This window comes from Streptococcus sp. 2022WUSS135 (assembly GCF_044427045.1).
Taxonomy (GTDB): Bacteria; Bacillota; Bacilli; order Lactobacillales; family Streptococcaceae; genus Streptococcus; species Streptococcus hashimotonensis.
On sequence record NZ_JAOTGL010000001.1, the window covers coordinates 115085 to 172755 of the forward strand.

At 42.5% G+C, this 57671-nt stretch carries 45 protein-coding genes, 1 tRNA gene and 1 other RNA gene (2 of these 47 running past the window's edge); 38 read left to right on the forward strand and 9 right to left on the reverse strand.

What is annotated here, in order from left to right:
* Positions 1-331, forward strand: partial view of an IS200/IS605-like element ISSsu4 family transposase gene (gene tnpA, locus ODU45_RS00595; RefSeq protein WP_029172398.1) — the 3' portion only. Its footprint begins 134 nt before the window's first position; only the last 331 of its 465 coding nucleotides appear in the window; the start codon falls outside the window, past its left edge; its stop codon occupies positions 329-331.
* A gap of 141 nt (positions 332-472) precedes the next feature.
* On the opposite strand, the gene argS is transcribed toward tnpA, so the two are convergent.
* A complete protein-coding gene (argS, locus tag ODU45_RS00600) occupies positions 473-2161 on the reverse strand; it encodes an arginine--tRNA ligase (RefSeq protein WP_398580554.1) in 1689 nt (562 codons plus the stop codon).
* A 106-nt stretch (positions 2162-2267) separates the two neighbouring features.
* Between argS and argR the strand changes: the two genes are divergently transcribed.
* The 10 genes from argR (at position 2268) to nrdG (ending at position 10620) form a co-directional block, all read left to right on the forward strand.
* A complete protein-coding gene (gene argR, locus ODU45_RS00605) occupies positions 2268-2708 on the forward strand; it encodes an arginine repressor (RefSeq protein ID WP_105147652.1) in 441 nt (146 codons plus the stop codon).
* A gap of 14 nt (positions 2709-2722) precedes the next feature.
* Complete coding sequence (gene mutS, locus ODU45_RS00610; RefSeq protein WP_398580555.1) at positions 2723-5263, forward strand: DNA mismatch repair protein MutS; 2541 nt, start codon at positions 2723-2725, stop codon at positions 5261-5263.
* 133 nt (positions 5264-5396) lie between these two features.
* Positions 5397-5840, forward strand: a complete 444-nt coding sequence (locus tag ODU45_RS00615; protein ID WP_172026862.1) for a LytTR family DNA-binding domain-containing protein — start codon at positions 5397-5399, stop codon at positions 5838-5840.
* The gene (locus ODU45_RS00620) at positions 5837-6277 is read left to right on the forward strand and encodes a DUF3021 domain-containing protein (RefSeq protein ID WP_172030094.1); all 441 of its coding nucleotides are present in this window, start codon (positions 5837-5839) and stop codon (positions 6275-6277) included. Before ODU45_RS00615 ends, ODU45_RS00620 begins: the two co-directional genes overlap by 4 nt.
* A gap of 33 nt (positions 6278-6310) precedes the next feature.
* Positions 6311-6484 (forward strand): hypothetical protein, encoded by a 174-nt coding sequence (locus ODU45_RS00625; RefSeq protein ID WP_169051013.1) that lies wholly within the window; start codon positions 6311-6313, stop codon positions 6482-6484.
* A gap of 140 nt (positions 6485-6624) precedes the next feature.
* Positions 6625-8796, forward strand: a complete 2172-nt coding sequence (gene nrdD / locus ODU45_RS00630; protein ID WP_172030093.1) for an anaerobic ribonucleoside-triphosphate reductase — start codon at positions 6625-6627, stop codon at positions 8794-8796.
* Positions 8797-8888: 92 nt separating this feature from the next.
* Positions 8889-9023, forward strand: a complete 135-nt coding sequence (locus tag ODU45_RS00635) for a hypothetical protein (RefSeq protein WP_014638808.1) — start codon at positions 8889-8891, stop codon at positions 9021-9023.
* A 150-nt stretch (positions 9024-9173) separates the two neighbouring features.
* Positions 9174-9380 (forward strand): metallophosphoesterase, encoded by a 207-nt coding sequence (locus tag ODU45_RS00640; protein ID WP_105138864.1) that lies wholly within the window; start codon positions 9174-9176, stop codon positions 9378-9380.
* 1 nt (position 9381) lies between these two features.
* Entirely contained in the window at positions 9382-9876 is a 495-nt protein-coding gene (locus ODU45_RS00645; protein ID WP_105256941.1) for a GNAT family N-acetyltransferase, read from the forward strand.
* Positions 9877-10062: 186 nt separating this feature from the next.
* Positions 10063-10620, forward strand: a complete 558-nt coding sequence (gene nrdG, locus ODU45_RS00650) for an anaerobic ribonucleoside-triphosphate reductase activating protein (RefSeq protein ID WP_002939123.1) — start codon at positions 10063-10065, stop codon at positions 10618-10620.
* Positions 10621-10817: 197 nt separating this feature from the next.
* Here nrdG and ODU45_RS00655 read toward each other — a convergent pair whose 3' ends face one another.
* From ODU45_RS00655 to ODU45_RS00670, 4 genes are all read right to left on the reverse strand, one after another.
* On the reverse strand, positions 10818-11663 hold the full coding sequence (locus tag ODU45_RS00655) for a hypothetical protein (RefSeq protein ID WP_105138862.1): 846 nt from the start codon (positions 11661-11663) through the stop codon (positions 10818-10820).
* 479 nt (positions 11664-12142) lie between these two features.
* Positions 12143-12215 (reverse strand) — tRNA-Lys (locus ODU45_RS00660).
* Positions 12216-12223: 8 nt separating this feature from the next.
* Positions 12224-12417, reverse strand: a non-coding RNA gene (gene ssrS, locus ODU45_RS00665) — 6S RNA.
* Positions 12418-12518: 101 nt separating this feature from the next.
* Entirely contained in the window at positions 12519-13805 is a 1287-nt protein-coding gene (locus ODU45_RS00670; protein ID WP_398580556.1) for a replication-associated recombination protein A, read from the reverse strand.
* 69 nt (positions 13806-13874) lie between these two features.
* On the opposite strand from ODU45_RS00670, the gene ODU45_RS00675 reads away from it, so the two are divergent.
* Genes ODU45_RS00675 through ODU45_RS00685 form a run of 3 tightly spaced genes read left to right on the forward strand, consistent with a single transcriptional unit; the run spans position 13875 to position 15037 of the window.
* Positions 13875-14210 carry a MazG nucleotide pyrophosphohydrolase domain-containing protein gene (locus tag ODU45_RS00675; protein WP_398580557.1) on the forward strand — a complete coding sequence of 112 codons (336 nt, stop codon included), beginning with the start codon at positions 13875-13877 and terminating at the stop codon, positions 14208-14210.
* 1 nt (position 14211) lies between these two features.
* The gene (locus ODU45_RS00680; protein ID WP_105153105.1) at positions 14212-14682 is read left to right on the forward strand and encodes a DUF3013 family protein; all 471 of its coding nucleotides are present in this window, start codon (positions 14212-14214) and stop codon (positions 14680-14682) included.
* Position 14683: 1 nt separating this feature from the next.
* Positions 14684-15037, forward strand: a complete 354-nt coding sequence (locus ODU45_RS00685; protein ID WP_398580558.1) for an ASCH domain-containing protein — start codon at positions 14684-14686, stop codon at positions 15035-15037.
* Positions 15038-15197: 160 nt separating this feature from the next.
* Here ODU45_RS00685 and ODU45_RS00690 read toward each other — a convergent pair whose 3' ends face one another.
* Positions 15198-15305 carry a putative holin-like toxin gene (locus ODU45_RS00690; RefSeq protein ID WP_220125338.1) on the reverse strand — a complete coding sequence of 36 codons (108 nt, stop codon included), beginning with the start codon at positions 15303-15305 and terminating at the stop codon, positions 15198-15200.
* A 235-nt stretch (positions 15306-15540) separates the two neighbouring features.
* Here ODU45_RS00690 and prmA point away from each other — a divergent pair, with 235 nt between their 5' ends.
* The 9 genes from prmA to ODU45_RS00735 all read left to right on the forward strand — a co-directional run bounded on the left by prmA (position 15541) and on the right by ODU45_RS00735 (position 31671).
* A complete protein-coding gene (gene prmA, locus ODU45_RS00695; protein ID WP_105121929.1) occupies positions 15541-16494 on the forward strand; it encodes a 50S ribosomal protein L11 methyltransferase in 954 nt (317 codons plus the stop codon).
* A gap of 1 nt (position 16495) precedes the next feature.
* Entirely contained in the window at positions 16496-17242 is a 747-nt protein-coding gene (locus ODU45_RS00700; protein WP_398580559.1) for a 16S rRNA (uracil(1498)-N(3))-methyltransferase, read from the forward strand.
* A gap of 3 nt (positions 17243-17245) precedes the next feature.
* Positions 17246-17368 (forward strand): hypothetical protein, encoded by a 123-nt coding sequence (locus ODU45_RS00705; RefSeq protein ID WP_044763406.1) that lies wholly within the window; start codon positions 17246-17248, stop codon positions 17366-17368.
* A 1226-nt stretch (positions 17369-18594) separates the two neighbouring features.
* On the forward strand, positions 18595-25929 hold the full coding sequence (locus tag ODU45_RS00710; protein WP_398580560.1) for a SpaA isopeptide-forming pilin-related protein: 7335 nt from the start codon (positions 18595-18597) through the stop codon (positions 25927-25929).
* A 44-nt stretch (positions 25930-25973) separates the two neighbouring features.
* On the forward strand, positions 25974-27977 hold the full coding sequence (locus ODU45_RS00715) for a pilin N-terminal domain-containing protein (protein ID WP_398580561.1): 2004 nt from the start codon (positions 25974-25976) through the stop codon (positions 27975-27977).
* A 24-nt stretch (positions 27978-28001) separates the two neighbouring features.
* Positions 28002-28856 (forward strand): prealbumin-like fold domain-containing protein, encoded by an 855-nt coding sequence (locus ODU45_RS00720; RefSeq protein WP_398580562.1) that lies wholly within the window; start codon positions 28002-28004, stop codon positions 28854-28856.
* Positions 28857-29127: 271 nt separating this feature from the next.
* Positions 29128-30015, forward strand: coding sequence for a class C sortase (locus ODU45_RS00725; RefSeq protein ID WP_253212912.1), 888 nt, complete (start codon positions 29128-29130; stop codon positions 30013-30015).
* Positions 29993-30850: a class C sortase gene (locus ODU45_RS00730; protein ID WP_398580563.1), complete on the forward strand. Its 858-nt coding sequence runs from the start codon at positions 29993-29995 to the stop codon at positions 30848-30850. Before ODU45_RS00725 ends, ODU45_RS00730 begins: the two co-directional genes overlap by 23 nt.
* Positions 30847-31671, forward strand: a complete 825-nt coding sequence (locus ODU45_RS00735) for a class C sortase (protein WP_172699575.1) — start codon at positions 30847-30849, stop codon at positions 31669-31671. Before ODU45_RS00730 ends, ODU45_RS00735 begins: the two co-directional genes overlap by 4 nt.
* Positions 31672-32230: 559 nt before the next feature.
* Here the strand turns inward: ODU45_RS00735 and sntA are convergent.
* A complete protein-coding gene (gene sntA / locus ODU45_RS00740) occupies positions 32231-34672 on the reverse strand; it encodes a heme-binding protein SntA (RefSeq protein WP_398580564.1) in 2442 nt (813 codons plus the stop codon).
* Positions 34673-34928: 256 nt separating this feature from the next.
* Between sntA and ODU45_RS00745 the strand changes: the two genes are divergently transcribed.
* From ODU45_RS00745 to ODU45_RS00755, 3 genes are all read left to right on the forward strand, one after another.
* Positions 34929-37130: a RelA/SpoT family protein gene (locus ODU45_RS00745; protein WP_398580565.1), complete on the forward strand. Its 2202-nt coding sequence runs from the start codon at positions 34929-34931 to the stop codon at positions 37128-37130.
* Position 37131: 1 nt separating this feature from the next.
* Entirely contained in the window at positions 37132-37575 is a 444-nt protein-coding gene (gene dtd / locus ODU45_RS00750) for a D-aminoacyl-tRNA deacylase (protein WP_172078010.1), read from the forward strand.
* 76 nt (positions 37576-37651) lie between these two features.
* A complete protein-coding gene (locus ODU45_RS00755; RefSeq protein WP_024384320.1) occupies positions 37652-37837 on the forward strand; it encodes a hypothetical protein in 186 nt (61 codons plus the stop codon).
* Between the two features lie 416 nt (positions 37838-38253).
* Here ODU45_RS00755 and ODU45_RS00760 read toward each other — a convergent pair whose 3' ends face one another.
* On the reverse strand, positions 38254-38913 hold the full coding sequence (locus ODU45_RS00760) for a metal-dependent transcriptional regulator (protein WP_002942034.1): 660 nt from the start codon (positions 38911-38913) through the stop codon (positions 38254-38256).
* A 125-nt stretch (positions 38914-39038) separates the two neighbouring features.
* On the opposite strand from ODU45_RS00760, the gene ODU45_RS00765 reads away from it, so the two are divergent.
* The gene (locus ODU45_RS00765) at positions 39039-39962 is read left to right on the forward strand and encodes a metal ABC transporter solute-binding protein, Zn/Mn family (protein ID WP_208498291.1); all 924 of its coding nucleotides are present in this window, start codon (positions 39039-39041) and stop codon (positions 39960-39962) included.
* A gap of 230 nt (positions 39963-40192) precedes the next feature.
* Here the strand turns inward: ODU45_RS00765 and ODU45_RS00770 are convergent, their stop codons facing one another.
* Positions 40193-40462, reverse strand: a complete 270-nt coding sequence (locus ODU45_RS00770; protein WP_398580566.1) for a hypothetical protein — start codon at positions 40460-40462, stop codon at positions 40193-40195.
* Between the two features lie 43 nt (positions 40463-40505).
* Between ODU45_RS00770 and ODU45_RS00775 the strand changes: the two genes are divergently transcribed.
* From ODU45_RS00775 to ODU45_RS00825, 11 genes are all read left to right on the forward strand, one after another.
* On the forward strand, positions 40506-41276 hold the full coding sequence (locus tag ODU45_RS00775) for a metal ABC transporter ATP-binding protein (protein ID WP_205014115.1): 771 nt from the start codon (positions 40506-40508) through the stop codon (positions 41274-41276).
* A complete protein-coding gene (locus ODU45_RS00780) occupies positions 41269-42129 on the forward strand; it encodes a metal ABC transporter permease (protein ID WP_398580567.1) in 861 nt (286 codons plus the stop codon). The genes ODU45_RS00775 and ODU45_RS00780 overlap by 8 nt, the downstream gene beginning before the upstream one ends.
* Entirely contained in the window at positions 42122-42961 is an 840-nt protein-coding gene (locus ODU45_RS00785; protein ID WP_275601048.1) for a metal ABC transporter permease, read from the forward strand. The genes ODU45_RS00780 and ODU45_RS00785 overlap by 8 nt, the downstream gene beginning before the upstream one ends.
* Positions 42962-43016: 55 nt before the next feature.
* A complete protein-coding gene (locus ODU45_RS00790; RefSeq protein ID WP_398580568.1) occupies positions 43017-44909 on the forward strand; it encodes a M13 family metallopeptidase in 1893 nt (630 codons plus the stop codon).
* A gap of 103 nt (positions 44910-45012) precedes the next feature.
* Positions 45013-47514, forward strand: coding sequence for a leucine--tRNA ligase (gene leuS, locus ODU45_RS00795; protein ID WP_398580569.1), 2502 nt, complete (start codon positions 45013-45015; stop codon positions 47512-47514).
* Between the two features lie 181 nt (positions 47515-47695).
* Positions 47696-48304: a CHAP domain-containing protein gene (locus ODU45_RS00800; protein ID WP_398580570.1), complete on the forward strand. Its 609-nt coding sequence runs from the start codon at positions 47696-47698 to the stop codon at positions 48302-48304.
* Between the two features lie 356 nt (positions 48305-48660).
* Entirely contained in the window at positions 48661-49449 is a 789-nt protein-coding gene (locus tag ODU45_RS00805; RefSeq protein ID WP_023371758.1) for an amino acid ABC transporter substrate-binding protein, read from the forward strand.
* 12 nt (positions 49450-49461) lie between these two features.
* Positions 49462-50121: an amino acid ABC transporter permease gene (locus ODU45_RS00810; protein WP_395379339.1), complete on the forward strand. Its 660-nt coding sequence runs from the start codon at positions 49462-49464 to the stop codon at positions 50119-50121.
* A gap of 9 nt (positions 50122-50130) precedes the next feature.
* Positions 50131-50877, forward strand: a complete 747-nt coding sequence (locus tag ODU45_RS00815; protein WP_024414065.1) for an amino acid ABC transporter ATP-binding protein — start codon at positions 50131-50133, stop codon at positions 50875-50877.
* A gap of 365 nt (positions 50878-51242) precedes the next feature.
* On the forward strand, positions 51243-52184 hold the full coding sequence (locus tag ODU45_RS00820) for a LacI family DNA-binding transcriptional regulator (RefSeq protein WP_002939863.1): 942 nt from the start codon (positions 51243-51245) through the stop codon (positions 52182-52184).
* Between the two features lie 182 nt (positions 52185-52366).
* Positions 52367-57671, forward strand: the 5' portion of a protein-coding gene (locus ODU45_RS00825; RefSeq protein ID WP_398580571.1) for a pullulanase. The gene runs 1001 nt beyond the window's last position; only the first 5305 of its 6306 coding nucleotides appear in the window; its start codon is at positions 52367-52369; the stop codon falls past the right edge of the window.

Consider the following 57671-nt stretch of genomic DNA (forward strand, 5'->3'; position numbering starts at 1 on the left):
GTGTAGTTATAAAGGCGTAGAAATTATCGAAGGACATCTGATGCCGGATCATGTTCATATGTTAGTCAGTATTCCTCCGAGATTAAGTGTATCAAGCTTTATGGGTTATTTAAAAGGTAAGAGTGCTCTTATGATGTTTGATAAACACGCCAATCTCAAATATAAATTTGGCAATCGTCATTTCTGGGCAGAGGGATATTATGTAAGTACGGTTGGACTTAATGAAGCCACAATTAAGAAATATATACAAGAACAGGAAAAACATGATATAGCACTTGATAAATTAAGTGTAAAAGAGTATGAAGATCCCTTTAGGGATAATGGCAAGTAGTACGAATGCCTCTTTAAGAGGCTAGTGACGAGTCAAAAGCAGTGAGGCTTGAACAAAGTGAAAGCCAGCGTCTTTAGGCGCTGGCTGGTGATGTGGGCTTATAGCCCTTGTTCAAACCACCCGTTTGACGGGTGGTCATGATTACATTTTTTCTGGTGCTTTTACGCCGAGAAGACGTAGGGCTTCTTTGAGGACAAGACCTGTTGCGTAGGCAAGTGCTAGACGGCTGTCACGCTCTGGGCTTTCGTCCAAAATACGTGTGTGGGCGTAGTACTTGTTAAAGGCTTGAGCTAGGTTGATCGCGTATTTAGCGATGAGGGATGGGTCAAATTTGTCACCAGCACGTTCTACAACGTTTGAGAAGTTTTGGATGTGCTTGATGATGTCCCAGCTTTCTGCGTCAGCTAGTTTGTAGTCATTTTCTGCGCTTGGTACAAAGTTGGCTTTGCGCAGGATAGACTGGATGCGGGCGTATGCGTATTGGACATAAGGCCCTGTTTCGCCCTCGAAGGAAACCATGGCTTCTAGGTCGAAGTCGTAGCCGTTGTCACGGTCGGTTTTGAGGTCGTAGAATTTAACAGCGCCGACACCAACTGCGTGTGCCACTTCTTCCTTGTTTTCAAGGTCAGGGTTTTTGGCTTCGATTTGAGTAAGGGCGCGTGAAATAGCTTCATCTAGAGTTGGCTCGAGTAGGATAATATTTCCTTTACGAGTAGAGAGTTTTTTCTTATCCTTGGTAACCAGACCGAAGGTGATGTGGGTCATATCGTCGCTCCAGTCGAAATCCATTTCTTTCAAGACAGCCTTGAGCTGTTTGAAGTGGTTGATTTGCTCCTGACCAACGACATAGATGCTTTTCACAAAGTCGTAAGTGCGTTTGCGGTACATAGCTGTTGCCATGTCACGTGTGATGTAAAGTGTTGCACCGTCTGTTTTCATGATGAGGGCTGGTGGAAGATTATAGCTTTCAAGGTCAACGATTCTCGCACCTTTAGATTCTTGAAGAAGTCCTTTTTCTTCTAAGATTTGGATGCCTTCGTCCATCTTATCGTTGTAGAAAGCTTCGCCATTATAGCTGTCGAAAGTTACATCGAGTTTGTCGTAAATGCGGTTGAATTCGACCAAGCTTTCATCACGGAACCATTGCCATAATTCCAAGGCTTCTTGGTCGCCGTCTTCCAATTTTTTGAACCATTGACGTGCTTCGTCGTCTAACTCAGGTTTTTCTTCCGCTTCAGCATTGATGCGCACATAGAGTTTGAGGAGTTCTGAAATTGGGTCTGCTTCGACCGCAGCCTTATCACCCCAGAGTTTGTAGGCAACAATCAACATACCGAACTGTTTGCCCCAGTCACCCAAGTGGTTGATACGGATTGGGTTGTAGCCAAGCTTTTCGTGGATGTTAGCAAGGGCATCACCGATAACGGTTGAGCGCAAATGGCCAACTGAGAAAGGTTTAGCAATGTTTGGACTAGACATATCAATCGTCACATTGCGTCCTTGACCGATGTTGAGTTGACCGTATTGGTCTTTTTCAGTAATAACATCTGTCAAGACTTGGTGGGAGATAGCAGCCTTGTCCAAGAAGAAGTTGACGTAAGGACCAGTTGCAACAACGTTCTCAAAGCCAGTTGTATCGAGTTTTTCAACGATGTCCGCTGCGATAGCCTGTGGAGCCTTGCGTTCCACTTTAGCAAGTGAGAAGGCTGGGAAGGCAATATCGCCCATTTCTGATGATTTTGGTTTTTCTAGCAGATTGTAGATAGCTTCCACTTCCAAACTCGGAAGGATGGCAGCCAATCTTTCTGCAATCACTTGTTTTTGATTCATATAGGATTTCCTCCAAAGTTATTGATTCTATTTTAACACATTTCTAGGCTAATAGCGGGGAAAAGTGTTATAATATTTCTATAAATATACATTTTGAGGTAAAATGATGAATAAAGCAGGACGACATGATTTAATAAAGGACATGATTCGTCAAGAAAAAATAGGGCGACAAACGGATATTCAGCAAGGTTTAGAGGCTCGAGGGGTAGTGGTAACCCAGACAACCTTGTCTCGTGATTTACGTGAGTTGGGAGTGATAAAAATTCATGAAAATGGGCGTTCATTTTATTCCTTAGCTATCGAAGAAGAGCGCGTGAATTTTATCCAATTATTGGCACAATATGCGTATAAAGTAGATAGGGCTAGTTTTATTCTGGTCCTTCATTCAGAACTGGGAGAAGCGGCCTTGATGGCCAATATCATTGATGCAGAAAAGCCAGAGACTATTTTGGGAACGCTGGCTGGAGCTAATACACTTTTAGTTATTTGTCGAGATGATGTAGCGGCTCAGCAAGTTGAAGCGGAGATTAACTACTATTTGAATTAGAACAGGGAGAGATGATGGCAACAGAAAAAATTTCTCCGGGAATGCAGCAGTATCTGGATATAAAAGCACAGTATCCAGATGCTTTTTTGCTTTTCCGTATGGGAGACTTTTATGAGTTATTTTATGAAGATGCGGTAGAAGCGGCGCAGATTTTGGAATTGTCCTTGACCAGTCGGAATAAGAATGCGGAGAATCCGATTCCTATGGCGGGGGTACCGTATCACGCGGCACAACAGTATATCGACACACTTGTTGAATTGGGGCATAAGGTCGCTATTGCTGAGCAGATGGAAGATCCTAAGCAGGCAGTCGGCGTGGTCAAGCGGGAAGTAGTGCAGGTCATTACTCCTGGTACGGTAACAGACTCGTCCAAAATGGGAGCAGATAGTAACTATTTGGTTGCGATTGACCGTCAGGGAGTGCAGTTCGCACTTTCTTATATGGATGTATCAACAGGTCAGTTTTTTGTGACTAGTTTGGATGATTTTACCAGTCTTTGCGGTGAAATCCGCAACTTACGGGCACGTGAATTGGTCATCGGCTATGCTCTGTCGGAGGAAGAGGAGCAGGTTTTCTCGAATCAGATGAACTTGTTGCTGTCTTTTGAAGATGAGGTGAAGGAGGATGTTCAGCTGATTGATAACTCCTTGACAGACTTGGAAAAGGCTGCGGCGGGTAAACTCCTCAGCTACCTTCATCGGACTCAGATGCGAGATCTAAGCCACTTGCAAAAGGTGGTCCATTATGAAATCAAGGACTATCTGCAAATGGACTATGCAACCAAGTCCAGTCTGGACCTGCTTGAAAACGGTCGGACAGGCAAGAAGCACGGTAGTTTGTACTGGTTGCTAGACGAAACCAAGACAGCAATGGGCATGCGACTATTGCGGACATGGATTGATCGTCCCTTGATTGACCTTAAGCGGATTGAGAATCGTCAGGCTGTCGTCCAGGTTTTTCTGGATTACTTCTTTGAACGGAGTGACTTGGTCGAGGCTTTAAAAGGTGTCTATGACATCGAACGCTTGGCCAGTCGGGTGTCTTTTGGAAAAACCATGCCCAAGGATCTCTTGCAGCTCTCCCAGACTTTGGGAAATATCCCAGCAATCAAGAATATCTTGCTACAAATCAATGAGCCTGCTCTAGGCAATCTGGTAGCTGGATTGGACCCAATTCCAGAACTGCATGCTCTCATCAGCTCTGCTATTGACCCAGATGCCCAAGGGACCATCACAGATGGAAACATCATCCGTACGGGCTTTGACGAAACGCTGGATCAGTACCGTCTGGTCATGCGTGAGGGAGCGGGTTGGATTGCGGAGATTGAGGCCAAGGAGCGTGAAGCATCTGGTATCAATAATCTCAAGATTGATTACAATAAAAAAGACGGCTACTATTTCCATGTGACCAATTCCAATCTGGGCAATGTGCCTAGTCATTTCTTCCGTAAGGCGACCTTGAAAAACTCGGAGCGCTATGGAACGGAAGAGTTGGCTAAGATCGAAGGGCAGATGTTGGAGGCGCGTGATAAGTCTGCTAATTTGGAGTACGAGATTTTCATGCGGATTCGCCAAGAGGTTGAGAAATATATCGGTCGCTTGCAGAAGTTAGCTCGGACCATTGCAACCATCGATGTTTTGCAGGCCTTTGCAGTTGTGGCGGAGCAGCAACATTTGGTTTGTCCACGCTTTACAGATCAAAGAGAACTGACCATTGACCGTGGTCGTCATGCGGTGGTGGAGAAGGTCATGGGCAAGCAGACCTATATTCCCAACTCTATTCACTTGAATACCGATACGCATATGCAACTGATTACTGGTCCAAACATGAGTGGTAAGTCTACCTATATGCGGCAGTTGGCGGTTATCGTTATCATGGCGCAGATGGGTTCCTATGTGCCTGCGGATCAGGCTGCATTGCCGATTTTCGATGCTATTTTCACTCGGATTGGGGCAGCAGATGACCTGGTCAGCGGTCAATCGACCTTCATGGTCGAAATGATGGAGGCTAATAAGGCGGTCCGTCTGGCGACAGATCGGTCGCTCATCCTCTTTGATGAACTTGGACGGGGAACGGCTACCTATGACGGTATGGCCCTGGCCCAGTCTATCATCGAGTACATCCACGACAAGATTGGTGCCAAGACTCTCTTTGCCACCCACTACCATGAGTTGACAGACCTTAGCCAGACCTTGGAACACTTAGAGAATGTCCATGTATCGACCTTGGAGAAGGACGGCCAAGTCACCTTCCTCCACAAGATTGCACAAGGCCCAGCTGACAAGTCCTACGGGATTCATGTGGCTAAGATTGCGGGAATGCCAGAGGAGCTATTGCAGCGGGCGGATAGGATTTTGCAGACACTTGAAAACCAAGCCCCTACTGCACCAGCTACCCCAGCTCCGTCAGTAGTGGAAGAGCCGTCTGGTCAAATCGACCTCTTCGCAGACACGCCTTCTCACCCAGTCCTCGATGAACTGGAAAAACTAGACATCTACAATATGACCCCAATGGAAGTCATGATGGCAGTTGCGGAGTTGAAGAAGAAATTATAAGACAATGAAAGTCAGGACAGCTGTTCTGGCTTTTTTTGCCGTTTAGTGCGGGAAAATGACCACATAGTCAAAAGCCCTTGAAACCAGTAAAGAAATGGTGTTTAATAGGGTCAGAAAGAAAAAAGGAGAAAAGATGAAAGTAAAACTAGCGATTTCACCAGATATTTTGGAAGACTTAGTGACCATTGAGGCTCAAGCTATGTCTGAGCAGATTACACAGTTGGTGGCCTATGTTCAAAATCTAGACAAGCAGACATCTAGGCTGACAGTCAAAAAAGGAGAGCAGGTCTATCTTTTGGAACATGATGAGATTGTCAGGCTCTACTTGGAAGACAAGGTTTTACAGGTGGAAACGGTGGGAGATTCCTTTACTTCCAACCTACGCTTGTATCAGGTTAAGGAGGAACTGCCTGCTAACTTTTTGCAGATTTCCCAGTCGGAAATCATTCACATCAAGCAATTGGAACACCTCAAGTTGACAGCCAATGGTCTGGTCAAACTAGTCATGAAAAATGGCTCTGTCACCTACTCGTCCCGTCGTTATCTCAAAGTTATCAAAGAAAGGTTAGGATTATGAAAAAATACATCTTATCAGCCAGTTTAGGCGTTACAATCGGCAGTTTGATTTCAATCGTCATGGCGGGTTTCTTTAGCGAAGGCTATTATTTGCCAGTTAATCCACATTCAACCATGGGGGCTTATTACCTAAGCAATTTTAATCAGGTAACCGTCATGCTTATCTGTGTACTGATTTGGGCAGCAATCGGTTTCTTGTTTCAGCTGGCAGACAAGATTTTTGAACAGGATTGGAGCCTTTTGAGAATGACGGCAACGCATTTTTGCATCACAGCTTTAGGCTTCACACCGCTGAGCATTTTGGCTGGCTGGTTTCCCGTGAAACTAGGTACCCTCCTCTTCTTCTGGTTTATCTTTGTCTTGGTCTATGCTTCTCTCTTTTTCCTAAACTATCGGAAAATGGAGCGGCAGATTCAGGACATCAACGGTCGTTTGTAGTATAATAGCACTATCATTTAATTGGAGTGTCTTATGAAAATTATTTTGACGATTGTCTATAGTTTAGGGGTAGTGTGGAATACTCTCTATATTGCCTATAATGTCGGTAAACTTCCTTTGTTAAGTTTGCTTTGGCCTGCTGTGATTTTAGTGGCCTGTGCTATTAACCTGTACTTTTTATGGACTAGAAAACAAGAGTCAGAATAGGCTCTTGTTTTTAGTTATTTTAGAATATGAACTATATATTGTGTAAAAAAAAGAAAATTAACTTTTTGTATACTAGATATTGATTTTTATTTTGTGAAGTGCTACACTAATAGAAGTGAAGAATTTTGGAGGTTTGTCAGATGAATGTGCAAGAAAATGTCTTACCGAGTATAGAATTATTGGTTTTGAAACGTGATGGACGGACAGTATCCTTTGACCAGGATAAGATTTTTTCTGCTCTTCGGCGGGCAAACCAAGAATTAGAACATCCTGTTTCAGAAGCAGGATTAAAAATAGTATTAGAAGCTGTTTTGGCTGAAATTGGTCGCCGATTTGAGAAAGATGTTCAAATTTACGAAATTCAAACGGTCGTTGAACAGGAATTGTTAAAGGCTCATTTATATGATTTGGCGGAGCTTTATATTCAATACCGAACACGCCGTGATTTTCGCCGTCATCAGGCTACCGATATTAATTTTGAGATTCATAAGCTGTTGAGCAAGGACCAGTCTGTGGTCAATGAAAATGCCAATAAGGATGCGGATGTGTTCAATACTCAACGGGACCTGACAGCAGGTATTGTCGGAAAGTCTATCGGTCTCAAATTATTGCCAGCTCATGTGGCCAATGCCCATCAAAAGGGGGACATCCATTATCACGACTTGGATTACAGCCCTTATACACCAATGACCAACTGTTGTTTGATTGATTTTAAAGGGATGTTGGCACAGGGCTTCAAGATAGGAAATGCAGATGTAGAAAGTCCGAAGTCTATCCAAACAGCTACGGCTCAGATTTCACAAATCATTGCCAATGTGGCTTCTAGTCAATATGGTGGTTGCTCAGCTGACCGTATCGATGAAGTTTTGGCGCCCTATGCGGAACTCAATTACCAAAAGCATTTGAAAGATGCCAAGGATTGGGTGTTAGCAGACAAGCAAGAAGAATATGCGCGTGCTAAAACGCAAAAAGACATCTATGACGCTATGCAGTCTTTGGAGTATGAAATCAATACCCTTTTTACTTCCAATGGACAAACACCCTTTACCTCACTCGGTTTCGGGTTAGGGACATCGTGGTTTGAGAGAGAAATTCAAAAAGCGATTTTGAACATTCGTATCAAGGGTTTGGGGCGCGAAGGTCGGACAGCTATCTTTCCTAAGTTGATTTTCACAGTTAAGCGTGGATTGAACTTGGAGCCAGATTCTCCAAACTATGACATCAAGCAATTAGCGATTGAATGTGCGACCAAGCGTATGTATCCAGATATGCTTTCTTATGACAAGATTGTTGAGTTGACAGGTTCCTTCAAGGTGCCAATGGGCTGCCGCTCTTTCCTTCAAGGTTGGAAGGATGAAAATGGGGAGGATGTGACATCTGGTCGTATGAACCTAGGTGTCGTAACCGTCAATTTGCCACGGATTGCCATGGAGTCTGCAGGAGATATGGATAAGTTCTGGGAAATCTTTGCAGAACGCATGGCCATTGCCAAGGATGCTCTGGTCTATCGTGTGGAACGAGTGAAGGAAGCAACTCCAGCTAATGCTCCAATTCTCTATCAATATGGGGCATTCGGCAAACGCTTAGCTAAGACAGACGCTGTAGATGAAGTCTTTAAAAATCGTCGAGCAACCGTATCTTTGGGCTACATTGGTTTGTATGAAGTTGCAACAGTATTTTACGGTGGTGAATGGGAGACCAACCCAGAGGCAAAAGATTTCACGGTGGATATTATCAAGAAAATGAAAAACTTGGTTGAAGATTGGTCGGATGAATATGGTTATCATTTCTCAGTATATTCGACACCATCTGAAAGCCTGACAGACCGCTTCTGCCGTATGGATACAGAGAAATTTGGCATCGTTAAGGACATTACGGATAAAGAGTATTACACTAACAGTTTCCATTATGATGTACGCAAAAATCCAACACCATTTGAAAAACTGGATTTTGAGAAAATTTATCCTGCTGTAGGTGCTAGTGGTGGATTTATCCATTACTGTGAATACCCTGTACTGCAACAAAATCCAAAGGCCTTGGAAGCTGTTTGGGACTATGCCTATGACCGTGTAGGTTACTTGGGGACCAATACTCCGATTGACCATTGTTACGCTTGCGATTTTGAGGGCGATTTTGAGCCTACGGAGCGTGGCTTCAAGTGTCCAAGTTGCGGAAATAGTGATCCTAAATTGGTAGATGTTGTTAAACGAACTTGTGGTTATCTAGGCAATCCACAGGCCCGTCCGATGGTAAAAGGACGTCACAAGGAAATTTCGGCGCGTGTGAAACACATGAATGGGTCGAGCTTATAAGTAATAAACAGACTATGTAGAGCTTCCACAGTTCCAGTTAGCTGTGGAAGTTTATTATAAACGAACAAGAGATAAAAAAAGAGGAGAAAACAATGGGAAAATATCAACTAGACGATAAGGGGAAGGCCCTGGTGGCACGCTATCATGAGAAGAATTCCAATGTGAAGCAGGATAAAAAAGCGCGTGTGCAGGAATTGCTCAAACAAGCAAAAAACAAGAAAAAATAGTATGGACTATACAGATATTAGTATTCTCCATACCAATGATATGCATTCCTACATGGAGAATTTTCCAAAGAAGGCACAGCTGATTGCGAACATTCGGGATGGTAATGAGAAAAAGGGGATTCTGACCTACAGACCGGTCTCCACCCTCAGATGTGGGGCATTGTTCCAGGCGGTGAGGGTTTTATGGTCAATGGCAGAGCAGTCGAGCTAGACAAGGTTTATCAGATTGTGACCAACTCTTTTGTTTGGAGCGGCAAGGACAACTATGATGATTTCCACAAGGCAGAAATTGTGCAGGACTTGGGACTGGATATTGACATTATCAGCGAATTTTTCAAGAGACAATACGGAGGCTAGAATGGAACTAAGAAGACCAACTGTGGCGGATAAGGAAACGATTTTGGATATGTTGGCAGAGTTTGAAGCGGCAGACTCTGCTATGGACGGAGGTTTTATCTCTAGGGATGTCGACTTTGAAGACTGGATTTTGAGAAACCAAGATTATGAGGCAGGTCTCAATCTACCAGACGGTTTTGTTCCTTCCATTCAATATGTATCATTTGACCAAACAGGTCGAGCCCTTGGTTTTCTCAGTCTACGCCTACGGCTCAACGATTTCCTGCTCAATAAAGGCGGTCACATCGGATATTCCGTTCGCCCGACCGAGCGAGGAAAGGGCTATGCCAAGGAACAACTTCGACTTGGTTTGCAGGAAGCCGCAACCAAAAATATTTCCAAAGTCCTTGTGACCTGCTCGACAGACAATCAAGCCAGTCGCCGTACGATTGTGGCTTGTGGTGGCGTTTTGGAAGATGTTCGAGACGGGGTAGAAAGATACTGGATTGAGGATTAATGGGAGTGACAAACTACTGAATCAAAACAGGAAAGGAATTGAGATTGGTTCTGCACTAGGCTTGATGGGATCAATCCGAGCTAAAGCATTGGAAGTACCATTTATGGATAAAAACAGTCTGTGTACTGGTAAAACAGAATTCATCCAAACGATCAGATTTCATTTGCTTATGCTCAGGTATTTGAAATGAATAATCCTAAACCACAAGAATGGAAGAGCGAGGAACTTAGTCAAGGGCGAATAATGGACTACAAAGCCTTTAACTTTGTGGATGGAGAAGGAGTCCGTTGCTCTCTATATGTTAGTGGCTGTCTGTTTCACTGTGAGGGCTGCTACAATGTTGCAACCTGGTCTTTTAAAGCTGGGATTCCCTATACCAAGGAGCTTGAAGACCGCATTTTAGCAGACTTGGGTCAGCCCTATGTGCAGGGCCTAACCCTCTTGGGTGGCGAGCCGTTTCTGAACACGGGCACGGTCCTCCCACTCGTAAAGCGAATTCGGAAAGAACTGCCAGAAAAGGACATTTGGTCTTGGACAGGCTACACATGGGAAGAAATGATGTTAGAAACTCCGGATAAGTTAGAGTTGCTATCCTATTTAGATATTCTAGTTGACGGTCGCTATGACCGTACCAAGCGCAATCTTATGCTGCAATTTCGAGGCTCATCGAATCAACGCATCATCGATGTACAGAAATCATTGCAGGAAAAACGAGTTGTCCTGTGGGATAAGTTAAAAAAATAGAGGTTAGCATAGACTTAAATTTCACCTCAAATATTGAGATAATCTGTATTATAAAACGCATAAAATCATATTGCTAAAAACATTGATTTTATGCGTCTTTCTATTTTTTGAGCTTTTATCTAGCCTCTATTTTTGAATAAATTTTGATTCTATAGCTTGTGTAGTGGGTAATCCCACAACAGAGATTATGGAGCTTTTTAGTGAATCAAAAAGTTTGTGAGTAGTCCTGCCATGGTTCCAGCAATAATATCTTTTATCATGCTGTTGTTTAGAAGACTCTGGTTTTTAGAAACAGTATCTTGAAATTTATCATTATTTTTTTCCTTGCTTGCCTCTAACAATTGAGTGAAAACGGAAAGAATTCCTTCAGACAGGATGTATTGATTTTCAGATATGATATTTTGTAAGCTTAAACTAATATCATCCCATGGAATATCATTGATATTTGTGTCTACATTTTTTGAGTTATTTATGATGTTTGAATTTGATATTGCATCTCCGTTATGGGCTGTTGTATTATTATTTCCTAAGACATTATTATCCCCTGAAACATTTGTTTGTGTACTTCCTGATTTAAAGACAGTTTGATTTTCGATTTTTTCATTTTTAATATCAATTAAAAAATTGTTCTGCAGTGAGCTATCAAATGATTTTGTAACAGCATTGAAAACCTGATTGCGAAACTGGCTATTTTTAAAAAAGAGGTAGTAGTTTTTACTGGAACCCAAGTTAAAAATAATGTAATATTTGTCTTTTAAATGCTTTTTATATTTGGAATAGACTATGAAACCGTACAACGTTAATAACAATACACCAATGAATGGTGGGATTAGGCTGATAAAGAATAGTACTATTAAGATAATGTAATCCATCAACGTAACTGGGGATTGCAATTCACTTTTGTAGAGCATGGAAATATTATTAATTTGTATGCAATTGTTTCTCGTTAAAATTGTGTTGTTTTTTATTGACAATTCATCGGTTTCGATTGTGTAGTTTTTATCGGAGTTTAGGCTTTTTAATTTTTCTAATAGTTCATTCATAATTATTCTCCTTCATATAAACTTATTATGTTAAATTAGACTAAATGTTGTGCTCGTTTGTTTTGCTTATTCATATTGATATTACATGCTTATCCAAGTCTGGTGCATCAGATAGCTTGCGCTAGATTAGTTTAGCGAATACCTACATAAAAAGAAAAACACATTTATTATACCTGTAAATGTTCAAAAAGTCAAACCGCAATAAACAAACGCGCAACGTTATTGTTAGGTAAAATGTAACAAATTCATCGCTATTCTAGAGTTTATGGCTTAAGCAGTCGGTACAATCCTTATACATATGACTGATGGCTTTGTCCTGATTATTCGTTATGAAGGAAATAGGAAGTTGAGAATCATGATGAAATTCGTAGATTGGTGACTTTTAATGAAGAAAAGTTTAAAAAATGAAGCGTAGAACAAATTCACTCAAAAAACGAGAAAAAGCCTTGATAAATCAAGACTTTCCTCATATCAACCAATCCTCCCTGTAGGGATCGAACCTACGACCCACGGATTAAGAGTCCGCTGCTCTGCCAGCTGAGCTAAGGAAGGTAAAAAATAAAAATGCTGTATTGGTACCGGTTATCCATGGATTGTATTGATCCCGCACGCTAAAAGCAGGTGGGTGACGCGTTTCTAACTTAGTTGCTTCTGGGTGTGCCAGCTTGCATACTGTCAGAGGATCTTTGTCTCCCTAGTAATACAAAAATAGTCGGTCAACACATAGGTATGAATTCGTATACCACAGCAGTTCTTATTTATGATTTAATAATACCACTTTTTTTTGAAAAATCAAGAGAAAAATGGCAAAAATGTAAGCGGTATCAAATTGTGTGTGCCAAAAAACCAGTTCTATCAAGGATTTTGGCGTCTATTTTTTTTCAAATTTTTTATCTTTTCTTGGGTCATACCCAAGGCACGCTCGTATTTGCCGGTGTCGTTGGCGGTGAAGTAGTCCGCATTCAGTAACTTATCGGGCAGGTATTGTTGGTCCACCCATTTTTCAGGATAGGCATGCGGATACTGGTAGCCAATGGCATTTCCCAGCTCCTTACTACCAGCATAATGACCGTCACGCAGGTGATTTGGAATAGGTAGATGACCGTTTTTCCGCAAATCAGCCAGAGCTGCATCCATAGCCTGATAGGCAGAATTGGACTTGGGAGAAAGAGCCAAATCGACTACTACATTGGCAATCAAAATCCGTGCTTCTGGAAAACCAATTTTCTGAGCCGCTTCAAGGGCAGTCACCGTATGAATCTGTGCCTCTGGATTGGCCAAGCCGATGTCTTCATAGGCAATGACCGTCAAGCGACGGGCCAGACTAGGCAGGTCTTCCGCTTCAATCAAACGGGCGGCGTAGTGGAGGCTGGCATTGACATCGCTGCCCCGAATGGATTTTTGCAGGGCTGAGAGGATGTCGTAGTGGGCATCGCCGTTCTTGTCCATGCTGATGTAGGACTTTTGCAGGCTATTTTCCACAGCGTCTAGGTCAATATGGCGACTGCCATCGTCACTTTCCTTGGTCGAAAGTACAGCCAGTTCTAGCGAATTATAGGCGGCACGCAGGTCACCGTTGGTAGCATTAGCTAGGAAGTCCAGAGCCTCAGGCTCAATGGTAATGGGGAAGTCAAAACCACGTTCGGTATCTGTCAGAGCCAGTTCTAGAGCCTGTCGGATGTGGCTGGTTTGCAAAGGATGCAATTCAAAAATCTGCACTCGACTACGAATGGCAGGCAAAATTGAGAAGAAGGGATTTTCAGTCGTTGCCCCAATCATGATGATATTGCCATTTTCCAAAAGAGGAAGCAGAAAGTCCTGTTTGGTCTTGTTGAGGCGGTGGATTTCATCAAGCATGAGGACCAGACCACCAGAAAATTTAGCTTCTTCAGCGATTTCCTGCAGGCGTTTTTGGTTGTCGGTCGTGGCATTAAAGGTTCGAAAGGCATACTTGGTCGTACCAGCAATGGCGGATGCAATCGAGGTCTTGCCAATCCCTGGCGGACCGTAGAGAATCATGGACGACAGCATATTGGCATCAATCATGCGACGGATAATCTTTCCAGGACCGACCAGGTGTTCCTGACCGATGACTTCATCAATGGATTTTGGTCGCATACGAAGGGCGAGATTGGCTGGCATAGGCTTCCTTTCAGTGCATTTATGGTATAATCATTATACTACAATTTTAGGATTTGGAGAGAAACGAAGATGACGGAGTTGACGGTGGGTGTTTTGGAAGAATACTTGCGTGACCACTATGGGACGACAGTTCCAGAGCAAAGTCTCTTTATAAAATTAGTGGAGGAAATTGGTGAAGTGGCAGAGCTACTGAATCAGCGTGCAGGCCGCAAGATGATGGATGGCGAAGACGACAGCTCTGCTCGTCTGGCAGAAGAATTAGCTGATGTTATTCACTATGCTGTAGCCTTGGCGGCGGTGAATCAACTAGATTTAACCAAGTCCATTTTGGAGAAAGACAAGCAGGCTTCCGTCAAATACGGTCGAGAAATAAATTTATTGGAATTTATAGAAAAGAGGAAATAGAATGGCAAAACATGGATTTTTAGATGTGCTGGAAGTGGCACTGGATAAACATTTTACCTACGATTATGAACTCAACTGGGACAAGAAAAACCATGCAGTTGAGTTGGCTTTCATCTTGGAAGCACAGAACGCGGCTGGGATTGAAACGGTGGACGACGAAGGCAATGCCTCTGCGGAGGATATTTTCCTAGAGGAGTATGTCCTTTTCTACAACCAGGACAAGTCTCGCTTTGACGAGGAAGACTACCTGGTCGCTCTGCCATTTGACGCCAAGAAGGGCTTTTCAGCAGAGTTTCTGACCTACTTCGCAGGTTTTCTCAAGGACACCGCCGACCAAGGTTTAGATGACCTCATGGACTTTTTGGCGGACCCAGAAGCCCAAGAATTTGCGATTGCTTGGGACGGTGAGGCCTTTGAAAAAGGCAGAGCAGACTTGGTGGAAGGGGAGTTCTACCCATATCCGAGGTATTGAGATGGTTCATGAAATGTTATTGGCTCCAAAACCTTTTGAAATGATGAAGTCTAGTCAGAAGACCATTGAGCTACGACTTTACGATGAGAAGCGCAAGCATATACAAATTGGAGATCGCATCCGTTTTTATTGTACAGAGAATCAGACGCAAACGATCGAGGTGCAAGTATTAGATCTTCACATATTTGATAATTTTGCTCAGTTATACAAAGAACTGGATTTATTATCTTGTGGGTATACGCAAAGCAGTATCAGAGAGGCGAAACCAGAAGATATGGAAGTTTACTATTCGCGAGAACAGTTAGAACAATATGGTGCAGTAGGTATAGAATTGAGGGTAATAGATTCTATTTGACATTCCGTTTCCTCTCTTGCTTGACTGTGGGTGAAACTTTTGCTATTCTAAAAATAGAAAAGGCGTTGAGTTCCAGCTCAACGCCCAGTAGGACCGCTAAACGGTGGTTCAGTTCGTTAGATTAAATAACCGTCAGAACTGTGTCAAAGTTTGCTGACGGTTATTTTTTATCTCGAATAGCTAAAATGATGACGATTATCAAGCTCAGCATTTCAACAAGTAAACTTGCGAATGTGAGCATGACAATCAGTCCATCAGCTACGGACAAAAGCATTCCTCCTTTCTAGCAGATTTGCTGTCCACTTCCATGGGCATCACCTCCGTTCAGAAACTTGGAACCACCGTCTCAAACTTTCCTACACATGTTTATTCGCAGTGCGATTAGAAAATTTTCGAAAAAGTATTATTAGGGCTCCATTGCGTAACATTAACTTGTAAAATGGGTTAGAAATCGGTACAATAATACAGTGATTGACGCATAGAAAAGAAAAGGAACAACAAACATGAACTCATGGCAAGAATTAACGATTCACGTGCATCGTGATGCAGAAGAAGCAGTTTCAAATCTGATGATTGAAACGGGCAGTCAGGGGGTGGCCATTAGCGACTCAGCTGACTATGTGGGACAGGAGGACCGTTTCGGTGAACTCTATCCAGAGGTGGAGCAGTCGGATATGATTGCGATTACGGCCTATTATCCTGATACTGTGGATATTGAGGAAGTTAAGGCAGACTTAGCAACTCGCCTGGCGGATTTGACCGGCTTTGGCTTGGAAACGGGTCAGGTCAGCCTAGAAAGTCAGGAACTGGCGGAGGAAGACTGGGCGGACAACTGGAAGAAATACTATGAGCCAGCCCGCATTACCCACGATTTGACTATTGTGCCGTCTTGGACCGACTATGAGGCGACTGCTGGTGAGAAGATTATCCGCCTGGACCCAGGCATGGCTTTCGGTACGGGCACCCACCCGACGACCAAGATGAGCCTCTTTGCCTTGGAGCAGATTCTGCGTGGTGGCGAAACGGTCATTGACGTCGGCACAGGCTCAGGCGTCCTCTCCATTGCCAGCTCTCTCTTGGGTGCTAAGGAGATTTACGCCTATGACTTGGATGAAGTGGCGGTGCGTGTGGCCCAGGAAAACATTGACCTCAATGCCAATACTCGCAATATTCATGTCGCGGCAGGCGACCTTCTCCGTGGCGTTGACATTGAAGCAGAAGTCATCGTTGCCAACATCTTGGCGGATATTCTCATTCATCTGACCGAGGATGCCTACCGTCTGGTCAAGGACGAGGGCTACTTGATTATGAGTGGCATCATAGCGGACAAGTGGGACATGGTGCGAGCATCTGCGGAGGCGGCTGGCTTCTTCCTTGAGACCCACATGATTCAGGGCGAGTGGAATTGCTGCGTCTTCAAGAAAACGGCTGATCGCTCAGGTGTGATTGGAGGCTAGGATGCAGCAGTATTTTGTCAATGGCAGAGCACCGCAGGGCGTTTTTCAGATTACCGATAAGGACACTGCCAAGCATATGTTTTCTGTCATGCGCTTGCAGGCAGATGACCAGATTGTCCTGGTCTTTGACGATGGTATCAAACGCTTGGCACGGGTAGTGGACAACCAGAGCCAATCTGTTGAAATCATCGAAGAACTGGCAGACAATGTCGAATTGCCCGTTTCCGTTACCATTGCTATGGGCTTTCCAAAGGGAGACAAGCTTGAGTTTGTCGCTCAAAAGGCAACGGAATTAGGCATGACCGCCTTATGGGCCTTTCCAGCGGACTGGTCTGTGGTCAAATGGGACGGTAAAAAACTGGCAAAAAAAGCAGAAAAGTTAGAAAAAATCGCCCAAGGAGCAGCCGAGCAAAGCAAACGCAATCGCATTCCAGCTGTTCGCTTGTTTGAGAAAAGAGTGGATTTCCTAGCTCAGCTAGCAGGGTTTGACCAGATTATCTTAGCCTATGAAGAAGCTGCCAAAGAGGGCGAACAAGTCAATCTAGTGAAAATCTTATCTGGCTTAGAAATCGGCCAATCAGTTCTGGTCATCGTGGGCCCAGAAGGTGGCGTATCACCTGAGGAAGTAGCCACATTTGAAGGAGCAGGAGCGGTTAAAACTGGTCTCGGCCCTCGTATCTTACGAGCAGAAACGGCTCCCCTTTACGCTCTTTCTGCCATAAGCTACGCGACAGAATTGTTGAGGTAGTTTATGTTTGCTTTAGGAACGATTATCAATACGGTGGTCATTGCCTTGGCAGGTTTGCTAGAGTCTTGGTTTGGACATTTACTGAAAGAACGACATCAGTCGGGGCTGACGATGGGGAATGTTTGAGTCTTTCTTGAACCTGTTAGAATCCTTTGATTATTGGGGTATAGATAGTTAAATGGTAATTGGTTTCAATAATGAAATTGATTCTGATAAAAAACCAGGCAAGTGGGAAAGACGACTATTCCTAGTAGAGTCCGTCTTCTCATCCTTGCCTAACTTCAGTTATGCCTGCGGCTCATTGCCTCGTACTAAAAGTAAATTAAAAGACTATAAAATACGAATTGCTGTGATTTTCTTTACAAATCCTATATCCAATTTTTTTACCTCACTTTTGATTTCTAGGGTCAGGCCGAAACAGTTTCTTGGGCTGTCTCAGCACAAACTTTGTTTGTTCAATTTCTAACCTCAAGCAATTCTCTCAGATTGCTAGAGCAATCAACTACTGCACTGAGATATTGATACTAACTTAAAGAAGTGGCGTTGTACTTTTTACCTAGCTGGGCTATTATTTGTGCTAGATTGCCTGTGAGTAATTTTTTATTCATGCATGTTAGGCTAAAAGGTGAAAAGTCCTTTTTAGGTAGTTCGGGAATTCTTTATCAAGAATTCAGGACAGACTCATATATAATAGCTTAGAAATCTGAGTTTTCTGCAACTAAAATAGCGTCGCCGAAATATTTAAGCTACATCTTTTATTCAATCGAATCCGAAATTAGTCTCTTAATGATTTTGAGAAAAAGTATAATTTTATATATAAAAACGAACAAAATTAGTTTTAGGGTATCTAGAAACTAGTATTGTTCGTTTTTTTGTTTTGTTTATCAATCTGCAGAATGACCAGATGAGGTATTTCAAAAAAACAAATCTTTTTGTCCTAGACTCATTAGAGAGTCAGTGTTTGAAATGTAATATGGTGTGATGCATATTTTTTGAAATATGGTTATTTTTATATTAAGGTGACTCTTGTCATTTCCAGATGTTCTTTTTCTATTTTTTCTGTGTTTCTCGCTAAATGTCGCTTGATTTTAGAGGGAAATCAAGTAAGATTGTATATGGAAAAAATCTGTATAAGTGTTATTGTAAAAAGTGAAAACTAGAGGAAGATTGCAGGGAACTTACGGTGATTTACTATTTATATTATAGTAAATTGAAATAATGGTATTTGAACTATCAATTTCATGTAAGCTTAATAAGTATTAAAGTTGATTTTGTTTATATTTAGAACCGGAAAAGATAATGTCCCTGTATCTCAACTTTAGCAGATTTAGACACAAACCAAGGAGTACGAGATGATAGAATTTAGAAAGAAAGCAGTTCAATTAGCTAGTTTAATGTCAGTTTTTTTTCTATGCACGTATAGTTTTACAGATGCGATGTGTATCATGGCAGAAAGTTTGTCGACCAATGGTGCTTCAAGAATAAGACGCACCTATATCGAAGACAAAAAGGAGTACAAAGATAGATTAAATATTGAGTTAGTAGAATCGTTGTCTAGTCCAGAGACTATAGGTCAAAAAATTACAATAGATAAGCAGAGTTTAGCTACACAGAATTTTAACGAAAAAGGTATAGTAGTTATCACTCAAAAAGGGCTAGAGTTAAAGAAAGATGATTTAGAAAAAGGTTGGAAACTAGATGAGTCATATAACGAGAAGGACCTAGCTATAACAAAGAGTGAGACAGAAAAACGCTCTCTTTCAAATGAATTAGATGTATTGTCAAAAACTGTAGAAGAACTTCCAGTGTATGGAGAAAACTACCATTCCTATAGACTGCTGCCAACAACAGAATTGGATTATTCGGCAGATAATGTAAGTCTGACTTTAAGTTTTACCAAGGTTAGTGAGGTTATTAAGGGGGAGTTAGTAGCGGTAGTAGCTGCGGATCATATCGCATATTTTAAAGCTGAACCGAGTGTCTTTAAGGAGTATTCTCAAGTTAATGAAAAGCCTTCATCTACTGAGGATGTCAATGTAGTAAGCCCTTCTCAAGACCCACCCGTCTCTGAAACAAAAGAAAATGTACCTGACAATCCAGAATCACAAGGAAGTTCAACAGTTCCAGAGTCAGAGCAAGCTGTGGATGCTTTGGTCGAACAACGAGGAGTTATCTGTATCAAATTAACAAAATCTAGTTCTGAACAAGAAGAGGGCATTGAGGATACTGAAAATGAAGCCATCGAAGGTGCTACATTTGAGGTGCGTAATGTAGAAAGTGAAAATCTTGTTTATACTGGTCAGACAGATAAAGATGGTCTCCTAACGATTTCAAATCTTCCGTTGGGAAACTATGCGGTAATTCAAAAATCTACCATAGATGGTTATGAGATTTCTGCCACAAAAGAAGTAGTGGAGTTAACAGTAGCTCAATCAAGACAAAACGTCTCAATTAGCAACGTCCCTAAAAATCCTTTAGAAGGACTTATGCTGAATTCAATATTGGATTCATCTTTGATGCCGCGTTCAGCGAGAGTAGCACGTTCGCTACTTGATGTTTCATTATTTGATAATCCTACTGTGACAGGAAATGCAAATGCCACTACAACGACCACCATATCCGGGAATAAAACAACAACCATCACGCGTGAAGAGTCAAATATAAAATACATTTTTAAACCTATTACAATTTCAATTCCAGGTATTTATCAAAGCTATTCACAAGATGGTGTCTTGAAGAAAAAAGAGGTAGTGGTTGACTCAAATACCAATACCACAAAAATCATTTGGGAATACACTACTACGGTAGGTGGTGCCAATAGCAATATCACCTCCATTAGAAATGCCTTCTCAACAACAACTGACTCTGGTTTGGGTGAACCTAAAATTACTTCTATCATGAAGGATGGAGTTGCAATAACGCCCAATACGACATACTTCGGTAGTTCAGATAATTTTAAGTCGGCTACTGATAATTTACCAGTTGGAAACGGGACGTATGTCTATACGATTGAGACTCCTGTGGTGATTCCAAGTGATAACTATAGTTTGGATTATCGGTCGGAAGTAACTGTTAATGCTCCAAAGGGGAGCAAGCTTACCTATAATGGCACATCGGTTACCCTAACTCAGACGGAAACACGTACCTTATCAACAGCAGATACTATTACGCTTCCAGCTAAAAATGATGGTGGTCCTCTAGGGGACTTAAAGGTAGATACGGTCAATACTTCCAATACCAATCGTACAATTGGTAAGTATCGTGATGATGACGATAAGGTTATCGAATGGACTAGTTCACAACTAAATGATACGTCGACAACCCAAAGTTTTACATTTGATGTTGCTCTAGATAGCTCACAAGCTGCCCATGAATATAAGGTTTATATATATGAACCAAGTAATGGAACCTATACTGAAACTAAAGCTGAAAAGGTCATTACGTCTGGGAACCAGATTACGGTTGACAATGTTCCGGCAGGTGCGGTCGCTTTGGTTAAGACAGTGACAAATGTTACAAACGAGAAAGCCAACCACACCATTTCAGGAGCACAATTAGAAGCGCTGAAGGGTGATATAAAAATCCAGAAGAATTGGGTGAACGAAGCTACACCAGTGACTACTACCTTTAAAATAACTGGTGGGACAATCGATCAAACCCAAACACTGTCTGCAGATCAGTCAGCTATTACGGTAAATGATGTTCCTAAATTTTCAGGGACAGGTTCGACAGCGACGAAGAAGCGGATTCCCTACGAAGTAAATGAGGTTGTACCAGATGGTTACATCCTAACATCTGCTATATTTGATCTCGAAAGCCTGACTTATCTTTTTAATAACAAGAAAGACGAGTCTTCAACTATCCAGCCAGATTCCTCGGGACTTCCTACCAATTATGGGATTACCTCTGTTGAGCCAATTGATATTAACTACATTAAGTACAGAAGTGGTAGTACTGTTTGGGGGGGATTTAGTGGATCGTTGAAACTTGGGTTTAAAATCCCACCTTTTGCTCAAGAAGGTGATAGCTTTACAGTTGAAATTCCAGAAGAACTAAAATTGGATCACCCAGCCAATCCAAATCGAGAGTGGACACCAGTCTATGATAATAACGGTCGAGAGATTGCGAAGGTCTATCATACGAAGGAAAGAGAACTTAAGTTTGTCTTGACGAAGAATGCTTACTCTGTTTCAGAATATAGCGGTTGGTATACAATCGGAAGTCAACCAAGTAACATCATTCAAAAAAATAATGATACTTCTTTCAGAGGTCCTTATCTTATAGGTGCTAACCCTGTTTTGCCAAAGTGGTATGAGAGGGAAAATCTCCGCTCAACCATATTAAATAAGCAATTGACTTTTACAGGAAGTTATTCAGGCAGTTCTTTTTCTTATAGTGATAAGACAGTCACGACGACTGGTACGCTCAATGCTACAAATAATGGATCACGTCAAGGAGATCTTCACCAATTTGATGGTGTAAACAAGTATGAGTACGAACAAGGGCAGGACTATATCAAATGGGACTTGATTTATAATGCAGGTGGAAATCATACATCATCAGGTAGGAAGTTTTGGGATTTTATCCATCCACAGATGAGTTTATATACCTATGGTAATACTGACCAGAGTGTAGGGAAGGATATTGAGTTTTATGTTGCAGATGCGACCGCAGCAGCTTCCTACACTAATCCGGTGAAAATGACCTTTAAAGGAACTTCTACCAAAAACGGACATACTCAGTATCACTACGAAGTTCCAGGCACATCAATTGGTGTAGCGGTTTACATTAAGCAAGAGAGTACGTCTGATTTATCGTTTGATGGTTTTACTTCTACTCATACACTTGAGTTTTACTATGAAAATCTTCAAAATAAGGCACTTGTTGCCCGTATCAAGATGCGAAAAGGTAGTGCGACCAATGGTGGTTATTACTACAATGCTGCTCAAAAGGCATACTTTAGTGGAACTACGGGCTCTCAAAAGATTTACCGCCGTGCGGCAGAAACTACGGCACGTGGTGGCGCCTATCCGACAGACTGGTACAGTTTAAAGCTGAAAAAAGTTGCGTATGAAAATGGTCAAAAGAAAGCCCTTGAAGGTGCAGTTTTCACCATATACGATGCTAATAAGAGACCTTACCAAACAGTTCGAAGTAGTGCCAATGGTGAGTTCACCTTCTCAGAACTCTTAGCTGGTACCTACACCTTTAAAGAAATTAGTGCACCACCTGGCTATATCTTGGATCCGACAGAGCACACTATTGTTGTAACCGATAATCAAAATATTACCATTGATGGGAAAAAATACGATGTCAATGACCCAACAGAAGTTGTTAATACTAAATCAACTACACTTCAAATCAATAAATTTGAATTTGGTGAAAGTAAGCCATTGAAAGGAGCTGTCTTTAGACTGCAGAGTAAAAATGGTGGAAATTATGATGTCACAATAGGAGAAGTTCTTCCTGCAAGTCAGTTTATTTTCTCTAACCTCGCAAAAGGCATGTATACTTTGACGGAGACAAAAGCTCCTGCGGGTTATAAAACGATTCCTCCTCTTGATATTGAGGTTTATGAGGAAAATGGAGAGCTAAAAGTACGCAAATTAACAGACACTTCCAATACACAGACGGGAGCGGTAGAAGTTGTCAACGGAAACTTTAGTATAAATGTTGTTGACGAGGACTTTAGTACTGAGTTCACCAAGGTAAATGAGCAAGGTCAGCCACTCGCAGATGCAGTGTTTGAGCTTCGTCAGATAACCCAAACAGGCTACAAACGAGTTCTAACAGGCTTAACTTCAAATAGTCAAGGCAAGCTCCGTGTGGACCACTTGCAAGGTGGTACAACCTATGAACTTTGGGAAACTAGTGCGCCAGCAGGTTATAGTAAGTTAACAACAGCTGCGGCACGATTTACGGTATCTGAGACTGGAATTATCAGTTTTGAATCTGGTACTAGTGAGCGTATTATTAACCGCCCTCCAACTTATAAAGTTAAAGTGCAGAAAATTGATGCACTGACTGGACAGAAAGTAACTGTGCAGACACGTATTGGTATTACGGATAGCCAAGGGAATGTAATTGATGGGCAAATTTCAAACTTTGACAATGGAGAGTTCAGCTTCCCTAAAAACTTTGCCCCAGGGACTTACTATATCAAGGAAGAAAAAACTCCATCGGGTTATATCGGCTTATCAGGTTTGGTACCATTCACTATTCGGGTAGATGGTATAGTAGAAGTGAATAGTGATTATCTTGAAGGTATTGATGTGACGACGAGCTCGCCAGATACGATTACGATAAAAGTCAAGAACTATCCACTCGGAAAATTCAAAGTTAGCAAGCGTGTTAAAGGGATTAGTGATTTGACCAACCTTATCACTGGACAAATGACCTTTACTTTGGCAAAGAATGACGATGTAAACTTTGCCCCTATCGTCAAACAGCAAGCCGCAAACCAAGACTTTGTTTTTGAAAACCTCCAGCCTGGGGTCTATACTCTGACAGAAACACAAGCCCCATCTGGCTATATCAAATCGACAGAAAACTACACGATTTATGTTAATAGGGATGGCAGTGTCCGTTTCTACTCTGACTCGGATGCAAGTAGTCACATAGCACGTGGTTTGCATGTGATAAAATCTGCAGAGATTGCTATGGCCTCTGCCTATGGCTCTAGTACAGAAGATAAGGCGCTGGATGGTGATTTGGCAACCGGTGCCTTGTACCAACTTCCAAGATCGACTTTGAATGAGGGACAATGGTGGGGAGTGAACTTAGGTTCGCCTCAGCGCGTAACGCAAATTCGCTTTGCTCAAGGTAAAAATACCACAAACGGTAGTGACCATGACAAAATGGATAGCTATGCCCTTGAGTATTCACCGGATGGTATCACCTATCAATCAATTGGTAATTTCACCGAGACCGACCTTACTCAGACTGTAGATATCTATGCTCAATACATTCGTGTACGGAATCTACAGACGGGAACAAATAGATGGTTGGGAATCCGAGAATTGCAGGTAAGTGTTCGAGATGCTACCCAAACGATTGAAGCAGGTGGAAGTGATGCTGCCGCTAATGTTATTAAAATCGGTAACATCGAAAATCCAGAGTTCAAAATTGAGAAAGTAGATGCGAATAACAAGCAAATCTCAAAACCTGTTACCTTTAAGCTCTATAAAGTTGACGATAGTACAACAGAGGCAACTGTATCAAGCGCCTCTCTTGACGATACCAATCTCGTACAAACCTTGACATTTACAGGTCAAAGCAGTTTGACACGATTAACTGCGACAGCGCTTGGCAAATATGTTCTTGTGGAGACACAAGCACCAGAAGGTTATGACGGTTTGAGTGCACCGGTATTGTTGGAGTTATACGAAACAACGCAAGCTTATGCGGTAACGCAACAGAAAGCTGTGACACGTTTTAGAGTTTTAAATCAAACTAATTCGGTTAGTGTAACAGATTTACCTGGTGTTAGTGGTGCTCTTGCAAATGCGATCAGCATTAAAGTGAAAAATAACGAGCGTAGGTACAATCTTAAAATCAAAAAACGTGATTATCACCATCCGACTCTTGGTTTAAATGCGCACTTTGAACTTGTTACAGATGCTGGTCATCCAGTTGTAACTGATGGTGTTAATATGAAGGGAAATACAGATAATGCTGACAACAGTATCACCTTCTCGAACTTGCCAGCTGGCGTCTATATTTTGAAAGAGACAGTTGTTCCTACGGGAGGCTATCGCCCTGTTAATCAATTACAAGATACCAAATTTGAAATCCGACCAGATGGTAGTTTACAAATTTTAGAGTCAGATCCGAATATGGTGACAGTTGATACGTCACAAGGTGCTACCCTTGAGATCACCATCAAGAACTTCAAGCAATTTAAGTTCAGACTCCAAAAAACAGATAATCGTGACGAGAATCACCTTCTAAATGGTGCAACATTTAAAATTTACAGTGATCCAAACAATGATGGTGTTGAGGATACCGAAGTTGCTAGTGGTGTGACGAAAAATGGTCTCTTTGAAACATCTTTGAGTTTTGGTTACTACATTTTGGAAGAAACAGTTGCGCCAACGGGATATCAATTAAATCCTAAGAAATACCGTTTCCAGATAAACCATGATGGAACGACCAAGCTTCATAATGGAGATAATCAGGTTACCTTAGCTGAAAGGGTAGATGGCGATAATGTTATTCTCTTTAACATGAAGAATACAAAACAAACAACCCACATCAAACTTGCTAAACGGTCTTATAGCGATCCTACGCAACGTTTAGAAGCTCGGTTTGAGTTGACAGAAAGCAATAATCCTCAAGCAAACCCAGTTGTTAAAACCACGACTACAACAGGGGATGAAGTCCTCTTTGACAATTTAGCAGTAGGGAAAACCTATATCTTGAAAGAGATAGTAGCCCCTGACGGCTATCAAAAGATTGAAAAAGAATTCCATATTAATATTGGTGCAGATGGGGCTATCTCTATCCAAGATGGAGAGGACCTCGTCAGTCTAGACAATATGGACAATCACCTGATTATCGTGAAAAACCTCCGCAAAGGAGAATATCCGAAAACAGGTGGTATGGGTATCATTCCATATATTGCATTAGGGGGGGTGATGATGTTCATTGCTTTTGCCGTTGAGCAACGTCGGAAATATACTAGATAGTTCCTAATGTAAACAAAATAAGAAATAAAAAATAGGAGTATACAATGAAAAAATTGACGAAATTATTTTCGGTGTTTACTGTGTTCCTAACGGTGCTCGGTTCACTGATAAATATTAAACACTTAGTCCATGCCGAAGATACGCAACCGCATCAAACGAAGGTTGTGGTGCATAAGGTCTTGATGAGCAAGGAAGATTTTGAAAGATTTGACCACCAGACAGCACAAGCTATCCAGAAGTATGATGGTACAGAAATTCAAACAGGTAAGTTTACACAGTATTTTGGTCAATCTGCTACAGAAATTGCAGGTGTCAACTTTAAGGTTTGGAAGAAAGTTGACAATCAAGTAGAAGGTACAAAAACTGGTACACAGTTAGGTATTACTGGTGAGGGTGCTACAGAGCACTATCAAAAAATGACCAATGACTATGGTACTAAAGGTGTCAACACAGATGCTGGCAGTGCAGGTGCTTCATTTACTCTTGAAAATGGAACTTACATTTTTGTAGAAGATAAGGAAGCATCACCATACTACAATAAAAACGGTGACGCTACTGGTAGCGAACTAACTGAAGCTAAGGCAGTTCCTTTCCGTCTTGTTCTACCAGTTACACACCCGGAGGGAAGTGGTTACTTTAATAATACAGATAAACCACTTCACGTTTATCCAAAAAACACAGAAGATAAACCGACTGTAACAAAAACTTTTGGTGACAATACAACTGACACAAAAAATGTCACTATCGGTGATGAGATAGAGTATAAAATTACAACTAAAATTCCAAAAGGTTCTAGCTACAAGACAATTGTTTGGGAAGATTTGATGGTTGAGGGATTGGACTTTAAACTACAATCATTGTCTGTTGTTTCCAAAGAAGTCCCTAACTTAGCCAAAGATACTCACTATACAGTAGCCGAAGATAAACGTGGCTTCATGGTGAAAATGAAAGAGGAAGGTCTAGCAGCTATTGAAGCTGTAGCTAAAGAGAAGGATGTTAATATCACCTTGAACTACAAAGGTATCCTCAACGATTCAGCAAAAGTGGATACTGAAATCCCTAACCAAGTGAAATTCCACTATGGTAATCGCCCACGTACTTTAACTGAACCAAAACCTGTAACGCCGAAAGAAGAAGGTGGTAAAGTAAAAATCCAAGTTAACAAGATTTGGACAAAAGAACAAGATAAAAAATCGGTAAAATTCAAGGTATATGAAAAAAATACAGGTGTACTTGCTGGCGAATTTACGTTAGAACCTAGCGAAACTACTAAAGAATTTAGTGACAATCTTAAAGCAGGTGTTGAGTATATTGTAGTGGAAGATACGACTTCTGGAACTATTCCATCTTATGCTAGTGAAGGTGGAGAAAAAGCTCACATTGTTACAGTAACCAACAACCCGTCAGACAACCCACCACCAATTGTACCAGAACAACCAAAAGTTATCACTTACGGTAAACGCTTTATCAAGACTAATGATAAGGAATCAGATGCAGCTGACATTGAAAAACTCACAGGTGCAGAGTTTGTAGTGAAGAATGGTGAAGGACGCTATTTAGCATTGAAAGCGTCCGATACAAAAGATCAAGAAGTAACAGAATACAATCGAGCAGAACAAGCCTACCTAATAGCGTTGAAGAATGGAAATGCTGAAAAAGAGAAAGCAGCGCGTGACGCAGCCTATGAAGCGTTGAGTATGCAGTGGGAGTGGGTAACAGAAAAAACTAAAGCCTTTACATTCATTTCATCTAAAGATGGTAAATTTGAAGTCAAAGGTTTAAAACAAGGTACCTATACACTAGAAGAAACCAAAGCTCCAGAAGGCTATGCTTTATTGAGTACAGGCATTGAATTCCAAGTTCAAAGAGGTAGCTGGAATGATGACAGAGTTAAATTGTCAATTGATGGACATACTCAAATCAAAAACAAAAAAGTAACCATTCCACAAACGGGTGGTATCGGTACACTTGTCTTCACAGTTGTAGGTTTGAGTGCGATGGTATTCGCTTATGTTGCTATGAAGAAACGCCAAGCAGAAGATGCTTAACCAAATGAAGAAAAGGAGGGTAATATGAGGATTATAAAACAGCTAGTTTGTTGCATGATGGCACTGGTCTGTTCGTTGTCTCTGCCCTCTTTCTCGGCTCAAGCAGAGGATACCTTTGGAGTTCAGGTTCATATTCCTCTCCCTCAAGGAGTGGACACCAGTCAAGTATCAACGGGTTTGGAGGCTTGGTTTATCGCTACAGAAGAGCCAGTCTCTGCTGAGCAGTTGGCAGATACCTTGTATCAAAAAAGCCGTTCGGACTTGAACCAAGCCTATGGAGAACCCATTGCCTCTAAGGCCATTACATCAGAAGATCAAACTACCTTTCGAGGATTGACTAAGGGCTGGTATTACGTTCGACAAGCAGGAACTCCTACGAGTCTAGAAGTTATCCCATTCTTGATGAATGTAGGTAGAGGTGTTACAAAGATTGAGGCTAAGGTCAGGAGACCTAGCGAAGAAAAGGGGAGTAAGCCGTTTTTAAAGGTATCAACAAGTACAGCCCCTTTATCTGGGGCAGAGTTTGCGGTTCTTGAGGAAGTAGGCGGAGAATTGAAGGAAGTGATAGTCGGCGGCAATTCTTATCACGTCACTTCAAGTTCGAATGGTCAGTTTGTGGTAGGTCCTCTTCCTTATGGTACTTACTACTTAAAAGAGGTCAAGGCCCCTACTGGCTACATTTTATCTCAAGATACGATTCCTTTTGAAATAACCTCGGATTCACATGTGTCCGAGATCATTAAGATTAAGAATAAACCTGTTACACCTCCTGGAATTGAAATTCCATATACAGGAAATGTGGTGGTAATTGCAGTTTTATCTACCGGTATTTTGCTCTTCTTGCTAGGTTATCGCTTGGTAACTTATACTAAGCGATAACGTTTGACAGACTAGAATAGAGGGAAAATCCCATTGTCAGGTTGAATCTGGGGCAATGGGATTTTTCGTTTTAAAGTTGGATTATGGTATAATAAAAGCAGAATGTAGGGGATTTTATACTCTTCAAAAATCAAAATTATCCGTTGTCAACTAGCCTTAATGAACTCCAGTTCTGTCTTCGGCTTTGTTTCCCAGGCTACTTTTGGTTTTCATTGAGTATTAGCTTTGCAATGCAGTAGAAAGACAATGGAAGAATAATAAAGTTCGGATTATGATACAGAAAAAATCGGGAAAAACTACAAAGAAAAAAAAGAAAAGTAATATCCCCTTTTACTTGGTATTTTTGATTGGATTTGGGATTTTACTTTATCCTCATGTTTCTAATTTTTATTATCGATATGAGTCGGATCAGCTGACTAATTCTTTCGACCAAGAAAAAAAGACCTTAGCTTCTGAGGAGGTTAAGGAACGAATGGATTTAGCTCAAGCTTTTAATGAGAGTTTGAATAATGTGGTTTCGGAGGATCCGTATACCAAATCACGACATGAAGCTGGACGGGTAGAGTATGCACGGATGCTGGAATTGCATGAAAAGATAGGTTATGTTGAAATTCCAAAAATTGAGGTCAAGCTTCCTGTTTATGCAGGAACTTCTGAGACCGTTCTTCAAAAAGGTGTAGGGCATTTGGAAGGAACATCCTTACCGATTGGGGGGAGCGATACCCATACTGTCTTAACGGCTCATACAGGTTTACCCAAAGCTCGGTTATTCACAGACTTAACGAAGGTAAAAATCGGTGATACTTTCTACATTCACAATATCGTAGAAACATTAGCGTATGAAGTAGATCAAATAGTGATTGCTGAACCAACTCAATTTGAGGAATTGCTGGTCAAGCCTGGGCAGGACTATGCAACCTTGCTAACCTGTACGCCTTACATGGTGAATACGCACCGTTTATTGGTACGCGGCCATCGTATTCCTTATGTTGCAGAAGAGCATCTTAAAGCGTCTGAAAATGCAGAGAAGCGTATTCTTATTCGTTATCTTCTTTATGCGCTTGGAATGTTTGTCGGTATTTTACTGATTTTCTTATTAACAAAAAGGCGGAAAAATAAAAAGAAAGTGACGAGTAATGATGAAACGTTCACAACTTAGAAAGGGAATGTCTAAACAGTCCATACTCTTGAAGCTTTTATTTCTCTTTGGTTTAGTAGTGACGCTGTATCCGTGGATTTCTCAATATTATTATCGTTATGACTCTGATTATAAAATCCAATCATTTTATGAACAAGCACAACAGTTACCGAGTGAAGAAGTTCTGAAAAGGTTGGAGCATGCTAGGGCCTACAACCAGACCTTGGAACCTCACAAATTGCAAGATCCTTACACAGAAGAAGAGAAGGCTGGGGTAGTGGAATACGCTCGTATGCTTGAGGTGAAGGAGAAAATTGGTTTTGTAGAAATTCCGAAAATCAACGAGCGAATTCCTATATATGCTGGTACAACTGAGGAAGTATTACAAAAAGGAGCGGGGCATTTGGAAGGTTCCTCCTTGCCAGTTGGTGGAGAAAGTACTCATACTGTGATTACGGCGCATCGTGGTCTTCCTAATGCTTCGCTATTTACCAATCTCGATCATTTAAAAGTTGGGGATCAATTCTACATTCATAATATAGCTGAGGTCTTGGCTTATGAGGTGGACCAGATTTTAGTTGTTGAACCGAATAATTTTGATCCTGTTATAGTTCAAAACGGAAAAGACTATGCAACCTTGCTAACCTGTACTCCTTATATGATTAACAGCCATCGTTTGTTGGTACGTGGACATCGCGTTCCTTATGAGCCGAAAGTTGCCATCAAGCAAAAACCGGCATTCTTTTTGGATATGCTAACGCTATCCTACTTGGTAGCCCTATTAATCATAGTAGTGATTGTTATTATCCTCTATCTTCTCCGTAGGAAGAAGTGTCAAAAGGGGGAAATGAAATGATGAAAAGAATAGGATATATTTTCATGTTGGTTGGTTTGTTGCTTCCTTTAGTGTTACTGACAAATATGTCAGTGCAGGAGTTTCAAGTTTTCCAACAGTATCAGTCTTATCGTAGGAATTCTAAATTCTTTTCGACAGAGCAACTCGAAGAAATTAAGGCTTATGGGGAACAGGTTAGTGGTGGTGACTTACCCACAGTTGATCCCTTTGCAGAGAAAAATGATTCAAATAGTACCGATGTGTTATCTTCTGAATTAATGGAAGGGGCAATTGGTTATTTGAGTATTCCAAAAATTGAAATTCGACAACCTATTTATGTTGGGGCAACCAGTGAACATTTAAATGATGGAGTTGCTTCTGTTATAGGAACAGCTTTACCTATAGGTGGAATAGGTCGACGAAGTGTCATTGCCGGTCACCGTAGTTGGTACAATGATCTCAGATTTTTCCGACTGTCAGAGTTGAGAGAAGGTGATAAGATTTTTATTGAGGTTGGCGGGAGGACGCTGACGTATTTGGTAAAAAATACAGAAGTGATAAAAGCAACAGATTGGCAAAAGTTATTACCTGTTGAGAGTCAGGATATGGTAACCTTGTTGACATGTGATCCACTAATTCCTCCTTTTGATTATCGCTTGTTAGTCAATGCTTATCGCGAATCAGATGTAATAGAGGAAGCTGATGAAGTGAGCCAGACCAGTCAACGTGAAATAAAGCAGTTTCAGCAATATTCATTCAGTCTTGTATTTTACCTGACGATGTTTGGTTGGGTCTTGTTGCTTTATATCCTTTACCGTTTTATTAGAATCTGTATTTGGTAGGATGAAGGGCGTTTTTGGTCAAAAGAGGGTTGAAACAAAGATAGGCTTCCTCCTAGTGAGTATGAATTTATACTCTTCGAAAATCAAAAGCAGACGTTGTTAACTTGATTTGATGAACTTCAGTTCTATCTGCATCTGCGTCGCCTAGTCTGATTTTGATTTTCATTGAGTATTAACGAAAATTGGTTAAGAAATTAGTCCAAAATAATGGGAATAAAAGAAAAACACAGACAGCTTAGCTGGATTTCATCAAAATCAGCTTGAGTCTATCTGTGTTTTTTTATTGAGTGCAAAAGGGTATTGGTATAGTGACAAGTCGTACGAACGCCTCTTTATACTCTTCGAAAACCAAAATTATCCGTTGTCAAGAGCCTTGATGAGTGAAAAGCTCCAGTGGAGGTTTTCAGCCTGTTACCTTGAAATAAGATAGTAACAGAGTTCTATCTTCGACTTCGTTTCCTAGGCTGCTTTTGATTTTCATTGGGTATTAAGAGGTTCGTGACGAGTCAAAAGCAATGAGGCTTGAACAAGGGCTAGTTTTTGCTCAGTCTCGTCTATTTTAATGTTCTTTTTTCTTAGTCCATGCGCCGACAAAACCAATCAAAGTGAGACCAAGCAGACTAAGCATAGAAGTAGCTTCTCCTGTTGCAGGGAGTGTCTTGGTGCTCGCTTGTGAATGTGGATTAGCCAGTTTATGTTGTGGAGCAGGAGCAGGTGGATTTACCGCTGGAAGAGTAATTCGTTGACCAGATTCGAGTACAATATCTTGACCTGTGTTACCTTGATCTGACTGCTGTTCATCTGGAGTCACTACTTTAGGTTCAGTATAGACGAATTTGAACTCACCGAACCCTTCGCTGGCAGTTGAAGCCTGTAGGTAGACAATACCTTCTTGGTCAGCAACTAGAGCTTTCGCACGATCTGCTGTCAAGAAGCGGAGGTCGAGTCCCTTGATGCTATCTGTAAAGGTCCAGTTATTGTCTGCTGTAGGATTGATAACTTTTTCATCGATAATATAATTGATGATGGCTTGGCGGTTTTCCAGGTTCAATAAGCGGTTGATAGAAGCTTCGCGAACCCCAGGGAAAGTACCGTTTGCACGGTAGTTGTTGGTCACAACGATGAATTCTTGATCAGCTGTCACATCTTGCCCATTGTATTGCAGCTTCCGAACCCTGCTGGCGTTTTCGTTGACTACCTTACCATCACGATCGTATTTATTTGGTTGCGTAATATCGTACTGATAAGTTACTCCGTCAATAACGTCAAAATTGTAAGTGCGGAAATCTGTGTTGACTAGATTTTGTGGCTCTGTTGAGCTTGGATCAACTTGGTTGAATTGCCCTGCGGACATTTCCAACCATTCTTTGAGTTGGGCACCGTTGACTTTCAAGATGGCTACAACGTTGTCGTAGAGGTAAAGGTCTGCTACGTTCTTGATGGCGATTGGGCCAGCAGGAATGTCTGTATAGGCTGAAGCGTCGCCTCGAGTACCAGCCTTAAATGGTGCAGCCGCAGATAGGATTGGTAGATTAGCTTCTGGAGTCCCCACCAACTGTTGTTTTGCATACCAAATCTGTGCATTGTTAACAATCTGTACAGAAGGATCATCTTGAACAAGGGCAAAGAAGCTGTTGATTGGAGCAGTTGTTTCACCGACTTGTTGACGAACATATTTGATGGTTTCGTTATGGGCTTCTTTAGCAAGGTCGATGATGCGACCATCTGCTACAGATGATTTTGTATCAATTTTACGAATAGCCGCTTTGCTAGAAGTAGCTGTCCATTTGCCATCTTTAAAGACTAGATTAAGGTCAATCACACCGAGGTGATCACCGTATTTTCCAGCCATGGTGACAGGAGTGCCGTTGATTTTACCATTTGTATCATCCACGCCAGAGTATTTAGCATAGAAGCTTGGTTTTTCGGCAGTTCCTGGGAATTCTGCGTGGGAGTGACCTGTGATAACCGCATCAACTCCTTTTAGGCTGGCGATTTGGTAACCGACATTTTCCTCGCCGACTTCATATTGGTCATCGCCGATACCTGAGTGGGAAAGGACCAGAACGATGTCTGCTCCATTTTCTCGCATGGTTGGGATAATATCGCGAACGGCTTCAACTGCATCACGGACAATCACTTTTCCTTCTAGATAAGCTTTGTCCCAGTTGAGAATTTGAGGGGGAACAATCCCTGTAACACCGACATTTAGTGTAACCTTTTTACCCTCGGTGTCTGTGAACGTCTTTTTCACAATGGTATAAGGGGTGTAGAGAAAGTCTTTCGTAGTCGGATCGAGGACATTGGCATTGACTAGAGGCATGTTGGCTGTACGAATTACTTTTTCGAGGTAGGCAAGGCCGTAGTTAAATTCGTGGTTGCCAAGTGTGCCGACATCAAATCCCAAAGTCTCTAAGGCGGCGTACATAGGATGTTGTTCGCCTTCTTCAATAGGATCAACGATAGACTTGTAATTTCCAAGAGGAGTACCTTGAATGGTGTCTCCATTATCTACCAATACAACATTTGGATTTTCTTTTTTTGCCTCTTCGATAAGAACAGCTGTTTTTGCTAGACCAAGCGTTTCCACTGGTTTATCTTGGTAATAGTCATAGTTGACCAAGTTCGTATGGAGGTCAGTTGTTGCGAGAATGCGAACATCAACAGTTTGTCCTTCAACAGGCTGACTAGTTTCAGTTGCAGCAGGAGTGACCGTGCGTGCCTCTGAAGCAGTTGCGGCAGTTGTCTCGCTCGTAGGATCACTGGTTTCAGCTGTCTCGGAAGAGCTTGGATTTTCAGCTTCGGTAGTGGCTGGAGCAGGAGATTCTGTACTATCAGCTTTCTCTGTGGTGTCAGTTTCAACTGGTACAGCCTGACTTGCTTCTGTTGAAGAAGCTGGAGTTGTGTTGAGAAGCTCTTCGGCTTGAGCTAATTTTGGATTGCTTGCAGCTAAGAGAGCTAGTGTGAGTGCTACGGCACACTTACTGAAACGAAAATTCATAAGAATCCTCCATTTTCTTTTTTATAATAATCTTCTACAATCATTATACAGCTAAGAAATATAAAATTCAAGACTAATTCTGAACGTTTGATTGAAAAACAAGTGAAAATAGTAAGAAAAACAATGAAAAAAGGAACGTTCGTTGAATCTAAGTCTGGGTTAGATTGTTTGTAATTAGTAGTCTTATGTTAGATTCCTTTTTCTTTTTTCGTGAAAATGGTAGAATAGTAGGAAATATAAGAGGAAGAGTAGAGATATGAAAGAAATTAACTACACTGGGGAGGAAGTGGTTGCCTTGACAGCCACCTATTTACCGGAAGAAGATGTTATATTTGTCAAAAAAGCTTTGGATTTTGCGACAGAGGCACACAAGTCCCAATTTCGTAAATCGGGCGAACCCTATATTGTACACCCGATCCAGGTAGCAGGTATTTTAGCAGGACTCAAGCTGGATGCTGTGACGGTTGCCTGTGGTTTCTTACATGATGTGGTTGAGGATACGGATGTAACCTTGGATGATATGGAGGCTGAATTTGGTCCAGAGGTTCGCCATATTGTCGGCGGTGTTACCAAACTGGGTAAGGTTGAGTATAAGTCTCATGAGGAGCAGTTGGCTGAAAACCACCGAAATATGCTGATTGCTATGTCTCAAGATATGCGGGTAATTCTGGTCAAATTAGCCGACCGTTTGCACAACATGCGGACTCTTAAGCACTTACGCAAGGACAAGCAGGAACGTATTTCACGTGAAACAATGGAAATCTATGCACCGCTTGCCCACCGTCTAGGTATTTCTTCTATCAAGTGGGAATTGGAAGACATGTCTTTCCGCTATCTCAATGAGATTGAATTCTACAAGATTACTCGAATGATGAGCGAGAAGCGTCGTGAACGGGAAGAGTTGGTCAATGAAGTTGTTGATAAGCTAAGAGAGTATACGGAAGAGCGCCATCTACATGGTCAGATTTACGGTAGACCCAAGCATATTTACTCTATCTATCGCAAAATGCACGATAAGAAAAAGCGGTTTGATCAACTCTATGACTTGATTGCCATTCGTTGTATCATGGATACTCCGAGCGATGTCTATGCTATGTTAGGGTATATTCATGAATTGTGGAAACCTATGCCGGGTCGCTTCAAGGACTACATTGCCAACCAAAAAGCTAACGGCTACCAGTCTATTCATACCACGGTTTACGGACCGAGAGGTCCAATCGAGTTCCAAATTCGGACCATGGAAATGCATCAGGTGGCGGAATACGGGGTGGCAGCTCACTGGGCTTATAAGCGTGGTGGCAAGGCAACTGCCAGCGAAAAAGAGTTGCGCTGGATTAACAACTTGATTGAACTCCAAGAAGGAGCTGGGGATGCGCAAACCTTTGTAAATTCTGTCAAGGACGATATTTTTACAGAGCGTATTTACGTTTTCACGCCAGATGGTGCGGTGCGTGAATTGCCTAAGGACTCCGTGCCGATTGACTTCGCCTATGAAATTCATACCAAGGTCGGTGAGCGGGCGACAGGTGCCAAGGTCAACGGTCGTATGGTTCCTCTGACGACCAAGCTTAAGACAGGCGATCAGGTGGAAATCATCACCTCTGCCAACTCTTTCGGTCCAAGTCGTGACTGGGTCAACTTGGTTAAAACTCACAAGGCTCGCAATAAAATCAAGCAGTTCTTCAAGAATCAGGACAAGGAATTGTCTGTTTCAAAAGGGCGTGAGATGCTTCAGAACCTACTCCAAGAAAATGGCTACGTTCCCAACCAATACCTGGACCGTCGCCACATGGATGAGGTCCTGCAAAAGACCAGCTATAAGACCGACGAATCCCTTTTTGCAGCGGTTGGTTTTGGGGAAATCTCTGCCGTGTCTGTCTTTAACCGTCTGACAGAGAAAGAACGCCGAGAAGCCGAGCGGGCCAAAGCCAAAGCTGTCGCGGATGAATTGGTCAACGGTGGCGAAGTCAAACACGACAACAAAGATAGTTTGAAAATCCGTCACGAAGGTGGCGTGGTCATTGAAGGGGCGTCAGGCTTGTTGATACGGATTGCCAAATGTTGTAATCCAGTGCCTGGCGATGAAATTGTCGGCTACATCACCAAGGGGCGTGGGGTAGCCGTTCACCGTGTAGACTGTATGAACCTCAAGAGTCAGGAAAACTACGATGTCCGCCTGATTGATGTCGGTTGGGAGGATGAAAATTCGACCAAGGAATACATGGCAAACATTGACATCTACGGTCTCAACCGTTCAGGTCTCCTCAACGATGTCCTCAAGGTTTTGACCAATTCCAGCAAGAACATTTCTTCGGTCAATGCCCAGCCGACCAAGGATATGAAGTTTGCGACCATCCATGTTTCCTTTGGTATTTCCAACCTGGCAACCTTGACCAGTCTGGTGGACAAGATCAAGTCGGTGCCAGAAGTTTACTCAGTGAAAAGGACCAACGGATAAGATGAAAATTGTATTACAACGTGTATCACAGGCCAGTGTGACCATCGAAGGAAGTATCCATGGGCAAATTGAACAAGGGCTTTTGCTCCTAGTCGGTGTGGGACCAGATGACAGCCAGGAAGACCTGGACTATGCTGTTCGAAAAATCGTCAATATGCGGATTTTTTCAGATGAGGCAGGCAAGATGAACAAGTCTGTTCAAGATATAGGGGGCAAGATTTTATCCATTTCCCAATTTACCCTTTTTGCGGACACCAAAAAAGGCAATCGCCCTGCTTTTACAGGAGCGGCAGCTCCTGCCCTAGCCAGCCAACTCTATGATGCTTTTAACAAAGCCCTGTCAGCCTTTGTGCCTGTTGAAGTGGGCGTTTTTGGGGCGGATATGGCGGTTAGCCTGGTCAATGATGGGCCGGTAACCATTGTTTTGGATACGAAAAATAAGTAAAACTTTTGGCAATGGTATGTACTCTAGTTATGTATTTTGATATACTAATATTGAAAAAATAGGTATGGAGGCTGCTATGAAAAAATTGCTCAAAAATCATTTCTTTTATTTGACGACTGCGTTTCTTTTGATTTTAGTGATTTACTTTAGTGGAATAGATAAACGTTGGATTATTTTGGCAAGTTTTCTTTATTTCATTCCATCGCAGATTTTATACCGTCGTCGCCTAAAAGAGCGACTCCAAGAAAACCAGCCCAAGTAGGCTGGTTTTTTCGACAGTATTGGTTATTTGAAAACAAAATGCTATAATAACGTTGTCAAAAAGTAGTAGTTTATGCGTTGAAGTTAGGATGAGGTGAGCAAGAATATGAGAAAATTTTTTCAAGACCTTAATCAAGAGTATCTGGAAACCAGAAGTTCAGTTGGAGAAGATTGGCTGGAGTGGATTATCCAGAGAAAGATGACCTGGGGTATGCGGTGGGGGTTGGTAGGGATTCTCATGTTTGTCTTGCAGCCTTTAACTTATAACCCTCACTTTCTATTGGGCTGTTTTTATATAGGGTTCTTACTTTGGTTAGTGTATGTATGTGGGCAACTATTTTTTGCGGCCAGATCTATTTTCCGTAATTTGAAAAAGAGGTAACTATTTATTTTAGAAGAAAAAATCGCTCAGCTTGTTTAGGCTGGGCGATTGCTTTTTTCGATGAATAATTGTTGAGCGATGGCTGTTGGGACGGCGAGCTCTTTGTCCTTGTACTGGATGGTGATGGTTTGGGCAAAGTGGTCGAAGTCTGTGACGGTTAGTAAATCGCCGACAGCTAATTCATGTTGTTCCAAGTACTGAAGGAGTTGATAGAAGTCATGGATACGGACAAGCTGGTAGTTCCCTGTCTCAGTTAGCTGTGACAGCCGTGTCTGGTAGCGTTCGATGAGCGGTTGTCCTGCTTGAGGAATGCTTCCCCCGTGAGGACAAGTTTGGGGCTGTTCCAGTAGCAGGTCTAGGCGATTGATAAAGTGATCTGAAACGGTGTGTTCTAAAATTTCAGCCTCTTCATGTACTTCTTCTGGGGAGTAGCCAAGTTGCTCAACTAAGAATACTTCAATCAAGCGGTGTTTGCGATAGAGGCTAGCTACCATTTCGAGGGCGGTTTGGCTGAGGAGATAACCTGCCTTGGCATCCTTAGAAATGAGCTCTTCGGCTACCATTTTTTTGAGCATTTCAGAAACGGCTGGTGCGGAGAAGGCCATCTTCTCTGCGATGAGTTTATTGGTAATTTTTTGGTCTAATTGACCCAGTTCATAAATACATTTTAGGTAATCTTCTTTGTTTGGTGTCATGAGAACTCGCTTTCTACTGAAACTATTATATCAAAAAATTTAAAAATCAGTTGACAAAATGATTTTTTTAGCTTAATATAATTATATAGTTAGGTATGCTTAATAAAAACAAAAGGAGAACCTATATGAAGAAAATATTGTTCAGTTTTGCTCTGCTATTGTCCCTAATAGGACTAGGAGCTTGTCGTCCATCGCAAACCACAGAAGGCTCTAATAAGCCAAGAGTGGCTGTGACTACTTCCTTCCTCAATGACATGGTCTATCAGTTGGCGGGCGATGAGGTGGAACGTGATTTGCTGATTCCAGCAGGAGAAGACCCTCATTTGTACGTAGCCAAATCTAGTGATTTATCAAAATTACAAAAGGCTGATCTTGTTCTCTACCACGGTTTGCACTTTGAAGGTAAAATGGTTGAAGCTTTGGAGAAGACCGGAGTAGCTGTTTCTAAAAACTTTAATGCAAAAGACTTGAATACGATGGATGAGGATGGAGAAGAGATTGTCGATCCGCACTTCTGGTTTTCAATTCCCTTGTACAAGTCAGCTGTAGCTGTAGCTTCAGAGGAACTACAAAAACTCTTACCTGCTAAAGCTGAGATGATTCAGAAAAATACAGAAAAATACCAAGCGCAGCTAGATGATTTGCATGCTTGGGTAGAAAAAGAATTAAGTGTGATTCCAAAAGAAAGTCGCTATTTGGTAACACCACATGATGCCTTTAATTACTTTGCTGCTAGTTATGACTTCACTCTTTATGCTCCTCAAGGAGTGAGCACCGACTCAGAAGTGGCTAACAGTGACATGATTGAGACAGTTAACCTAATCATCGACCACAATATCAAGGCTATCTTTACAGAGTCTACAACTAATCCAGAACGCATGAAGAAATTGCAAGAGGCAGTAAAAGCCAAAGGCGGTCAGGTTGAAGTTGTTACTGGCGAAGGTAAGGAGTTATTCTCAGATTCCTTGGCACCAGAAGGTGAGGAAGGGGATACCTTTATCGACATGTACAAACATAATGTTACATTGATGGTTAAATATCTGAAATAGTACAGGTCGAACGGACTTGCTATTCAATGAAGACTAGAGAAATTGCCGAAGGTTATAGTTGAAAGGCACCAATATGAGGGACAATCAATTGTTTTGAGCACAAGCAGTATAGGACTCTTTTCATAGGAGGTGGCAACGCTTGGGGGAGGATAGGCGTTAGTAGCAAATCTGAGGTCCTTGACTAGAAATACTATTTGTAGAACTCGGTGCTGTTGGTTCACAGCTGGACTTTATATATCAGTAGTCTGTGCGTGAATAGGGATTTCAAATGGGTAGTAAAAAGGACTCGGTCTAGGTCGAGTTCTTTCCGTTTTTGGACCATTTTTAACAGAATTATAAACATACAATTGAAAGAAGCATTGGTGCTCTGCGAAAATCAAATTCATGTACTGATGTGTTGAAATAAGCGAGGTATAGGGTTTGCCAGCAATTTGTTGATGCGGTATCTTAATCTTATCGACTTTCTCAGCTTGGTAGGTTGGTCTGATTTTGATTTTCATTGAGTATGAATGAGGTATATCGTTTTTTAAAATAGGAGGAAATATGTCAGCAATCATTGAATTAAAAGATGTCAATTTAGCATATACAGCCAGCCAGACCTTGGCTTTAGAAGATGTCAATTTGGTGATTCCCAGAGGGAGTCGGACGGCTATTGTTGGACCAAATGGTGCTGGGAAGTCCAGTCTATTCAAGGTCATTTTGGGGTTGGAAAAACCTATCACAGGACAGGTTCGTTTGCTTGGTCAGGAGGCAGGTCTAGAGAGGGTGATTGCTCAAAAAGTAGCCTATATTCCCCAGTCCAGTCAAGTAAACTGGCAATTTCCTGCAACAGTCTTTGAAATTGTTCTGATGGGACGCTTCGCTCATAGTAAGGGAATGTTTCGAAGACCGACTAAGGCTGATAGACAGATTGTTGAGCAGGCTCTAGAACGGTTAAAAATTGCGGATTTACGCCATCGTCAGATTGATCAGCTTTCAGGTGGGCAGCGTCAGCGGGTCTTTCTAGCCAGAGCCCTGGCACAGGAAGCAGAATTGTACCTTATGGATGAGCCTCTGGCAGGGATTGATCAGGCAACAGAAATCATGATCATGGATATGCTCAAGGAGTTCCAATGTGAAGGGAAAACTTCCATTGTCATTCATCATGACTTAACGACGCTGGATGCCTACTTTGATCACCTTGTCTGGCTTCATAAGCATGTGATTGATTCTGGTCCGATGGATGAGACTTTGACAAGTGAGAATTATCAGGCGACCTACGGTATAGGAAATGGGCTGTTTCTAGGAAATGCCAAAGGAGGCAGTCATGTTTGAGGTTTTCAAAGAGTATTCTTTTTGGACAGTCGCTTTAGGGACCGTTAGCCTAGCTGTAGCAGCCAGTACAATCGGAAGTATATCTGTTCTTACTAAACAGAGTTTGCTTGGGGATGCTCTTGGGCATGCTTCTTATCCTGGAGTGATTGTCTCTTTCATGATTTTTCAGTCGCGACATCCTCTCTACTTGCTGTTAGGAGCAGTGTTGTCAGGCTACCTTTCTTATGCACTTGTCCATTGGCTGCGTCGAAAAGGTGGTCACAGTCTAGTCAATGCCCTTTCATTGGTATCTGCTTCTTTCTTTGGTTTGGGAATGGTCTTGAAAAATGCTATTCAGGGAAATGAAGCCTTTGCAGGGGCTTCCCAGGCTGGATTGCAAACCTATCTATTCGGACAGGCAGCCTTTATTCAGCTGGATGATGTGATACTCATCGGACTCATTTCCCTACTTGCTTTGATATTGTTTGCTTTCTTTTATCAAGACTATAAGCTGTATCTGTTTGATCAAACTTTTGCAAGGGTTATTGGTGTTCGTGTAAAGTACTTACAGCAGTTGACGATGTTTTTGATGATTTGCCTAATTGCAGTAGGATTAAAGTTGGTTGGAGCTATTTTGATGAGTAGTTTTTTGATTGCACCAGCTGTCTTTGGCTTGATGCTGGGAAAATCGTATCACAAGAGTCTGTTACTGGCAGGAATCGTTGCAATTGGGTCGGCTTTCGTAGGGACCTGGATTAGCTCTAGTGTATCTGGCTTGTCGACCGGACCGACTATTATCGTCTGTCTGACAGGTCTGACCCTGTCTGCATTTGTGTATGTTACCTATGTCAGAAAGGAGAATGGTCGTGTTTGAAGTATTACTCATTTTGATGGTTATTGCTAGTTCTTGTGGCTTGCTCGGCTCGATACTGGTTGTAAAAAATCAATCGATGTTGGCAGATGCGCTATCGCATTCTGTCTTGCTTGGGATTGTTCTGGGATTTTTTATTAGTCACAGTTTGGATTCGCCGTTGCTAATAGTTGGTGCTAGCCTGTTTGGGTTATTATCGGTTCTTGCCATTGACCGTCTGCATAGTCGAAAGATAGCGCATGATGCCGCAACAGGTCTGGTTTTTTCTTTCTTTTTTGCGGTGGCGGTTTTGCTTATCTCTCTTTTTGCTCGCAATGTTCACTTGGATGTGGATCTGGTTTTGCAGGGGGAAGTACTTTTTGCTCCGCTCCATCGTATGGATGTTCTAGCCTGGTCATTCCCTGTTAGTCTGGTCAAGTCGAGTTTGGCTTGGTTGGTTATCGTTCTATTTTTTGCTTGGGCTTACCATCGTTTACAAGTGTACCTATTTGACAGCAACCATGCTCGTTTGTCTGGCTTACGAACAAGGATTTTAGAAATGGTTATTTTGATTCTAGTTTCTTTAACTACTGTTCTGGCCTTTGAAGCGATTGGCTCGATGACTGTTATTGTTTTCTTGGTGGCACCAAGTATGGCTGCCCTACGTTGGGTCAAATCCTTTTGGCAATTGCTTCTTTTAGGGCAAGGTATCGCTATTCTAACGGTTGTGCTTGGTTTTTTAGTAGCCAATCAACTGGATTTAACCATGTCAGGGACCTGTGCCGTTGTCAGCCTTCTTGTGGTTTGCTCGAGTATTATTCTAAAAAATACTTGGTCACGGTCATCTGATAAGTGAAATTGTCAGAATTTTTTGTTATTATAGTCATTAAGAAAGACAAAGGAGAAAATCAATGACACGTTTACAAGATGATTTTTACGAATACGTCAATGGTGAATGGGCAAAAACAGCCGTGATTCCAGATGACAAGCCAAGAACAGGTGGTTTCTCAGACCTGGCGGACGAGATTGAAAAGCTCATGATTGACACGACCAATGCTTGGTTGGCGGGAGAAAACGTCCCAGAAGATAGTGTTTTGCAAAACTTTGTGGCCTTTCACAAACAAGTAGCCGACTATGAAACCCGTGACCGTTTGGGTGCAGAACCAGCACAAGCCTTGATTGCAGAGTACAAGGCTCTCAACTCTTTCGAAGAATTTACCAGCAAGCTGGCAGAATATGAGTTGGCAGGCAAGCCAAACCTCATGCCTTTCGGAGTGGCACCTGACTTTATGGATGCGACCACCAATGTCCTCTGGGCAGATTCTCTAGGCATTATCTTGCCAGATACGACCTACTATGAAGAAGGCCATGAAAAAGGAGCGGAATTGCTTAAAATGTGGAGAGAGAGTCAAGAAGCTCTCTTGCCTAAGTTCGGTTTCAGTGATGAGGAAATCAAGGACCTATTAGACAAACGTTTGGAACTGGATGCTAAGATTGCCAAGTATGTCTTGTCAAATGAAGAGGGGTCTGAGTACGCCAAACTCTATCATCCGTATGAGTGGGCAGATTTTACTACCTTGGCACCAGAGTTGCCATTGGATGCTTTCTTTACAGCTATTTTAGGGCAAATGCCAGACAAGATTATCGTGCCTGAGGAGCGTTTCTGGCAGGCTGCCAAGGACATTTACAGTGCGGATAATTGGGAGCTTTTGAAGGCGACCTTGATTTTGAAAGCGGCAGGAGCTTATACAGCCTTCCTGTCGGATGAAATCCGTATTCTAGGAGGAGCCTACAGCCGTGCCCTTTCTGGTACACCGCAGGCTCAAAATCAAGAAAAAGCAGCCTACAATCTGGCACAAGGTTACTTTAACCAAGCCCTCGGTCTTTGGTATGCTGGAGAAAAATTCTCACCAGAAGCCAAGGCCGATGTGGAAGCAAAAGTTGCTAAGATGATTGAGGTCTACAAGTCTCGTTTGGAAACGGCAGACTGGTTGGCTCAGGAAACGCGTGACAAGGCCATTGTCAAACTCAATGTTATCAAGCCTTACATCGGCTACCCAGAAGCCTTGCCAGAGCGTTATTATAAGAAGATTGTTGATCCAAGCAAGTCCTTGGTGGAAAATGCTATCGAACTAAACAAGATTGACATTGCTCATGGTTGGAGCAAGTGGAACAAGCCTGTGGACATTAAAGAATGGGGTATGCCAGCCCACATGGTCAATGCCTACTATAACCCGCAGAAAAACTTGATTGTCTTCCCAGCGGCGATTTTGCAGGCGCCATTCTACTCACTGGAGCAGTCTTCATCAGCTAACTACGGCGGTATTGGTGCCGTCATTGCCCACGAGATTTCCCATGCCTTTGACTCCAACGGTGCTTCCTTTGATGAGCATGGTAGCCTTAATAACTGGTGGACAGAGGAAGACTATGCTGCCTTTGAAGCTCGTACTCAGCAGGTCATTGACCAGTTTGAGGGTCAGGATTCTTACGGTGCCAAAATCAATGGTAAATTGACAGTATCTGAAAACATTGCCGACCTTGGTGGGATTGCTGCAGCCTTAGAAGCAGCCAAGTCAGAGGAAGACTTCTCCGCAGAGGAATTCTTCACCAACTTTGCTCGTATCTGGCGAATGAAGGCTCGTCCTGAGTACATGCAGATGTTAGCTAGTGTCGATGTCCATGCACCAGGTCACCTACGCACCAACATCCAGTTGCCAAACTTCGACGAATTCCATGAAACATTTGGCGTTCAAGAAGGAGACGGCATGTGGCGTGCGAAAGAAGACCGCGTGATTATTTGGTAGAATAGAGAAGAACAGCTAGTGAAAACTGGCTGTTTTTGTCTTTCCCAATTCCCCCAAAACGTGATATAATAGTAAAGATAATTTATTGACATGGAGAAATGATATGAGCTTCTACAATCACAAGGAAATCGAGCCCAAATGGCAGGAATTTTGGGCAAAAAATCATACCTTTAAGACAGGGACAGATGCGGACAAGCCAAACTTCTATGCCCTAGATATGTTCCCTTATCCGTCTGGTGCAGGCTTGCACGTTGGTCACCCTGAGGGCTATACTGCGACGGACATTCTCAGCCGTTACAAGCGTGCCCAAGGCTACAACGTTCTTCACCCAATGGGTTGGGATGCCTTTGGTCTGCCAGCAGAGCAATACGCTATGGACACGGGAAATGACCCAGCTGACTTTACAGCGGAAAATATCGCCAACTTCAAGCGTCAGATTAACGCCCTTGGCTTTTCTTACGACTGGGACCGTGAGGTTAATACGACTGACCCTAACTACTACAAGTGGACCCAGTGGATTTTCACTAAGTTGTATGAAAAAGGCCTAGCCTACGAGGCAGAAGTGCCTGTCAATTGGGTAGAGGAATTGGGAACAGCTATCGCCAACGAAGAGGTCCTTCCTGACGGAACGTCTGAGCGTGGTGGCTACCCAGTTGTTCGCAAGCCAATGCGTCAATGGATGTTGAAAATCACAGCCTATGCTGAACGCTTGCTCAATGACTTGGAAGACGTTGATTGGCCAGAGTCTATTAAGGATATGCAACGCAACTGGATCGGCAAGTCAACAGGTGCCAATGTGACCTTCAAAATCAAGGACACAGACAAGGATTTCACAGTCTTTACAACTCGTCCGGATACCCTTTTCGGTGCGACCTACGCAGTTCTTGCCCCTGAGCATGACTTGGTGGATAGTATCACATCAGCTGAACAAGCAGAAGCTGTGGCAGAATACAAACGCCAAGCCTCTCTCAAATCAGACCTGGCTCGTACTGACCTGGCTAAAGACAAGACAGGTGTCTGGACAGGTGCTTATGCCATCAACCCTGTCAACGGTAAAGAAATTCCAATTTGGATTGCGGACTATGTGCTGGCAAGCTACGGAACAGGTGCTATCATGGCTGTTCCTGCCCACGACGAGCGTGACTGGGCATTTGCCAAACAGTTTGGCTTGGACATCGTTCCAGTTTTGGAAGGTGGCAATGTAGAAGAAGCACCTTATACAGAAGACGGTGCCCACATCAACTCTGACTTCCTAGACGGTCTGAATAAGGAAGAAGCTATTGTCAAAATGGTAGCTTGGTTGGAAGAAAATGGTCTTGGTCAGGAGAAAATTTCCTACCGCCTCCGTGACTGGCTCTTCAGCCGTCAGCGTTATTGGGGTGAGCCAATTCCAATCATCCACTGGGAAGACGGAACTTCCACAGCAGTACCTGAAAATGAGTTACCTCTGGTATTGCCAAAAACCTCTGATATCAAACCTTCAGGTACGGGCGAGTCACCGCTAGCCAACCTGACAGACTGGTTGGAAGTGGTGCGTGAAGACGGTGTCAAAGGTCGCCGTGAGACCAACACCATGCCACAATGGGCGGGCTCTAGCTGGTATTACCTCCGCTATATCGACCCGCACAACGATGAAAAATTGGCAGACGAGGAGCTTCTCAAGGCTTGGTTGCCGGTGGATATCTACATCGGTGGTGCTGAGCACGCGGTCCTTCACTTGCTCTATGCTCGCTTCTGGCACAAGTTCCTCTATGACATCGGTGTTGTGCCGACCAAAGAGCCTTTCCAAAAACTCTTTAACCAGGGCATGATTTTGGGTACTAGCTACCGCGACAGCCGTGGTGCCCTTGTGGCGACCGACAAGGTGGAAAAACGCGACGGTTCCTTCTTCCACATCGAGACTGGTGAGGAGTTGGAGCAGGCACCTGCTAAGATGTCCAAGTCCCTTAAAAACGTGGTTAACCCAGACGATGTGGTCGAGCAATTCGGTGCGGACACTCTCCGTGTCTACGAGATGTTCATGGGCCCACTTGATGCGTCAATCGCCTGGTCAGAAGAAGGCCTCGAGGGCAGTCGTAAGTTCCTTGACCGTGTCTATCGCCTCTTGACTACTAAAGAGATTGTGGCGGAAAATAGCGGAGCGCTTGATAAAGTTTACAATGAAACTGTGAAGACGGTGACAGAGCATATTGAAGACCTGAAATTCAACACGGCTATCGCCCAGCTCATGATTTTTGTCAACGCAGCCAACAAAGAAGACAAGCTTTATGTCGAATATGCCAAAGGCTTTGTCCAACTGATTGCCCCATTTGCACCACACCTGGCAGAAGAACTCTGGCAGGGTCTGGCAAATACAGGCCAGTCAATCAGCTATGTCGCATGGCCAACTTATGATGAAAGCAAGCTGGTAGAAAGCGAAGTGGAAATCGTTGTCCAAATTAAAGGCAAAGTAAAGGCTCGCTTGACTGTAGCCAAAGACCTGTCACCAGCTGACCTTGAAAAAGTAGCTCTGGCAGACGAAAAAGTCCAAGCTGAAATAGCTGGTCAAACAGTGGTGAAGGTGATTAGTGTTCCGAACAAACTGGTTAATATTGTTGTGAAATAAATGTAAATAACAAGAAACGACTTCCGTATTGGAGGTCGTTTTTTTTGACAAAAAGTCCGAACGCTGTGATTGTTAAGAGATTGCAAGTTATCTGTAATATTTGTTACATTTCTTTAAGCTCTCTGCAAGGATTATCCCTTAGGATAGATAGGGCAGAAAAAACACGAAGGAATCAAATATTATGAGTTATCAAATGATAAAAAAACAATTCAAATTGGGACTGTTTACAGCTCTCATAGGAAATCTTTTATGGTTGGGGATGGTGAATGTCAGTGCAGATGATACAGTTATAAGCGATAGTCCGACAGTATCAGCGTTAACAAAAAAGGTTGAAGCTGCAAAAATAGCAGTCAAAGCTGCTGCAGAAAAAATTGTGGCTGAGAAAGCTGCTGCCGCTGCAAAGGCTGCTTTGGCTACCAATATGGTGTCAGAGGTTGCTGTGGAATACACGGCTAATACCTATCCAGCTGGTCAGTGTACTTGGGGTGCCAAAGAAATGGCTCCTTGGGTTGGAAACTATTGGGGTAATGGTGGAGATTGGGCAGCTAGTGCGGCAGCGCTTGGATATGAAGTGGGAACTACTCCAAAAGTTGGCGCTATTGCTGTATGGACAGATGGAGGCTACGGTCATGTTGCCTATGTAACAGATGTGGCAGCTAACGGGCACATTCAAGTTAAGGAATCAAACTATGGTGGAGTATACTACCCAAGTAATGTCCGAGGTTTCTTTGATCCAACAATGACTAGTGAAGGAACAGTCAGCTATATTTATCCACCAGCTAGAGTATAATTAATATGAGATATAAAGACCGAGTAGGTCTCAGATTGAAGAAAAAGTCCATTTTGGGCAATTTTCTTCAATCTTTTTTCTTTATGTTGAAAATAAAATAACTCTCAGAAACGCCGAAATATCAATGTTTCTAAGAGTTTAATGACTTGCTATCTTTCGCAAACCTCTTCAATTTTTAATATTTTTAGGAGTTCGTCTACGTTCTGAGACCGAGTAGGTCTTTTTTTATGCTCCGATACTTGATTAAAATTTTTAATGTCCCTGATAGAAAAAATATATTGGCTGGAAATAGTTATTCATGATACTATTGTAAAATCTGAAAAAGAAAGTGTGTTTTAATTATGAAGAAAATAGCTATGTTTACAAGTTTATTGTTTGCGGGTATCGTGTTAGCAGCATGCAATTCATCTGCAGGTACATCGAATAGTACAGACCAAACCCTCTTGGCACAAATTAAGGAAGAAGGCGTTATTCAAATCGGTACTGAAGGTGCCTATGCTCCTTACTCTTATCATGACGAGAGTGGAAAGTTGGTCGGTTATGATGTAGAAGTAGCCGAAGCCGTTGCTGAGAAATTGGGTGTTAAGGTAGAATTTGTTGAAACAGAATGGGATTCCATGATTGCAGGTTTGGATGCAGCCCGTTTTGATACTATCGCTAACCAAGTCGGTATTACAGATGAGCGTAAGGCAAAATACGATTTTTCAACACCATATACATACATCTATGGAGCCTTGGTGACGCAAAAAGATAATACTGACATTACAAGCTTTGCAGATTTATCTGGTAAAAAATCAGCCAACAGCTTGACAAGTAACTGGGCAGATTTGGCGCGTGAAAATGGTGCAGAAGTTGTCGGTGTGGATGGATTCTCTCAGGCAGTTGAATTGTTGAACACAGGGCGTGTGGATGCTACCATCAATGACAACTTGGTGTATTTGGATTATGTGAAACAGCATGCCGATGCACCGATTAAGGTTGTGACCTTGACGGATGATGTGTCAACAACAGCCTTCCCAGTTGCAAAAGGAAATGAAGATCTTGTGAAAGAGATTGATGCAGCCTTGGCAGAATTGGCTAGTGAAGGAAAATTAGCTGAAATTTCAAACAAATACTTTGGTGAAGACGTATCAAAAGCTAAGTAATCAGGAGAAACAATGACAGAGAGAGTATGGCAACTATTGCTTGATTCATTTTCACAAATACTTGTTCCAGGATTGTTGGTGACTATCCCACTGACAATCCTGTCTTTTACCTTTGGCTTGTTAATTGCTATTGGGACTGCCTTGGTGCAAATTGCTCAGATTCCCATTCTCAAACAAGTGGCTCGTTTCTATATTTGGGTTGTTCGAGGGACACCACTCTTGGTTCAACTCTATGTGATATTCTTTGGACTACCAAGTCTAGGAATTGTCTTGGATGCCTTTCCGTCGGCGGTTTTGGTTTTTTCTGTCAATACAGGTGCCTACGCTGCGGAAACCATACGGGCTTCTATCGAGTCCGTGCCTAAGGGGCAGTTGGAGGCTGGCTATTCTGTCGGGATGAGTTTTGCCCAGACCATGCGTCGGATTATTCTCCCACAGGCCTTTCGAGTGGCCTTTCCACCCTTGTCGAATACCTTGATTGGATTGGTCAAGGATACATCGTTGGCTGCCAATATTACCGTCTTGGAGATGTTTATGGCAACTCAGCAGATTGCAGCAAGGACCTATGAACCGTTTGCCCTCTATTGTGAGGTGGCCCTTGTTTATCTACTCTTTTCAACTATTTTGACCAAGCTTCAAGTCTATGGTGAGAAGAAGTTGGCAGTCTATTAGGAGGTTCAGATGATTCAAGCAAATGGAGTAAAGCTGGCCTTCGGTGGTCAGCAGGTATTAAAAGGAATTGATGTAGAGGTCAATCCAGGTGAGGTGGTCGTCATTTTAGGTCCATCTGGATCGGGAAAAACGACTCTTCTTCGTTCTTTAAACTTTTTGGAAAAAGCTGACGCGGGTCACTTAGTCTTCGGTGAGGACAGCTATGACTTGGCTCAGATGACCAAGAAGGACATTGCAGGCATTCGCAAGCGCACAGCCTTCGTTTTTCAAAACTATAATCTCTTTGCCAACAAGACTGCCTTACAAAACGTGACGGAAGGTTTGATTGTGGCTCGAAAAGTACCCAAACAAGAGGCTGAAAGAATCGGTAAAGCAGCCTTGGACAAGGTGGGGCTATCTGATAAATATGGTTTCTATCCAAGCCAGCTATCAGGCGGTCAGCAGCAACGGGTCGGCATTGCCAGAGCCATTGCGACCAATCCCGAGGTCATCTATTTTGATGAACCAACCTCGGCCTTGGATCCTGAGTTAATCGGTGAAGTCCTAGCTGTCATGATGCAGTTGGCAAAAGAAGGTATGACCATGGTGGTTGTGACGCACGAGATGGGCTTTGCGCGTGCGGTAGCTGATCGAGTCATATTTATGGATGGTGGTCGGATTATCGAAGAAGGTCGACCAGAAGACATTTTTGACCAGCCAAAAGAAGAACGTACTAAGCAATTCTTAGCTCGCATTCAAAAGGTAGATGTTGAGTAAGCTAAGCAAATTAATTTATCTTATTCATTTCCACAATCGTACAGAAAATGGACAGAATGTAACAAAGATACTTCAATTGTTAGACATTGATTGGTCTAGCGGTTGGAGTATTTTTTGTTTAGAGGGAATGGGTATTCTTATATAGTACTTTTAGCACGAGGCGATGAGCCGTAGGCATAGATGAAGTTAGGCAAGGTAAGCTAAGGAAGTAATAGGAGGAAAACTAAATGACGATAAATGTATTCGAAAGGTCTTTACTTTTTAGTAATAAATAGTATATAATAACCTAAAGAAAACGTTTGCACAATTTTGACTGTTTGCTTGCTAAAAGATAAGCAACAGAAATAGAATTAGGGAGGAGTTCTATGACGACATTAGCCGATGTGGCTAGGTTAGCCAATGTATCAAAGATGACTGTTTCGCGTGTCATCAACCATCCAGAACAAGTTACACAAGAGCTACGGACACTCGTAACAGCTGCGATGGAAGAATTAAACTATAAGCCAAATGTGGCGGCCAAGGCCTTGGCTCAGCAACGGACACTGATTGTTCAGGCTGTCATTCTCGAAAAGATGGATGTGGTAGAGCCGTACTATATCGACCTTCTTGCAGGAATCGCTGATGAGCTCAATCATCGAAATTATACCTTGCAGTTGGTGACCAATCCAAGTCAGATTACTGATCAATGTGATGGTTACATTGTGACTGGCGCTCGAAAGGATGACTACCCCTGGCTGAAAGGTCTGCGGAAGCCATTGATTTTATTCGGGGAGAATCAAGAAGGCCTTCCTTTTGTAGATTCAGACAATCGTTTGGCGACTAGGTCCGCAACCCAGTTTGCTTTATCAAAAGGTTATGAGAGGATTGTTTTTGTAGGGATTGACTTGCCCGAAGCCTTTGAAAAAGGGAGAGAAGAAGGTTACAAAGATGCGATGCAGGGCCGAGAAACTCATCTCTATCGATTGGAAAATCGTTCTCGTGTTGCGGAAGAATTTGTGAAAAATCTTGATTATTTACCAGAAAACACCTGCTTTATCTGCGCATCGGATCGTCTCGCTCTTGGGGTTACAAGAGGTTTACAAGCTCTAGGAAAGTCTATTCCGAATGACGTTGGGGTAATTGGTTTTGATGGCTTCTTTTTAGATCGGATGTCCAGACCAGCATTGACGACGATGAAGCAGCCGATTCGTCAAATGGGGGCTCTTAGCGTCAAACATTTAATGACGATATTAGATGGCAAGCCTCTAGCTAGACAGGGGCATTACTGTCAGGCAACCTTAATTGAAAGGGAGACTACACCTCAGTAGTCTCTTTTTTTGGTCAGTGGGCCGTCTAGGAGCAAAAGAGGGGGGGAGCTATTTATTCTATTTTAGTTAGATAGTAGACCAAAACTTGTTACCGTTAACATTTAAGAAAACGTTTGCAAAGACTCCTTGGAATTGTATATACTGGTAGTGTACAATTCAAACTTATTTATATGGAGGAGTCTATGAAAAAGAAATCCGTTCAGAATATGAAACGAACAGGGATGCTAGAGAAGAAACAGATTTTTGGCATTCGTAAACTAAATGTAGGTGTAGCCTCTGTTGGGATTGCGGCTGCTCTGTTTTTAAGTGGAGCAGGTCAACTAGTGCAGGCAGAGGAAGTCGTCCTCCCTGCGTCAACTAGTTCAACGACTCTTTCGGAACAGGATGGCGGCGCGGTAGAAGCGACCACAACTGCGATAGAAACTACAGATTCTATGGTAGCTGAAGCGACAGCGGTAACAGAAACAGCCGATGCAACTGCTTCAGAGGAAGCTCCTATCGAAGAAGGTAGCATTCGTCTGCACTTTGAAAATGTAGACGAAACAGCACCAGAAAGTCAAGGTTTGTGGACTTGGGGAGGAGTAGAAACACCATCTGATGGAAATAAATGGCCAACTGATACAGTGAATTTCTCAAGTAGCCAAGTGGATGACTACGGCCATTATGTTGATATTAAAAAATCTGAGACACCAGGCACAATTGGTTATTTGGTCCTTAAAGATGGGGAAAAAATAACAGAATCGGACCAAAAAGTGGAGCTTCTTGTTCCGGAACAAAATGAGGCTTGGGTTGCTAGCGATTATACTGTTTCTAGCTATGAGCCACTCAAGGATGATAATGTTCTCCGCATCAATTACACACGTGAAGACAACAATTATGAAGGTTGGGGCGTTTGGACTTGGGGCGATACGACTGAAGCGAGTGATGGCTGGCCAACAGGTGCCGTTGATTTTAAACTTGGCAAATACGGAGCTTATGTTGACATTCCTCTATCGAATGGTTTAGATTCTAAGCTTGGATTTCTACTAATCAATCAGAATAATCCAGATTTGGCTGGCAATAAAACCATCGATTTAGCCTTTGCAGATCGTAAACGGCATAGCCAAATTTTCCTTCGAAACGGTGACGACAAAGTCTATACAAATCCATATTTTATCGAAGAGAAAGTAGAACTCGATACCAGTAAGGCGACTCCGGGTACAAAAAATGTGACACTTGAGGCTAGTAGCAAAGCACCATTCAACTACAATGAAAGTGGCTTGGTATCTGTAACTGTCACCAACCCTGAAAATGCTGAGATTGTCAAAATGGAAGTCGATACAAGTGCCATCGGCGGAGGTCTTGTGCCAATCTCTACTGAGCTCAATCGTGTGACCATTAAAGCGACGTCTAGCACAGCGCCAGGGACCTATAGTCTTCCTGTAAAGGTCTATGACAAGGACAACGGTTACTACGAAACAAAATTGGATGTGACCATTACAGAGCGTATCAAGGCAGATGGTGAAAAAGACTGGGACGAGCAAGTCATCTACTTCATGATGACAGACCGTTTCTACAATGGAGACACCAGCAATGACAAGCTGGTGGAAGGAACGGCCTCCAACCCACGCGGTCTTTACCAAGGCGGTGACTTCAAAGGAGTGACAGCCAAGCTGGACTACTTGAAAGAATTGGGTGTGGACTCTATCTGGTTGACTCCGATTGTTGAAAATATTCCACAGAATGTCGGTAGCGTAAAAGATGGAGAGTACTATGCTTACCATGGTTATTGGGCCTCCAATTTTGAGAAACTAAATCCGCATTTGGGAAGTTTAGCTGATTTCCACGAATTGATTGATGCCGCAGCCGAAAAAGGTATAAACATTGTTGTTGACGTGGTGCTTAACCACGCTGGCTATGGTACAGAAGAAACCTTTGCAGGTATGGTGCGGACTAAGGAAGAAGATAAGCAGGGAGATGATCAGCTCGGTTCGCTTGCAGGATTGCCTGACTTCAAGACAGAAGAAGCAGCTGTTCGCAATCAGTTGGTTGCTTGGCAGGCATCTTGGTTGGAACGCTCAACAACTGCTAAGGGGAATTCAATCTATGGTTTCCGTGTTGATACAGTCAAACACGTTGATGATACCACATGGCAACATTTCAAAAATGAATTGGTAGATAGAGATCCGGACTTCCACTTGATTGGAGAATCTTGGGGAGCTAACTATAAAGATACCAAGGGTGACTTGGGTATCGGTACTATGGACAGCTTGTTGGATTTTGGCTTCAAGGATATTGCTAAATATCTGGTCAATGGTCAACTAAAAGCAGCTGGAAAAGAGTTGGAAGAACGTAGCAAGGTTCTGACTAGTGCAGCTTCTCTGGGTCAATTCTTGGGCAGTCATGACGAAGATGGTTTCCTTTACAGTCTCGGTGGCGCAGAAAAAGAAGGAAATCTGGACAAACTGAAATTGGCTGCCAGTCTCTTGATTACTGCTAAAGGTCAGCCAGTCATCTACTATGGTGAAGAATTAGGTCAATCTGGACAAAACAACTGGCCAGTTTATGACAACCGGTACGATTTCGATTGGAGCAAGGTAGAGACTAGTGACATCACAGACCATTATCAGAAATTGCTGGCTTTCCGTAATGCCAATTCAACATTGCTCTCACGTGGTGATACAAGCACACTTGCTGGAAATGATAGCCAAGGTTGGCTTATCAGCAAACGCAGTTACCAAGATCAAGCTGCCTATCTTGTCTTCTCAACCAATACCGAGAGCAAGGAAATGGCAATTGAAGTATCTGGTAAGGATGTAGTGGTCACAGATGCCTACACAGGAAAATCTTATCAAGCTATCGAGAAAGACGGTAAATGGGTTGTTCAAGTCGAACTTCCAACAATCGGTCAAGGTGGCACCATGCTCCTTCAGACTCAAGCAGGTGACATCGTCAATGCAAGTGTGCAAGGAGCAACTGAAGAACCCATTGAAGCAGGCTACTTCCGTGTTCACTTTAAAACTCTACCATCTGATAATTTATCTAGCTTAGGTTTATGGACATGGGATGATGTCGAAAAACCATCGTCAGATGTTGGTGCTTGGCCAACAGGAGCAACCAATTTCAGCACGGCTAAACAGGATGACTATGGCTATTATCTGGACATCAAGATGAAAGATGAAACAGCCAGCAAGATTAGTCTGTTGATTAATAACACTTCTGGTGAGAACATCACAGGTGACAAGACCATTGAACGGATTAGCACCAAGATGAATGAAGCTTGGTTTGATGAAAACTACCAACTCAGCCTCTATCAACCGCTTAAAAAAGGCTACATCCGTATCAATTACTTCCGTACCGATGGCAATTATGACCAAAAAGGTCTCTGGATCTGGGGAGATGTGACTGATGTTGCCTTGGGTGACTGGCCAAATGGTATTGATTTTGAAAACCAAGGCAAGTACGGTGCCTATATTGATGTCAAATTGACAGATTTACCAAGTTCCATTGGCTTCCTGCTATTGGATGAAAGCAAGTCAGGAGATGATGTGAAGATTCAGCAGAAAGATTATAGCTTTAAAGATTTGAAAAATCAGACACAAATCTTCCTTAAGGATGATGATGCGACTATTTACACCAACCCTTATTTTGTCAATAATGTCCGTGTGACAGGTGTTTCTCATGTTAGCTTAACAGCTTTAGAAGCAGCCTTTACAACGCTGGAAGGTGCTGATAAGGATAGCATCTTGGAGAAATTGTCTGTAACAGATAAAAATGGTCAGACAGTTGCTGTGACGGACCTTGTCTTGGATCTTACTAGCAACAAGGTGCGAGTCCTCGGGGATTTCAACCAAGAAAATGCGGGCTATACCCTCAAATATGGCAATGATAGATTCACAACGACTATGAGCTGGCAATTGAAGGATGAGCTCTATGCTTATGATGGGGAGCTTGGTGCGCGTGTGAGTCAGGCTGGTAGTGTCGTTGATATGACTCTCTGGTCTCCAAGTGCAGACAGTGTAGCAGTTGTTCTTTATGATAAGGATGACCAATCTAAGGTGGTCGGTAAATTAGCCATGACCAAGGGCGATAAAGGACAATGGGATCTTGAATTGAATGGTCAATCAGGTCTTGGTATTTCGGACTATCGTGGTTACTACTACCATTATGAAATCACTCGTGGGGATCAAGCTGTTCTTGTTTTAGATCCATATGCTAAATCTTTAGCGGAGTGGAATAGTGATTTGGCAGATACAGATCCATCTTATCGTATTGCAAAAGCTGCGATTGTGGATCCATCAGAAGTTGGTCCAAGTGGTTTGGACTATGCCACAATTCCTAACTTCAATCAGCGTGAAGATGCGATTATCTATGAAGCACATGTTCGTGACTTCACATCCGATCCTGCTATTTCTGATGAATTGACAGCTCAGTTCGGTACCTTTGCGGCCTTTGCAGAACGTCTCAGCTACCTAAAAGAACTGGGTGTGACCCATATTCAACTGCTCCCAGTTATGAGCTACTATTTTGTCAATGAATTGAAAAATGCAGAGCGTCTCAGTGAGTATGCATCAAGCAACAGTAACTATAACTGGGGTTATGATCCACAGAGCTACTTTGCCTTTACAGGTATGTATTCTACAGATCCGACAGATCCAATGAAACGCATCGAAGAGTTCAAAAACCTGGTCAATGAAATTCACAAACAAGGCATGGGTGTGATTTTGGATGTGGTGTATAATCACACTTCTAAGACTTTCTTATTTGAAGATTTGGAACCAAACTATTATCACTTCATGGAGGCAGATGGTACGGCTAAATCAAGCTTTGGTGGTGGTCGTCTGGGAACCACTCACTACATGAGCCGTCGTGTCTTAGTTGATTCCATCAAGTATCTTGTGGACGAGTTTAAGGTAGATGGTTTCCGTTTCGATATGATGGGGGACCATGATGCCGAAGCAATTGAGCTGGCCTTTACTGAAGCTCAAAAACTCAATCCAAACATTATTATGCTTGGTGAAGGATGGAGAACCTTTACAGGTGATGCCAATCAGCCTGTTCAGCCAGCGGACCAAGACTGGATGAGTTCAACAGATACGGTTGCGGTATTCTCAGATGACATTCGCAATACACTTAAATCGGGTTATCCAAACGAAGGTCAGCCAGCCTTTATCACAGGCGGTGCTAAGAGTGTTGAGTCTGTCTTCAATAACATCAAGGCACAACCAGGCAACTTCTTGGCAGACGATCCAGGAGATGTGATCCAATATATTGCTGCGCATGATAACTTGACCCTCTTTGATATTATCGCTCAGTCCATCAAGAAGGATCCGTCAGTTGCTGAAAACTATACTGAAATTCACCAACGTCAACGATTGGGTAATTTGCTAGTCTTGACTGCTCAAGGGACACCGTTTATCCATTCTGGTCAGGAGTATGGACGGACCAAACAGTTCCGCCATCCTGATTACAAGAACCCAGTTACAGAGGACAAGGTACCAAACAAGG

Bases quoted from the DNA above. Each gene is read 5' to 3' on its own strand.
- nrdG (WP_002939123.1), top strand. From the start codon at position 10,063: ATGAATAATCCTAAACCACAAGAATGGAAGAGCGAGGAACTTAGTCAA.
- ODU45_RS00780 (WP_398580567.1), top strand. From the start codon at position 41,269: ATGTTTGAGGTTTTCAAAGAGTATTCTTTTTGGACAGTCGCTTTAGGG.
- dtd (WP_172078010.1), top strand. From the start codon at position 37,132: ATGAAAATTGTATTACAACGTGTATCACAGGCCAGTGTGACCATCGAA.
- ODU45_RS00725 (WP_253212912.1), top strand. From the start codon at position 29,128: ATGATACAGAAAAAATCGGGAAAAACTACAAAGAAAAAAAAGAAAAGT.
- argR (WP_105147652.1), top strand. From the start codon at position 2,268: ATGAATAAAGCAGGACGACATGATTTAATAAAGGACATGATTCGTCAA.
- ODU45_RS00710 (WP_398580560.1), top strand. From the start codon at position 18,595: ATGATAGAATTTAGAAAGAAAGCAGTTCAATTAGCTAGTTTAATGTCA.
- ODU45_RS00645 (WP_105256941.1), top strand. From the start codon at position 9,382: ATGGAACTAAGAAGACCAACTGTGGCGGATAAGGAAACGATTTTGGAT.
- ODU45_RS00805 (WP_023371758.1), top strand. From the start codon at position 48,661: ATGTTTACAAGTTTATTGTTTGCGGGTATCGTGTTAGCAGCATGCAAT.
- ODU45_RS00680 (WP_105153105.1), top strand. From the start codon at position 14,212: ATGGCAAAACATGGATTTTTAGATGTGCTGGAAGTGGCACTGGATAAA.
- ODU45_RS00790 (WP_398580568.1), top strand. From the start codon at position 43,017: ATGACACGTTTACAAGATGATTTTTACGAATACGTCAATGGTGAATGG.
- ODU45_RS00760 (WP_002942034.1), bottom strand. From the start codon at position 38,913: ATGACACCAAACAAAGAAGATTACCTAAAATGTATTTATGAACTGGGT.
- ODU45_RS00625 (WP_169051013.1), top strand. From the start codon at position 6,311: ATGAAAATTATTTTGACGATTGTCTATAGTTTAGGGGTAGTGTGGAAT.
- ODU45_RS00765 (WP_208498291.1), top strand. From the start codon at position 39,039: ATGAAGAAAATATTGTTCAGTTTTGCTCTGCTATTGTCCCTAATAGGA.
- ODU45_RS00635 (WP_014638808.1), top strand. From the start codon at position 8,889: ATGGGAAAATATCAACTAGACGATAAGGGGAAGGCCCTGGTGGCACGC.
- prmA (WP_105121929.1), top strand. From the start codon at position 15,541: ATGAACTCATGGCAAGAATTAACGATTCACGTGCATCGTGATGCAGAA.
- ODU45_RS00705 (WP_044763406.1), top strand. From the start codon at position 17,246: ATGTTTGCTTTAGGAACGATTATCAATACGGTGGTCATTGCCTTGGCA.
- ODU45_RS00700 (WP_398580559.1), top strand. From the start codon at position 16,496: ATGCAGCAGTATTTTGTCAATGGCAGAGCACCGCAGGGCGTTTTTCAG.
- ODU45_RS00810 (WP_395379339.1), top strand. From the start codon at position 49,462: ATGACAGAGAGAGTATGGCAACTATTGCTTGATTCATTTTCACAAATA.
- sntA (WP_398580564.1), bottom strand. From the start codon at position 34,672: ATGAATTTTCGTTTCAGTAAGTGTGCCGTAGCACTCACACTAGCTCTC.
- ODU45_RS00675 (WP_398580557.1), top strand. From the start codon at position 13,875: ATGACGGAGTTGACGGTGGGTGTTTTGGAAGAATACTTGCGTGACCAC.
- ODU45_RS00685 (WP_398580558.1), top strand. From the start codon at position 14,684: ATGGTTCATGAAATGTTATTGGCTCCAAAACCTTTTGAAATGATGAAG.
- ODU45_RS00775 (WP_205014115.1), top strand. From the start codon at position 40,506: ATGTCAGCAATCATTGAATTAAAAGATGTCAATTTAGCATATACAGCC.
- ODU45_RS00755 (WP_024384320.1), top strand. From the start codon at position 37,652: ATGAAAAAATTGCTCAAAAATCATTTCTTTTATTTGACGACTGCGTTT.
- argS (WP_398580554.1), bottom strand. From the start codon at position 2,161: ATGAATCAAAAACAAGTGATTGCAGAAAGATTGGCTGCCATCCTTCCG.
- ODU45_RS00640 (WP_105138864.1), top strand. From the start codon at position 9,174: ATGTGGGGCATTGTTCCAGGCGGTGAGGGTTTTATGGTCAATGGCAGA.
- ODU45_RS00820 (WP_002939863.1), top strand. From the start codon at position 51,243: ATGACGACATTAGCCGATGTGGCTAGGTTAGCCAATGTATCAAAGATG.
- nrdD (WP_172030093.1), top strand. From the start codon at position 6,625: ATGAATGTGCAAGAAAATGTCTTACCGAGTATAGAATTATTGGTTTTG.
- ODU45_RS00620 (WP_172030094.1), top strand. From the start codon at position 5,837: ATGAAAAAATACATCTTATCAGCCAGTTTAGGCGTTACAATCGGCAGT.
- ODU45_RS00655 (WP_105138862.1), bottom strand. From the start codon at position 11,663: ATGAATGAACTATTAGAAAAATTAAAAAGCCTAAACTCCGATAAAAAC.
- ODU45_RS00715 (WP_398580561.1), top strand. From the start codon at position 25,974: ATGAAAAAATTGACGAAATTATTTTCGGTGTTTACTGTGTTCCTAACG.
- ODU45_RS00730 (WP_398580563.1), top strand. From the start codon at position 29,993: ATGATGAAACGTTCACAACTTAGAAAGGGAATGTCTAAACAGTCCATA.
- ODU45_RS00670 (WP_398580556.1), bottom strand. From the start codon at position 13,805: ATGCCAGCCAATCTCGCCCTTCGTATGCGACCAAAATCCATTGATGAA.
- mutS (WP_398580555.1), top strand. From the start codon at position 2,723: ATGGCAACAGAAAAAATTTCTCCGGGAATGCAGCAGTATCTGGATATA.
- ODU45_RS00720 (WP_398580562.1), top strand. From the start codon at position 28,002: ATGAGGATTATAAAACAGCTAGTTTGTTGCATGATGGCACTGGTCTGT.
- ODU45_RS00745 (WP_398580565.1), top strand. From the start codon at position 34,929: ATGAAAGAAATTAACTACACTGGGGAGGAAGTGGTTGCCTTGACAGCC.
- ODU45_RS00615 (WP_172026862.1), top strand. From the start codon at position 5,397: ATGAAAGTAAAACTAGCGATTTCACCAGATATTTTGGAAGACTTAGTG.
- ODU45_RS00770 (WP_398580566.1), bottom strand. From the start codon at position 40,462: ATGAAAATCAAAATCAGACCAACCTACCAAGCTGAGAAAGTCGATAAG.
- leuS (WP_398580569.1), top strand. From the start codon at position 45,013: ATGAGCTTCTACAATCACAAGGAAATCGAGCCCAAATGGCAGGAATTT.
- ODU45_RS00815 (WP_024414065.1), top strand. From the start codon at position 50,131: ATGATTCAAGCAAATGGAGTAAAGCTGGCCTTCGGTGGTCAGCAGGTA.
- ODU45_RS00800 (WP_398580570.1), top strand. From the start codon at position 47,696: ATGAGTTATCAAATGATAAAAAAACAATTCAAATTGGGACTGTTTACA.
- ODU45_RS00735 (WP_172699575.1), top strand. From the start codon at position 30,847: ATGATGAAAAGAATAGGATATATTTTCATGTTGGTTGGTTTGTTGCTT.